This is a genomic window from Pelagicoccus mobilis (assembly GCF_016595505.1).
Taxonomy (GTDB): Bacteria; Verrucomicrobiota; Verrucomicrobiia; order Opitutales; family Opitutaceae; genus Pelagicoccus; species Pelagicoccus mobilis.
In genome coordinates, this window is sequence record NZ_JAENIL010000042.1 from 1 (window position 1) to 57,671 (window position 57,671).

The following is a 57,671-nucleotide window of genomic DNA, read 5'->3' on the forward strand; positions in this document are numbered from 1 at the left end:
GGGCTGAAGCACCGCGCTACGTTATTTTCCGAGTCGCTTAGGGGCGTCGTACATCGTGTTGGGACCGCTTATGGCGGCGGCGATGATGCCGTAGGAGGGGGCGAGGAACCAGCCGATGATGGGGACGAGCATCATGATCATGAATCCGGCTCCGTTGCCCATGGCGTGCCACTTGTGTCGGTAGGAGTGCCCAAGACTGGCTCGGATGCCGATGCGACGCCGTTCGAGTACCGGATCCATGAAGGCGGCTCCGGCGAAGTATGCCTGAGTGATGATCATGCCGATGAAGTAGATGACTGTCCCTGCTACTGGGAGTAGCCAAAGCAGCCAGCAGACGACGGTGAGGAAGAGCGAGATCGCTAGTGTAAGGATGCTGACCATCGAACCGCGGTAGATATCGTAGATGAGGCCGCCGATCGAGAAACCGGGCCCCTTGCTGCCGTGGTATTTCTCTTCTGCGGTTTCGGAAATGAGCCCGATGAAGGGGGCGTAGATAATCATGACTACGCTGCGGTAGAGCAAGTAGGAGAGGTAGATCCCGAGGAGGCCAACGATGAAGCCTAGGATACCCCCAACCCATTCTGCGACTTCGCTCGGGAGCCACTTTTCCCCGATCAGCACGCTCAGTTCTTGGATTCCGAAAAAGGTGCCGCCGAAGAGGCCTCCCACTACGAGCGGGAAGTAGAGCATGCTTAGCAGCCCGGGAATGATGAGATGTTTCCACATCCCTTCTTTCCAGACTAATCGGTGGGCGTATCTGTAGGCGCCAAGCCCTCGCATGAACGGTTTGATCATCGGGGTAAGGGCTAGATGAGCCTCTCACCCTTGTCGATGCTATGTTCTCATTGCTTGTAGGGTGGCGTAGATGTAAGGGGCGGGACTTTAAGCATCTATCTCTTGAGGTATTCTTTGAAGAGAAAGGGGAGGCCACGGGAGAACGTTGGGTATTTTACGCCGGCGTGGTGATAGCCATCCATGATATGGAACTCGTATTCAAATCCTTCGTACCCACGATTTGCAATTAAGGCGTCGAAAGCTTTTGCTTCGTACACCCAATTGATTTCGGTCTCTGGTGCTCCGACCGTCATGAAAAGGCGAGTGGGGAGTGGAGTTTGAGGCTTGTCGAGCCAGAGTTCTTGGCTATCGCCCCAAAAGTACTCGATCTCGCGCTGCATGATCCAGCGGCGTCCCCAGAGAATCGCTGGACTGCTGGCAATGTGGCCCTGGAATAGTTCGGGTTTTTCAAACATGGCGTAGAGCGAAAACAATCCGCCGAGAGAGGCCCCGGCCAAGGCGCGAAAGGAGGAATCAACTCGAAGCTCGCTTTCGACCTTTGGAATGACTTCCAGTTCAAGGAAGTCCAAGAATGCTTTAGCGTCTCCACTGCTTTTGTCGAATTTGTCACGTACTGGAGTATAGTCGATCTGGCGTAGGGTACCGAGATCTGGATTCTCTCCAGCGTATCCAATGCCAACTACAATAATCTCAGGAATGTATTTGTCGTAGATTAGCGAACTTATCATCGAGTTGATGGCGTTGAAATCCCAGTAGGGATCCAGTAAATACAAGACTGGATACTGTTTGTCTGGATTAGCTGTGTAGCTTTCGGGGAGGGCGATGTTCAACTCGTAGTGTTGGTTTCTCGTTCTGCTAGTGCTGATTGGAATCCCTGTATTAGTGGAGGATCTGATGGATTCGCGGGCCCAGTCGGCAATGTTGAATTCGGTTTCGTCGGCTGCGAGAATGGTTGGGAGTAGAGCGAGAAGGAACGTGCCTATTTGTTTCATGAAGCGATTACGTAGCACGGCACTTTGGTCCGCGTATCTTCAGGTGGTTTGTTTCTGCAATGTGAATACGCGGGCTGAAGCACCGCGCTACGGGTTCTGCCTCAGTTAACCGGGGCGCAGAAGCAGGAGGAGCTGGGGAGAGTGTCAGCGTCTTTCCACGCTTCGGCGAACTGGCCGGAGAGGCGAATGGACTCGGCGGAGTTTTTCTTTTGGGCGAGCAAGGCGTTTTGCAGGCCGAGCATTCCCCATCCGTTGCCTCGGTTCCGCTTTAGGTCTTCGCGGTAGACTTCTTCGGCTTCGGCGTAGCGTTTTTGCTCCATGAGGAGGGCTCCTAGGGCGTGGCGTACGGGGAGCATCCAGCCGGGTGGCTCGTCGTAAACGAGTTGGTCTTCTGCTTCGGCTCCTTTGCGGAGGATGGCGTAGGCTTCGTCGTATTTGCCTTCGCGATACAGGAGCTCGCCTTCGATCATGGATTTGGCGATCGGGAGTACGTTCGCGATTGGGTTGTTGAATACGTGCCAGTCTTCGGGGACCGCTGCCATGGCTTCGTTGAAGTGTGCCATTTCGATGCGGGCTTCTTTAGTGCGACCGAGTGCAGAGTTGGCGATGGAGCGTGCGTAGTGGCGAACGGCGTTGCTCACTAATCGATATTCTGGGTACGCAGGCTCCTTCAGGACTTCCTCCCACTTGCCGAAGCGGATCATGACGTGGAAGGTGGTGGGCATGATTCCTTCGATGAGGAAGGCGAGCTCTTTGAGGGCTTCTTCGGGGACTTCACGCTCTAGGTCGCGGGCGGCGGTCATGGCATCGTTGTAGCGGCCTGACATCATGGCTGAGTAGGCGAGGAAGTGAAGGTTGTGGGCGTAGTAGATGATGTAGTTTGTAGGTGGAGGCGCTAGCTTGAAGTACTTGCGATCGACATCGACCGCTTGGATATTGGAATCGACGGCGTCGCTGTAACGGCCGATTCGCACGTAGATGTGACCGGGCATGTGGACGAGGTGACCGGAGCCAGGGACTAGGGTGCGAAGGATGTCGGCTGACTTTTCGGCACGGTCGGGATCTTGCGAGGCTTCCACGGCGTGGATGTAGAAGTGGTTGGCTCCGGGATGGCGGGGATTGAGCTTTAGAGCGGTTTCGATGGCGGCTACGATTTCGAGGATGCGGTGGCGTGGGTTGCCTTCATTGTCCCAATAGTCCCAGGCTTGCATGTCCATTAGGGATTCGGCGAAGAGGGCGGCCACGTCGGCATCGTTTGGATGGGTGGCGTAAGCTCGTTCCATGGCGTCCGCGTAAGCTTGGTCGAGGTGCGAGCGATCTTCCGGAGCCGGGTACTCGTAGCGTTCGGAAACTGCTCTGATGAGAGCGGCTTCGACGGGCGTAGTGTTCTGGATGAGGGAGAGCGCCTTGTCGGCAGCTTCGCGGCCGGCTTTCGAGCGTTGGTCCGTCATCGCTTGATCGTTGATGTTGATCCCGTGGGCGTAGGCGATGCCCCACCAGGGCATTGCGGCGGTGGGATCGGCTTCCGCGGCGGCGTGGAAGGAGCGGATGGCTTCGTCGTGATTGAAGCCGTAGAGGAGCTGCATGCCTTGGTTGAACCAAGTCTGGGCTTCGGTGGATTCGGTTGTGATGGGGCGGGTGAAGTCCCCCATGTTCTCGTAGAGGCGGCTTCCTTCGGAGGAGGCGTGGGAGAATGTTGAGAGCAGTAGGCTAGCGAAAAGCGTAGCGACAGGCAGAAGCCTGGAACGGTGGACGGTCATGGCAGGTACGATGGTGGTTGGATTAGGAGCGTTCAGCGGAAAGCAAGCTCGTGTTGGTTAGAGCGCCCATACTAACCGATGACCGTTTCTGGTGCGTTTCCTGTGCGTTTCGAGGGGGAAAACGGTGTGTTTTTATTAACAGGGATCCAGCTTCGCTGGAGCAGGATGCCTTCGGCAGCAGGTTCGAATTTCCCCTGTTGAATCCTGTTCACGCGTTAGCGTGATCCTGTTTGCCAGAGGCAATCCCTGATTGTTTTGCGTTTGATCTACCGTCCTAGACTGAGTTCTAGGTCGGGGATGGGAGCGAGTTCGTTGTTGGCTTCCCAGGTGGCCAGGGTGCGGCGTTGCTCTGCGAGTCGGGAGTTGTTGATCGCAAGGAGTCGCTGAAATTCGGGTTCGTTGTGGAGGGACTTGGTGAATACCTCAGTCGCGAAGTAGCTGGCGCAACCGCCAGCGTCGATGTAATCTTGGAGAACTGCGTAGGCTCCCTGTTTGTCACCCAAGGCGAGATAAACGTGGGAGTCGAAATATTGGTAGCCAATCTGAGAGAGCCGAGTTGCCTTGGGTAGGAATTCGATCAGGCGTTGACCGAGGGCTTCTGCCTGTTCTTGGCGCCCATTCAGGTGTAGCAGGTAGGTGTAGTCTATGAGCTGTATGCAGTTCTTTTGGTTTATCGCAACATCCGTGGCGCTGATCCAAGGGTAGGCCACGGTGAATCCATTTAGCGCCTCCGCGAACGCGCCGCGTTCCACCGCAGCAGCTGTGACTTCATAGACCGACCAATCGAAGAAGATATCGCTCTGTTTTAGAGCTGCGAAGCTCGCTATAGACTCTTCGGTCTGGCCGCGGATTTTATGAATGTAGCCCTTGAGGAAAGTTACTTTGTGAGATGCGGGGGCCACGGCGATATCGCGTTCGCTCCACGAGATATAATTTCCTTTGTCTCCGAGTTTCAAGTATGCCCATGCGATGCTAGAAGAGAGATCTTGATTGGTTGGGTCTAACTTGTAGGCAAGGCGATATAGGCGGATGGCTTCGTCATAGCGATTGAGGCTGTAATCGTAGAGCGCTCCGAGGCGATTGATGGCAAGGCTGTTCTTTGAGTCGTCTTTGATAAGCTCGCTCAATAGCTTTTTTGCTTCGCTTACTCGATTTAGCGACATTAGGACATTGGCCAGTTCGATGCGGTTTTGCGAATCGACGGGGGCTAGCTCCACTGATTTTTTTGCGAGTTCAAGCGCCATTTCCAAGTCGCCGTATCGGTAGTGTCGGGAAATTGAATACAGCAGGTACGCATCGGCGTTGTTTGGGTCTAACTCGATCGCTTTTTCGTAAGCTCGCTCAGCGGCTACGAAGTCTGTTTCGTAGGACTTCATGTAGCCGAGTGAGACGTGAGCATTGCTTAATCCGTTGTCCAGTTGCAGGGCTTTTGCTACATGTGACCTAGCGATGGCGACTTGAGCCTCGACTGGTTTCCCGCTGAAATGGATCTGTCTCAAATAAGAGAGCGCAATAGCGGTGTGAGCTTCCGCGAAGTTAGGGTCCAGCTCTAGCGCGTTCTTGTAATGTTCGATCGATTTGGCGAGGCCTTCGCTTGTGCTATGAATGCCGCTTGCTCGTCCGTAGAAGTAGGACTCGAGGGCGGCTAGGTTTTGAGTGGGCGGTTCGTTCCTTGAGTCTTTGGACTGCGGAAGGAGGACGCCTTGAAGCTCGGAGGTTATTGCCGCTGTGATCTCATTTTGTAATTCGAATATGTTCTCGGCAGTGGTTTTTCGGGTGTAGTTCTCGGCCCATAGATGAAAACCTGAGTTTGCATCAATGAGCTGTATATTGATTCGTATTTGATTTCCCTGACGCTGGATTCCTCCTTCGATGATCGTGGTCACTCCGAGTTCCTTAGCTATCTGCTTGAGGTCCTTTTCGGTATTCCGATATTTGATCGTCGAGGTTCTAGAGATTATGTCGAAATCCTGGATACGGGATATCTGAGTAATGAGATCGTCGTGGAACCCATCGGCGAAGAACCGATCTTCTTCCTTTTGGCTGCGAGTGTCGAAGGGGAGGACAGCGATCGAGTTTTTGGTGGTGGAGGAGGAGGGGCTCTTGTCTCTGAAGAAGAATAGCAAACTCAGTGCAATCGCACAGCTTAAGGCTAGGAGAGGAAGAGTGCCGAGATGGCGTGCTTTGGTTTTTGTGGGAAGAGCTGTCGGGGCTGACTCTCGTGCAGGGGGGTGGTCGATTTTTGGGGGTGCAGCGGTGGCGATTCTGTTTCGCAGAGCGCGGATCTCATCGCCGGGTTCGATCTCGAGCTCCGCTCGCAGGTGCTTTTCGTAGGACAAATATGCTTGGAGGGCTGCAGCCTTATCGCCGCTTTCCGCGAGTAGTTCTATATGGGTACATTGGCTCGACTCCGATAACGATTCATGCTGTATCCGGATTTTGGAGTAGTGAATCGCTTGGGAGATATCCCCGTCCTCTCGGAATTGGTCGATAAGTTTCTTGAATGATTCGTCCGCTCTTAACCGGAGGCTTTCCCGTTCTGGTTCGATCCATTCGTCGTGGAATTTCGGAAGCAGACTGCCGCGGTAGCGCTTGCACGCGGACTCGAGTTTCTCAGCTGACAGATCCGTTTCGAAGCGGACACGATCGACTTCGCACTCGGGATCGTCGCGCAGGGAAATCGTCTGTTTGTCGATTTCGAGGAAACGATCGATCTCCGGGAGGGCTTGGCGGATTCCGTAGAGCAGGTTGCGTAGGTTGGTGAGCGCTTGTTTTTCTTCGGAGTCTGGCCAGAAGGTAAAGGCAAGGTGGGAGCGGGACTGCGGCTTGCCTTGATTGAATGCGAGGTAGGCGAGCAGGGATTTTTGCCGCTGCTTCTCGATGGCGGGACAAAGCGCGCCCTCCAAATGGAGTTCGAAGTCGGCGAAGAGGTGGATTCGCAGATACGGTCGTGCGCTGTTGCTCACAAATTGGTATTTAGGCAGTTAGGTGTTGGATTCGTTGGACAATCGAATCCAATCCTCCTTTTGCGAAAATTCCAACCTCTGATTTTGCTTTGGCTGTAATGGCCGCTTCTGAACGCTCTAGAGCTCTTTGATCACGCGGCAGGGATTTCCGGCGGCGACGACGTTGGCGGGTATTGGTTTGGTGACTACGCTGCCGGCTCCGATAACGGAATTGTCGCCGATCGTGACCTTGGGCAAAATGATCGATCCGCCGCCGACCCACACATTATGGCCGATCTTAATGGGGTGTCCAAACTCTTTGAACGCCTTTCGATCCTCTGGATCTGTGGGGTGTCCCGCGGTGTAAACCTGAACGTTGGGACCGAACTTAACATGGTCGCCGATTTCGATGCGGTTCACGTCTAGCATCACGCAACCGTAGTTGGCGTAGAAGGCTTTGCCGGCGTGGATGTTGTAGCCGTAGTCACAGCGGAAAGGCGGCTCGATGAAGGTGGTCTTGTGGTAGGAACCGAGGAGCTCCTTGAGCATTTTGGCTCGTTCTGCGAACTGGTCAGGAGAGGTGGCGTTGTAGGCGTAGGTCGCTTGGCGTGCGGAGAGGCGATCATCCGAAAGCTCTTTATCCATCGCGCTGTAAAACTCTCCGGCGAGCATCTTTTCTTTTTCGGTTGGCATGGGGTGACAGTGACGTGCGTGGCGCGAATGGTGAAGGCGTAAATTTGATTGCCGCGCGCTATCATTTGAATGGTTCACGAGCAGAGGGTGTTTTGAATTGTATACAATTCTGGCAGCGTCTGGGACATGATTCGGCAACTGTCTGTTTTCTTCTCTGTTATTTTGGTTACTTCGCTCTCGGCGAAGGACGTTCAGCCGGTTGGTGTCGGCGGAAATTGGAAGCTAGTCGAAGCGTTTTCGGACGAGTTCGATGGGAAGGCGATCAATGAAAAGAAGTGGGATCACCGGCTCAAGCCTTGGGGCGAGCGTTCTTGGACTCCTGACAATGTCTGGCAAAAGGATGGGAATCTGCACATTCGAGCTCGTTATGAGGAGCACGCTCGGAAGGGGAAGGAGTATTTCTACAAGATGGGGATACTTCGATCTCGGCAGAAAACGACTTACGGTTACTTCGAGGCGAGGATCAAAGGCTGTGATCGTTTCCCCGGGCTATGTCCGGCGTTTTGGCTGTATAGTTATGGGGTGGACCGAAATCCCGACTACCCGCATGTGACTTACAGCGAAATCGATATCGTGGAGATGCAGCAGAACAACTACCTGAAGGAGCTCAAAGGTAAGGCGCCGGTGAACCACATCGACTGCAATCTGCACACGCGGGTGTTGGATGAAAATGGAGTTGAGAAGTGGATACGCCCGCAGCAGCGGCCAGACCTTTGCGCACATCATTACACCGCGCCTTGGGATCCGCGGGACGACTTTCATCTCTATGCTGCGGAGGTGACTCCCGATAAAATTACCTGGTACATTGATGGCAAGGAGGTGGCGAGCGCGGAAAATGTGTATTGGCACCTGCCGATGGCGGTCACCTTGACGATGGAAGCTCGTCCTCCACTGATAAAGTGGGCGAATGGTGGTCGGGTTCCGGTGCCTGAGAATGTGACGCCAGAGGGCTTTCCGACTGAGATGGTGGTGGATTACGTTCGTGTATGGGAACGGATCGATTCGTTCGATTCTCCTATATCTTCATCAAAAAACTGATCGAGTTGGTTTGGTTGATCGCTATTGGATGACGAAATCGGGGTATATTGTGAAAGCGCCCGATGAATCTGCATCGGGCGCTTGTATGTAGGGCTGTTGGGTTCCGTTTAGAGACAAGGTCCTAGATTCGTCCATCCGGACCTGATTCCTGGCCTGAAGCCTCGAGCACGCTTAGACTTGTGCCACCATTTGCGGAACCTGTCTCGCTTGTGCTTGCCTTCCCATTTCCAGGCATGGCCTCGGAAGGTTACAATATCACCCAAGTCGTAAGCGGTACGGCGATTCCATTTCGGGGCATCGCATACTGGATCGTTTACCGTGATGGTCGCTTGCGCGAATACGTCGCCTAAGGAGGCGGTGACTACGAAACTGCCGACCTCGGTCGCGGAGAAGAGACCGTTTTCGTCCGCTTCGGTCCAGACTGGCGTGATTGCCATCGGGTCTCCGAATTGGTCAAAGCCTTGGGCAGTGAATTGCTGGCTTTGTCCTAGATCGATGGATACGGTATCCGGGGATACTATGATACTCTCGAGTACGAGTGGGGTCTCATCTGCTGCGCAGGAATGGTGTGGCGAGTCTTTCGCTCCGATCTCGATCGCGTAGGTGAAAAATACGTCTATGAGATCACCTGCGGTAGCGTCGATTTGTAGGACGTGTACTCCGTCACCTTTGTCGCTCATTCGAGCGTTTTGTTGCGTGCCTCCGTTGACGGTGTAGTGAGCATCAACCCACTCGGATCCGAGATAGGAGGTGAATACGAGTTCACGCTCGCTGATTGACCAGCCGTATTCCTCTTCTTCGCCCGAACATATGTTTTCCGCGGGTTCTGGGCAGTAATGAGTCGACGAGTCCTTGGCACCTATTTCGAGTGCGTAGGTGAAGAACACTTCCACTACATCACCTTCGGATTTGGTGATCGGGGTGATGTGGATGCCGTCTCCGATATTTGACATGCGCAGGTTTTGCTGCGGACCGCCGTTTATCTTGTAATGGACGTCTACCCACTCAGACCCGATATTGGAATCGAAGACTATCTCCGTATCAGTGATATACCAGGTATAGTCAGCCTCGTCTCCTGTACAGCCTGTTAACACGGGCTCCTTGCTGAAGTATATGTTGTCCAGGAATACAGTTCCGTTTCCGTCGAACTTTAGCTGGAAGACGCTTGTGAGGTCGACAGGCGCGAAGTCCGTTAGCGGAATGTCTACGCTAACCCATTGGCCTGGAGTGATCGGGAGCGCATAGGGCGTTTCAACGGGACCAGGACTGATGAGGTAGAGGTTTAGAACGGTGGAGTCAGCTGTCCAGAAGTCGAGGTGCAAGCTATCCATGCCAGAGACATCCTGCGGGTTTCCGGCGAAGTCGGTTCCTTGGTAGTTGAGCCCTGAATACTTGAGCGCGTTGTCTCCAGCTATTTCTTCGTGGGTGACTACGGTTGCTTGTCCCCAGAATGGGTTGAAGTTGACGCCGTCGATAGCTGTGTAGGCGTCGCTGTAAAGAGCGACTACGCAGTCCTCGGGTAAGGTTGGCGCTGGCGCGGCTTCGCTTGGCTCAGTCGGATCTTCTCCGCTCCCGCCGCCTACGGTGCAGGCGTGATGAGGCGAGTCTTTTGCTCCTTCTCCAAAAGCGTAGGTGAAGAATACGTCAACGATGTCGCTGGGAGCGGTGGTGATAGCCTGTGTATGGACTCCGTCGCCAGCGGCGAGCATGCGGATGTTTTGCTGTGCTCCTCCGTTGATTGTGTAGTGGGCATCGACCCATGCTGATCCGATTTTCGAAGTAAACACGATTTCTGTTTCCGAGATGGACCAGCTATAGTCGTCTTCCTCGCCTGAGCAGCCTGCTTCTTCAGGTGTTTTGCTGAAGTATATGTTGTCTAGGAACACCGTTCCGTTTCCGTCGAACTTGAGCTGGAAGACGTTTGTGAGGTCGACAGGCACGAAGTCGGTTAGCGGAATGTCTACGCTAACCCACTGGCCTGGAGTGACCGGGAGGGTGTACGGCGTTTCGACGGGACCGGGGCTGATGAGGTAGAGGTTTAGGGCGGTGGAGTCAGCTGTCCAGAAGTCGAGGTGCAAGCTATCCATGCCCGAGACATCCTGCGGGTTTCCGGCGAAATCGGTTCCCTGGTAGTTGAGCCCTGAATACTTGAGCGCGTTGTCTCCAGCGATTTCTTCGTGGGTGACTACGGTTGCTTGCCCCCAGAACGGGTTGAAGTTGACGCCGTCGATAGTTGTGTAGGCGTCGCTGTATAGGGCGACTACGCAGTCCTCGGGCAAGGTTGGCGCTGACGCGGCTTCGCTTGGCTCAGTCGGATCTTCTCCGCTCCCGCCGCCTACGGTGCAGGCGTGATGAAGCGAGTCTTTTGCTCCTTCTCCAAAGGCGTAGGTGAAGAATACGTCAACGATGTCACCGGGAGCGGTGGTGATAGCTTGTGTATGGACTCCGTCGCCAGTGGTGGCCATACGAACGTTTTGTTCGTTTCCGCCATTGATTGTGAGGTGAGCGTCAACCCATGCGGATCCCGTCTTCGAGGTGAATACGATTTCTGTCGATGAGATGGACCAGCTGTAGTCATCCTCTTCACCTGAACAGCCGTTCAGGTCCTTTTCGACAACCGATACGTTTGCAGTGTCGCTTAGGGCGCCGGAGCTGGCAGTCACCGTAAAGGAACCGAGGGCGATTGCATTGAAGAGGCCAGTTGCGTCGGTGCCGTCCCAAACGATGGTGGTTGGGAAGGGCGAACCAAATTGATCGAATGCCTCTGCGGTGAACTGCTGAGAGTCCCCGATGTTTAATTCTGCAGAGTCAGGCGAGACTTGGATTGTCGTAAGCACCGGAGTTACGTCTCCGACAGCGATCGTTGTGGAGCTCGAAACCGAGCCGGAAGTCGCGGTAATTTCGAAGATGCCGTTGGCGTTGCCGGTATAGAGACCGGTCTCGTCGATGGTGCCGCCGTTTGCGGTCCATGTGGGCGTGATAACCATGGTGTCGCCGTATTGGTCGAGCCCGCTCGCGGTGAAGAGCAGTGTCGCTCCTATGTCTATGGCTGGGGCAAGAGGAGACACCGACATCGAGGTGAGGACGGAGGTGGCGCGGGTCACCGAAACATCCGCTGAGCCTGATAGGCTGCCGAAAGAGGCGGTTACGGTGAAATCTCCTGTGCTGTTGGCGTTGTAGAGACCGGAGCTGTTGATGGCGCCGCCTGAGGTTCCCCAATTGGGAGAGAGGAACATTGGGTTGCCGTTTTGGTCGAGTCCGGTGGCGGAGAATTGCTGGGACTGACCGTCTTGGAGCGTAACTGGGTCTGGCGATACGGTGATCGAAGAGAGAGCGATGGCTGGGCCGTCCGCATTCGAGAAAGTGATGCGACCGAGATTGAAGCCACTCCCGATGGCTTGAGCTTGCAAGATGTGTTGTCCTGCTGTGAGTGGTATGTCTTCGACTGTGAGCGTTTCCCATGATCCCCAGCCGCTTGTGGTTGGGATCGGGATTTCTGGACCCACAGGGGTTCCGTCGAGATCGAATACGAGCGGCCCGCCAGTTCCTCCGGAGCCGTTTGCGTAGCGGATGGTCGCGTCGTAGTTGCCAGTTGCTGCTACGTCGACAGTGAACTCGAGCCATTCGCCGCTTTCGATCCACCCGACAATCGCTCCTTCGTTGGGGTCGGAGGCTGCGTCGACGCCTTCCGATGGGCGATATCCACCTTCGTTATAAACGGTTGTATCGGAATATGCGATACCTTGACCGCGTCCTCCTTCGAATTCGTCGTAGTTGCCTGCTTGGATTTCGCCTGGGATTGGGAAAGCTACACCAGAGAGTGGTACTTGGGATCCGACTTGGACGGACTCGACATTTGAGATATTGAAGGCTTCGCCGATGTAGGCTTTGGCGAAGAATCCGGGGTGTCCTGGCAGTAGTCCGGCTGTGCTCATTTCGTAAGGAGCCGTGTCGTCGGATCCGACGAGGACTCCGTCCTCAAAAAAGTCGACGCGATCAACCGGAGACGAGACAGTGACGGCTAAATCGACGGTGGCTCCGGACGGGATTTCGGTTTCGCTGACCGTTAGGTTCACAGTTAGATCGAGATCTCTGTTGGTCGCTCTACTGAAGGCTGGAACGTCGAGGCTGAAGCCGTCCGAGAAGTTAACTGTAATGGGAACGGCAGTGTAGTTGTGAGCAGCATACGTTATCTCTCCGCCGTTGTTGAATGCGGCAGCGATTGGGTAGTCGGGCGTAATTTCTTCGGCTACCTGACCGAGCGCGACCATGGCGTGCAACCAGTGGTAAGTTTGCGCGTCGGATACTCCGAACTTTAGGTCCCGCTCTCTGTAGTTGTTGTATAGATTGAGGGCTTCGGCAGGGTCTAGGAAGGAAAGGAATTTCCAATAGGTGTCGTACCAGAGGTTTCCATTGGGGATGTTTGATAGGACCTCGGTGTTTGCGGCCATACCTTGCCAGGCTTCTTGGACATAGTCTGTATTGTGTCCCAAATACAGGGATCCGCCGTGGATTGGGTAGAGCTGGATGCCGTATGAGGCAGCGACATCGGTCGTCCACCAAGTACCGTTGTCGTAGCCGCCTCCCCAGACACGAGCAACCATTTCGTACGCATAGGAGGGCTGGAACGTGCGGTCGTTTTGGTCGAACCAGTATTCGTTTACGGACGAGTGTTCAGAGGTGTAGAGGAAGATGCCGAGGTCGCGTATCTCGTCGTTGCCAGTAACGGCTCCCCAGTGGATGAGCGAGGAGTTGAACTGCATGGACTCGGAGGTGGACTCCTGGTCGTTGCCAAAGGGCTCGGTCGCGAATCCATTGGCCCACGAGTGTCCTGCGTATGGGCTATAGTTGCGAAGGAAGGGGAACATGCTGTCGGTGCGCGATGGGTTGGCGGCGTCGCGAATGAGCATGTTGATCATATCTCCCCAATCAGCCGCCCAGCCTGGGTAGTATTGCTCGAGGACGGCTGCGGCGTGGATAAAGTAGCCCCAATGGAAGTGGTGGTCGTTTATGTTAGTATCTTGACGGTGGCCCGCAGGGTAGCCGATGAGGGCGTCCCAGTCGTCGTTGTAGTAGAAGAGAAAGGCGACTTCTCCTGATTCGGCTGTGAGCCAATCTTCTAGGCGCTCTTTCACGGTTGCGAGCATCTGGTCGCGAGCTTCGATGTTTCCTAGCTGGTCCGCGATACGAGCGGTTTGCACGAGGCGATTCATCACTTGGCCTTCGTTGTAGGAGTCGGTCCAGGTCGCTAGTGTGTCGGCCTTCATTTGTTCTATCACTTGCGCGATCTCTGACGGGTCGAAGGAGCCGCTGTATTTTGCGACGTCGGGCATGGTTGGCAGAATTCCGCTAAACCGGATTTCTGTGGAAAATGTGTTTGAGGTAAGGGTTCTCATTTCGCCGCGAACCGTTTCATAGGTGTAGGGGCCAGGTGTTGTGGAGCTCGGCGCGAGATTGGCCCAGTGGTGCGGGAGGATTCCCCAGAATACGGTGTTGCCCGGTCCTTCCATGACGGTTGGCGTAATGATGAAGTCGGTACGGACGGTGGAAGTGGTTTCGTCGTAAGTCCATTCGATGCGAGTGTCCGTAGGGAATGAATACGCATAAGCTTCGAAGTACGGAGCTGCAGATGCCATCGTCATTGACGCTGGTACCATGACCATGGACCAGTAGTTTTGTCCGTTGAGATCGGAGGTATACTCGTTCCCGGAAGCACTCCATGTCGAGCCCGCGGGGCCGTACACTATATAGCTTGCTCCGCCAAAATTGTTTTCTATGAGCAGCTTGTTTTCGCTAATGGATACGCCGGCTTCATTGAAACCGATCTTTATGCGGGCCAGGTCTGCGTCGCCCTTGGTGAAATACGTAAACGGCATGCCGTGCCCCATAAGGGCGCTAAAGTCGTGAACGCCGTCGTTCCAGTTGATGGTCGCGGTCCAGTCCGAATGGTCGGATGCGGTAGAAGAGGGGGCGCTTAGGTCCACTACCCCGACGGTGATTCCCGCCACGTCGCTCATGGGCTGGCGGTACTCTGTCGGGGTGCCTCCTGCAGGCATGGTGTAGTTGACCACCAAGCCTTGCGGGAGCGAACGGTATGAAAGCGGGTAGTTGAAAGCTTGGCCTCCATGTGACTGTTTGAGGAGATTCGACCACCAGTCGTTTGTGGGAACGGGCTTAGAAGCCGCCGGACCGCTTAGGTAGGGGGTGCCGTCGGGAAAGCCGTTGCGACCTGCTTCATCGACCCCTGGAAATTCGGTCGTGTAGCTACCGGAGCCGATGGGTACTATTGTTTGCGCGGAGGTAAGGGCCGCAATTATTAGAAAGAACGAGAGCAGTGTGAGTTCCTTCAACCAGGTGAAGGTATTCATGGAGCTTCTTTTCATGATTGTATTCAAGTATTGGGGTGTTTTTCGTACGCCTATCTGAAGGGGGCGTCGTATGCGGATCGCATGTTTCGTAGGAAGTTATGGGTACAAAAGGACTCTTTTGGATGCTTGTGAGCATTCAATTCAAGTTCCTGAAGGGGTGAAGGTCGTCTTGGGGCAATAGTTTGCCGAGCGTAGTATCTAAGGTACTACGTACGAATTTCATTCCATCACCTAGTTGGCAGACTTTCAGAGCCAAGTGAGAGGCATCGAAAGCGTATTCACTCTAAATTACAGTGGATCGATATCCTTCTGAACGGTCGTCATGTGTGGATCGTCGTTTTGGGGTTGGAGAGTTCTTTAGCGGGCACGAGTTAGATCGTTGGTTCGAAGTTCGAGCTAATTCGCAGAACTGAAGTTGCATTAGATTGCACCTTAAAGTTGTTGGTATGAAAGCTCTCTTCTTTGGAATTGCCAGCCAAAAAGGTGTAAAATGAACAGAATACCTAACCCGTATTGTTTGGTCGAAGGGCGTTGCAACGCGTGTTGTAGGCACAGATCGGCGCTCGCTGAGTGTGATCGAATATGTGAAATGATCCCTAGCCGAGCGTGCGAAAGAAGCTTGGTTGAAGCTACCCTAGAAAACTGAAGTTCTGCACATGTGGGAGTCAGTCCTGCGGAGCTCGACTCCGAAACCGTCCCATCCTTGGTGCTTGCTGTGTCTGGATTTTGAAGAGCTGTCGCATTCCGGCCGGGCATGGACGGATTGAACTTTTACCTCAGCGATTTGAAAGAGTGTGTGCTTGAGGATAGGCTTGTAGCAAGAGCTACCGGACTGCCCGAATTTGGCGAGTGTACTCTAGGAACAAACAATGAAAGCGAAACTCCCTATGAATGATAAACAACCCAATTCGGAAGCTCCGAATGAAAACGTAGAGGCTAAGGCATTAGAGGCTGAGCCTGCAGTTTCTTTTCCTATGATCGGCCTGATCGCGGACCAGATACGGAAGAGCGTTCCTCGAAAGCTGGTGGAGGTTGTTAATTCCGTCAGCGACAAGAAGCAGATGATCGGTTCGAGCTATCCTTATCAGCGAGCCATCAAAAAGACGGATTATGAGGAGGAGCTGGAGAAGCTTCAGATCGAGCTGGTCAAGATGCAGGCTTGGGCAACCAAGAACGATGAGCGAATTGTATTGGTTTTTGAAGGACGGGATGCCGCTGGAAAGGGAGGGACGATTAAGCGGTTTACGGAGAAGCTTAATCCGCGTGGAGCTCGGATCGCTGCGTTGGCGAAACCGACGGACGCGGAGAAGGGGCAGTGGTATTTCCAGCGTTATGTCGCGCAGTTGCCGACCTATGGTGAAATCGTGTTTTTTGACCGGTCTTGGTATAATCGAGCGGGGGTGGAGCGAGTGATGGGTTTTTGCGATAATCGCGAGTACCTGGAGTTTATGCGTCAAGCTCCGGAGTTTGAGCGGATGCTTGTTAGGAGCGGGATTCGCTTGTTCAAGTTTTGGTTCTCGGTAAGTCGGGAGGAGCAGCTTCGTCGCTTCATGTTGCGTGCCAAAGATCCGCTCAAGCAGTGGAAGTTGAGCCCTATGGATGTGGAATCGCTTGGGCGCTGGGATGAGTACACTGAAGCGAAGGAAAGCATGATCTTCTATACGGATACGGCTGATGCTCCTTGGACGATCATTCGTTCGGACGATAAGAAGCGAGCCCGCCTCAATGCGATAAAGCATTTCCTCAGGACCGTGTCCTATGATGGGAAGGACGAGAGTTTATTGGATGACTTGGACTCTCAAATCATTGGCTCGGCTCAAGATATTTACGAAACAGGGGAGCGTGTTCAGGACGGGAAGAAAGATTAGCGACAAGTTCGGTTAGGCGAGTTCGGTCTGTTCGAATTTGCTTGGGACGACAGAAACGTCTACTCCTGGGGGTGCGTCTATTTCGAATGAGTAAGATCTTTCATTTTTTCGTATCCATTTAACTGATAAAGCTCCTTTGGGGTGTGGAAAGGAGCTTTCGGCAAAATCGATTTCTGGACTTAGAGTTGGGTCGAGTATGAAGCGGTCTGGGTTGCCGGGTGATTCTTGTCTCAATCCGAGAGCGAAGCGGCTCAGGTACACGGCAGGGAAGCCGCTCCATCCGTGGCATTTGCTGCCTCCCCCTAGGGAGTGTCTCGAAAAGCACTCGGAAAGGGTACCGTAACCAGCATCGACTACGTTTTTCCAATGCTGACGGATTAGTTGTTCGGCCAAGGCGTGCTCACCGGTTTCGGCAAGGTGGGGTAAAAGATACTGGAAGAAGTAGAATTCTATGTGACCGCCGCCTTCGCCTAGGCTTATGCCCCGCTCGAAGTTGGTGTGGAGTTCGGCGTGGACGTAGGCTTCGAGACGTTCGGCGTTTTCGGGGCGGTGAATTCGGTTCACGTAGGCGAAGAGGTTCGCGTGGTTGGCCCGAGTGAGTTGCTGCTTGCCTGATGCGTCTAGCGATGCGGCGTAGCGACCTTCTTTTTCGTTCCAGAGGAGACGGGTGTATGCGTCTCGCACGCGTTTTTCTTCGGAGGTGAAATAAGTTGCTCGCTCCTCCTTTTTGATCGCTCGGGCGAGTCTGGCCGATTGTGAGAGTGTGGCGATGCGAAGGGCGTTAAGAAATGCGTTGGCTTGCCCGGTGCGTTCACTTTTTAGAACACCCCAGTCGATGAAGACCCGCATGTTTTCGGCGTCCCAAAGGCAGTCGAACGTGCTTTTCCAGGCTGAGCTTGACCACAGCTTTTCAATGGCGGGCCAAACTTCCTCCACCAAGTTTGTGTCGCCGGTCATACTCCAGTAGTCATGGACCGCTTTGATCCAGAGGAGGGAAAAGTCTTCGTGAGGCGAGGTGAGCCAGGAGGGCGCGACGGCGAGTATTTGTCCGTTGTCGGTTTGGGCTTGGGCGTAGATCAGAAGGCTACGTCGAGCTGCTCGCAGGTCGTGGTTGATCAGGCGGTGTACTTGCTGATTGACGCAAAAGTCGCCGACGTATGTCCCACGCTCTCGCCACGGAGAGTCGGCGTAGGCGTCCTCGGTGCTCACGCGAACTGTTTGCGCGGAAGCATCCCAAAGCTTGTTGAAGAAGCTGTCCGAGCATTTGAAGCTCCCTTGCAGGTCGATGGTTTGAGTACTCTTTACGTGGATATCGTGCAGGATAACTGGGGATCGACTGCCAGCTGGGAATCGGGCTGCGACCTGGATGTAGCGTCCTCCTCTGGGGTGGAAGAGCTGCAGGGTTTGGCGACCGCCTCGAAGGATGAATCGCTCTACCGTATTGACGAAGGGGTTTGTGTTGTAGAGGTGAACGAGACCGTCATCGCGTATCCACTCATCGAATGCGATATCGACGACAGTGCCGGCGGGCCCCTCGATTTCGATGCAGGCGTAACCCAAAAACTCCGTCGAGTATTCGAAATTCCATACGAAACCGGATTTTTCGTTTCCCGAGGATTTGGGGATATCTGCTAAAGGGAGGTTGCGAGTGGCATTGTCGCCCATGCGGTCCCATGCGGCGATGCGGGCGGGGGTAAGGCGGGTCCAGTCTCCGCTGTCGGGAATCCATTTCTGAGAGGAGATGGGCTTCCCTGCATCGAGCCAACCTGGAGTTTCGGACTCATCGATCAAGGGGGAGAGGAGGAATGCCCCTGTGTCTTCATCATTGATGGTGACGCCGCATCCAGTGGGGATTCCCAGAAGGAAGTCCCACTGGTCGCAGAGTCGCGAAAGCGACGATAGGTAGCCGCAGAACAGGTTTTTCCCGGCGTTGAGGGTAAGCGTTATTTCAGAGCGGTTGCCAATTTCGGGAACTTGCGTGGCTTCGACTTTCTTCCCATTTAGCCAATAGTTTCCCCAGTGGGAGCCGACTGTGACTTTCTGATCTTTGGGAGATAGGAGGATTGTCTGAAATACGCGTGCTTTTGTTGGTTCGCCATTCTCTGAATGTACGTCCGTTTCGGTGCAAAAGCCATAGAGCGACTCCTTGGCTTCTAAGCTGCCTGATGCAGTGATTCGACTCGGGCGAAGGGGAGTAAAAGGGAAGTCTGCCACTGAGCGGGCGGCCAGGTTTTTCCAGGGTTGTGCTTCGCTTTTGATGTGGATCGGAGACTCCCAGTCGGTGGTGTCGTTATCGGGGTGGAAGAGGGCTTCGTCGAGTTTGCGCGTATCGCAGATTTCAGCTGGGTTGAGGGCGAATGAGAATAGAGCTGCGTCCCGATCCCAGGCCTTAAGTGTGCGGACTTTCCAAGCTCCAGGGGTGGCGAAGGATGTATTTGAGAATCCTCCCCATGCGATAAAGCCTGCTGCTCCGTTCTTCATGGTTTGGAAGGATGACGCTCCGAAGACGTTTATCTCTACCGTTATACAGTTTGCTCCAGGACGGAGCGATTGAGCGATGTCGACAGTATCGTATTCTGGATACTCAGTTACGAACCTTGCAGGTCCAGCCGATGCGAACACTCCGTTTACGCGAAGGCGATAGCGTGTGTCGGCAAAGAGGTGCAATAGAGCTTCGGCAGGCGTTTGCTCTAGTGCGAAGTCTAAGCGAAAGAGCGTGAAGTGATTTCTGGTCGGCTTGCAGGATTCCCAGACGAAGTGGGCGTGGTGCGGTCCTGGGGATTCGGCGTGCTTTGTCATGATCCGGTGTGGGAAAAGTGCCGTAATCATATCACGAATCGTGGCGAAGTGAATGGACAGCTTGCTCTAAAACATGTACGTTTTGGCTGATTCGAAATATCGATATGACCTTGCCGCAAGTGACACGTATCTTTTCTCGCTCGGGAATTGCCAGCCCATTAGGAAGAATTGCAAACGGGGGAGTCGTTTATGGGACGCTTGGGACTGGGTTTCAGAGTTTCCGAAAATATGGTCTTTTTGGCTTGGTTCTTCTGTTTAATGGAGAAGGGAGGTATCGAGACCGTAATGGAGTTGACTGTTGTCTTGAGCCAGGCGACTTGATTTTCGTCCACCCCAAGAGGCCTCACCAGTATGGGGCGACGAAAAAGGGAATTTGGGAAGAGCTGTTTATTACGTTCGAAGGTGCCAGCTTCGAGCCTTGGTTTGATGAAGAGAGTGGGTGTTTTCAAGAACCGGTGCTGCGTCTGGGCACGCTGGAGCTTTGGGTTTCTCGTTTTATGGAGCTCCTCGAGATGGAAACTCATAGCGAGTTCGAAATGACGCGAGCAGTCTTGCGATTACATGAGCTGCTTAATGAATTGAATACATTTAGCCAGAGCCGTGGGGGACGCAGGTCTAGAAGCGAGCGGCTTCAGAACAGTATTCGAAGAGTGATTACATGGCCTTCGGGGAGGTCTGTTGATTGGGAGTCGATCGCTGCGATCAGTGGCCTTTCCTATTCCGCTTGGAGGAAGGAGGTTAAGAAGGAGACTGGCATGTCGCCTTCGCAGTACCGTCGGAAGCACTTGATGATACAAGCGGCGGAGTTGCTTCGGCAGCTTGGTTTGTCAAACGAGCAGTTGGCTGATCAGTTCGGTTGTTCTGACGCTTTCCATTTTTCGAAAATGTTCAAGTCGGTGCATGGAGTTTCGCCATGGAAGTATCGTAGCGCTTGGTTGAAGGGAACCGAAGTGGAGTAGAGCATCGCTAGGCGGTTTGTCCCTTGGATTCTGATTCGATCCACTTTCGTGAATCGGCTTCGGTTTCGCATATGCGAAATGACCAGGAGGAGTTGTGTCGACTACATATGTCCAAGTAGTACTTGAGCAGACTGAGAGTGTGTTGATTCTTTGCAATAAGTGCTAGTTCGTGGCTTCGGTTTGTTCTCGCCGCACCTAGATCTTCTGCCGCGAGGACGACCATGTCGCCAATCTTTATTTCAGCCAGGTCAGCATCTGTGAAATCCCATATCGAGTAGCTAAGCTTTTCAAAGTTGCAATCACTGTGAAACGCGGCGTTTGCGCTCCGGATATCGTGAACTCTTGTTTGTCCCCGAAATTTAAACACAATTCCATTGGGTTCTCTCGATAGATCGCAATTCATCTGTTTTGCTGATGAGCCTTGTTAATACCTAGGTTAGGAGATGGGGAGCTGTAGGTCTCTATCTTCTGTTACGATCTCTTCTATGTTGAGCAGGGTCTTAATTCCGTTGCCGACTTTCGCAATTCCGAGACTGCATTGGTTGCCTTCTGAGGACCCCAATTCAGGGAAGGGCTCAATTGCGTCGTGGGGTATGTTAACGACTTCTTCGACTCCATCCACCATGAGTCCAAATAGGCTGTTTGAACCGGCTAACTCGATTACGATGACACAGGTTCGGTCATGGACTTCGCTCGCGGGTACTTCGAGCTTAACTCGCAGGTCCATCACAGGTATCACTTTCCCACGTAGATTGATCACGCCTTTAATATAGGCAGGCATTCGAGGAATCTTTGTTACTTCTTGGATGTGTATGATCTCCCGAATTTTTAGTGCTTCGATTCCATAGGACTCACTCGCTAATTTGAAGGTGAGAAATTTGACCGTCGAATCTGATTCCGTTGTGCTGCTTACTGCTTGTGTGTGTGATGTATCCATTTTGAAAATTCGAATATGTTGCTTGTTTTGCTCGGTTTCTAGGAAGGAGTAGCCTTTTAGTAATCAATAGGTGAAGACAGCTTGGGCGTAAGCGAAACGGATGCTTTCGCTTGCTCCTGTTTGCTCGATGAAATCGTCCGGTCTGAGGTGGCTAAGCCCGAACAGTAGGTTGACGTGATCGCTATATTTATGGCTGATGCTTAGGTCTAACTCGTTCCCCACCTTTCGACTGAGCCCGTTGCCCGGTTCGCGTGCGACTGCACCTCCCGCGTTGTAGAGTGCGTCGGTGTCGCGCGCTCTCCTGAATTGGTGGAGGGCAAGTGTAACGGTGGTGCGCTTCGTCGCTTGCAGGCTAACTCCTTGGCTGTATGAAAGCGTGTTCTTGCGACCGACCATATCAATGTATCCAAGGTAGGCGTGCCCGAGGGGAAAGAGTTGGTCGAAGGTCCCGTCTTTGTTGTCTTCAGCGGACCGGTCGCCGCTGGCGTAGTCGAAGCCAATCCAGATGCGCATGTTTTTGGGAAGGGCTTTAGAGCGATAACCAAATTGGGCTGCGAACATGGATGCATCGATCTCTTTGCCCATGCTGGACCCGGTTTGCGTGGCGAACTCCGCTTCGTAGTCGAGATTCAAGCTGTCGGACTCACCATGGATGCGGGCTCCGAAGGTTCGTCGGGTTTCGTCTTTGGCGTCGAGGTCGCACTGGAGGAAGTAAATGTCTCCTTGTTTCTTGGACGTTAGTTAGAGTCCGCTTAGTTTGTTTCCGTGATCGCTCTCGTTGAAGTCATACTTATCGACTGGGACGTATCGTGATGCGAAGGCTTGGAGCGAATAGCCTTTTTCTATGTAGATGGCGTTTACTCCATCCCAGCGATGGTTCGCGTTGGCCCAGGGCAGGGGGCTTACGAGTCGCTGTTTGCCGAACTTAAACTGCTGTCGGCCGATCCGCGTTGTTAGTTTTCCGTCACCTATTCTGAAGGACAAGTCTGCGAATCCGTTCAGCAGATCGAAAGAGTCTACGTCAATAGAACGCTTGCCTCCGGGGAGGTCACGTTCCGTTGCCAGGGCACTGATGGCTTCCACGAATACACGGAATCTCTCCCCAGAGTGGATGTCCACGTGTTGAACGACTCGTTGCAGCAGTACGACATCCTGATCGTTGGCTGGTGTCCCGAATGCAAAGTTGTCCCATGCCTCTACGCGTTCACGCCATTGTCCGCCGAAGCTCATCCAGATTTCACCATTGGCGGTGGGCGAAACGTATTTTAGCTTATCGAACTTGTCTCGATGTTCTGATCTGGAAAATGTTGACCAGTCTTCGTTGTAGCGAAGAAGTGAATACTGAGGTCGTTCACTTGCGTGAATCGTAACTGATAGTATGCTCAAGAGCGATACGTAGATTCTGAAAAATGGAAATTTTGTTTTCATTATAACCGAACTCCTCTAGGGAGCTTTTTATTTGGATTCCAACTGAGGAAACTCCTGCGTCATAGTAAGTAAGGCCCTGCCAGCACGTCCTGAGATCGGACATGCCAGCTTTTGTGTGGCAGTTTGTGTGGATCCTGATGTGCGTGCTGAGGCTCTGCTCAGCGCGCGAGTGTTCACTTGCTGCTTTAGTTACGCGTCATCGCTGGCGTTTCGTCCCATTCGACAGATTGAAAAGAGCGAGATCTTGTTTCGTTGATCGTGGGGAAATTCTCGGACGATAATGTTGCTGTTTGTTTCATCCGACCTGTGTGGTCGTATTCAACTTTTGAGGAAGTCTGCTTTGAGCCTCCAATCACTTCCGTGAGTTCAGCCACTATTCTGTTCATTGCTTCGGCTTGAGCGTGGAGTTCTTCCGATGCGCTGGCAGACTCCTCTGCGTTGGAGGCATTGCTTTGCGTCACGTGATCCATCTGAGTGACCGCTTTGTTGATTTGGGCAATGCCTGCAGATTGCTGACGAGAGGCGTTGGCGATGTCGCCGACGAGATCGCTACTTTGGCTGATGCTGGTTACGATTTTTGTGAGAGTAGAGCTAACTTCCTCAGCTATCTCGACGCCATGGTTCGAGTTTTTGACTGATTCTTCGATCATGCCTGCCGTGTTTTTGGCCGCATCCGCCGACCTCATGGCGAGGTTGCGTACTTCATCGGCAACTACGGCGAATCCAGCTCCTGCGTCACCCGCTCGTGCTGCTTCGACAGCGGCGTTGAGGGCGAGGATGTTGGTTTGGAAGGCTATATCGTCGATGACCTTTATGATCTTCGCGGTTTCATCGGAACTCTTTTGAATTGTGAGGATGGCCTCGTTCATCCTCTGCATTGCTTGGGTTCCTGTGCTCGCGGTCTTCCGTGCGTCTTGCGAAAGTTCGTCTGCCTTGCGAGCGCTGTCTGCGTTTTTCTGGATCATGGATGACATCTCCTCAAGGCTGCTGGAGGTTTCTTCTAGCCCCGCAGCTTGTTCGGTGGCGCCTTCCGCCATCGATTGTGAAGAGGCCGCGACTTGTCCAGCTGCTGAACTGACCTGTTCGCCGCCCTCGCGTAAGCCAGCTATAGCTCGATAAAGCGGGCGCGTTATGCTGCGGGTCATGAAGAATGCGAGACCGAGACCAAGGAGAACTGTAGCGGCAAGGCTGACGTAGTTGGTCGCGAGCGTATCTTTGCGAGCCTGCCGGGCATTCGTTGAAAACTCATCCGCTTTACCCTCCGCGAAATTTATGAACTCACCCATGGTCCCTGAAAGAGTGGCTATGTAGTCGGCGCCTTTTTCTTTGGTAATTCGCGCTGCTTCTTCGCGTTTTCCTTCACGCATCAATGAAATGACTTCGTCGCGAATCGGTTTCCACTCGATGAACATGCGTCGGGCCATCTCGACTTGCGATTGATCACCAAGGAATCGTTCTCGCAGAATTTCGAAGTCCTCAAGTGTTTCCGCCTCGCGGCTATCTACGGTAGCGCTAGCCTTGGAGATGGCTGCTTCGTCTTTGGCGAGTGCAACATCCTTCATAGAGCGGTGCATCGCCACTATGCCCATCTCGATACGTAAAGAAGCTGTGGATACGGCGTACGGGTGGTCGTAAAGCTTTTGGGTGAGACCGGCTAACTTGTTCATGCCGGTAGTATTTATCGTAGACAAAACCAGAGTGAGTGCGATCACTATGCCAAAGCTCAGTCCAAGCCTCGTTCCGATTTTGAGTTTGTTGATATCCTTTATGCTCATTGTTGTATGTGCGTTTATGCAAAGTGCTGAGTTAGTGGCTCAGTAAGATGCACAATAAAAGGATGGGAGAAGTGATTGGTGGATTTGGGCGACGTGTTCAATTTTAGAATAGTAAACAAAAAGATAAAAATATCTGAAATATGGTAGTTTTGCGAGCCGTGTTGTGATTCGAGCTTAGTAGACTGGATTTGAGATACCGGCTATCATTAGAGGGCGTCGTCAATTTTGTCTTAGAGACTGTTGCTAGTCGGTGCTCTCTGACTCGTATCCGATATCGTGTTACTCGATTGTGGGATGCTCAATTCATTCTGGTTTTGCATTGAACCGACTGCTTGCGATTGGGTCGCGATTCGATCCAATTTCGTGAATCGGCTTCGGTTTCGCATAGGCGAAACGACCAGGAGGAGTCGCATCGGGTGTTTATGTTGATGTAGTATTTGAAAAGGTCTGAGGCATCTTGATTCTCTGTTATTAGTGCCAGCTTATGGTCTGGGTTTGTCGCGGTGGACCCTAGGTCCTCTGCAGCAAGAATCGTGATGTGGCTGGCGTCGACTTGGGAAAGGTCGGCATCGATGAAATTCCAAATGGAGTAACTTAATTTCTCGAAATGCGTGTCCGTGTGGAAGATGGAGTTTGCCTGCCTTATGTCGTTGGGAAGGACAGGCCCACTGAAATCGAAGACAATGCCTTTTTCTTCTCTGGTAACGCTGAGCGTTGGGGAGTTTGGGGATCGGTCCAATGGGCTGCTCGTTTAGTTGAAAAGGTTTTCCTCTAGTATGCGGGAGCTACCTTGCGGTGGTAGTGTTGGAGTTTGCTGGATCTCTGCTCCCTTGGTGGGAGGTGGGGGATTGGTGGTTTGTTCGCCTTCAACTATACTTCTCAAACGCCGGACGGTCAGATCTAGGCCGGCAGCTTGGGCGCTGGTTTGTCTCGCGGTTGCGGCCAGCTCTTCGGTAGATGCGGCGGAGGATTGCGTGATGCGTTCCATTCCCGTCACTGCTGTGTTGATTTGTTGGATACCTAAGGATTGCTTGGTCGAAGAGTCTTTTACGTCTAGGATGATTTCGTTAAGCGATTGGACTCTTTGGGAGATTTCCTGGAGGCTCTGTGATACTTCGTTGGTGACTTCGACCCCGTCTTGGCTCTTGCGCACTGAGTCCTCGATTTTGTCCGCTGTTTCTTGTGCGGCTTTAGCGGAGCGTTGGGCTAGGTTGCGTACTTCATCTGCAACTACGGCAAAGCCGGATCCTGCTTCTCCTGCTCGGGCAGCTTCTACGGCTGCATTGAGGGCAAGTATGTTTGTTTGGAAAGCGATCTCGTCGATGGTTTTGATTATGTCGGAAATCTGCCCGCTGGACTCTTGAATCTGGGACATTGCGTTGAGCATTTTTTCCATCCCATGAGATCCTTCGATTGCTGCTTTGTTGGCAGACTCAGAAATGCGTACGGCTTCTTCCGCCTGTGATCCGTTTTTTTCTGTGATGCTTTGTATCTGGACCAGGCTGGCGCTGGTTTCCTCTAGGGAGGAGGCTTGTTCGCTGGCCCCTTGGGCAATTTCCACGCTGGCGGAACTTACTTCGTCGGCCGCTTGAGTGGTGTTTTGAGAGGAGGTTCCGATTTCGTCGATGATGGTTTGGATGGGTGTGACCACTCCTTTCTTTAAGGCAATGTAGAGTGCGATTAGGATCACGATTGCCGCTGGGATTACCCAAGTGAGTGTTGTCCAAAAACTATTGGCCACGGCTTGGTCGATATCGTCGAGGCTGGACTTTAGGATGAATGCTCCTCGCATTTCGCCAGCATCCCATCCCTCCATCTGGAAACCTAGCATGTCCTTGCCGTCGCCGGTGGGACTGTTTGCTGGATCTCCGTGGCAGGTTAGGCAGCTTTGGTCGAGTACGATGGGCCGAGCGTAGGTCATGAGTCCGACGTCTCGGTCTACGGAAAAGTAGTCTGCCTCCTCGCCAGAGCGGAGCTTCTCAAGGATGTTGCGTTCCGCGGGAGTCGGTTCGTTTGCCGGATTTCGGGGGTTGTTGCGAGTTACTCGGAACTCCATGCCTTCTTCATGGGCTACATGCTCGATGGCCCGCCACGCGGCTACGATCGGTATGGTGTCGTAGAGTGCGGAGTCTCTGAAATTCGAGACGGTTTTGAGTTCGGCTTGTAGTTTTTCGTAGTCGAAGGCTCCGTTTCTGGAGAGATCGGAAACGGAGTCTCTCACAGATTCGGCTTGGATGGTGATCGCCCGCATTTTGTCCCTAGCGAGAGACTGGCCCTCGCGTTGTAGTGACTTGTAGGTGACAGCGAGTCCTATGGTAGTAACGATGAGGAGACCTGCTGCCACGCCTGTGATTGCTTTGCCTGTTATGTTCATTCTGGTGTAATTGCTTTCCTGAGACTGGGTGGGCCGAAGGTTTGTCTGTTCTCTCCTTTTGGATTTGGGGAGAATATTTAGTTTGTTAAAAGGGAGTATGACTACGAGTAAGTGCGTAGAGGGATCGGATCAAAGATATGCGACTTGATGGTGATTTGGCCTAATTACGTTAAACGGTCGTTAATTGAACTGATCTGTTTTGACGGGTCGTCCTGGCTGGTTTTCTAACCTTTCTCGCAGGTAGATAGTGTGTAAGTAGAAGGAGGACAAAAGTATAGAGAGTTATGTGAATTCTTGTTTTATCTTTTTTGATCTCGAGAATCGTCAGGCGCGAACGTTGTCCCCTTTTTGAGGGGTCAGGCGGTTGGATCTAAAATGGACCTCATTTTTTTCAAGGGGGCGCATATAAAACACTAAAGCAGGATAGGTATATACCCGTTTAAGGTGCTGGTTCTGAGAAGGGATGACCCTTTTTAGAACCAAAAATCCAAACGCAAAGAACCATGAAACGACTTATTCCACTTGTATCTCTATCAATCCTAGCTTCCGCGCTCTACGCGGAAGAACTCACCATCGTCGCCGATGACTGGTGTCCTTTTAACTGTGCTGAAGGCGCCATCGATCCAGGTTTCATGATTGAGATAGCTGCCCAATCGCTAGAAGGCGCCGGCACGCAAGTAGCCTACAGTAATATTGGCTGGGATGAGGCGATCGAGAAAACTCGAGGGGGTGCATTCAGTGCGATTGTGGGAGCTGCGAAGGGGGATGCTCCGGATTTCGTTTTTCCGACCGAGCCTCAAGGGTGGCTGAAGAACTCGTTTTATACTTTGGCAGATTCCGATTGGAGCTACACCGGGCCGGAAAGTCTGGGGAGTATCCGTTTAGGAGTGATTGAAGGCTACAGCTATGATGCGGAAGTGGATAAGTACGTGGCTGCCAATCCAGGCAAGCTCTTCGTTGCTAAGGGCAACAAAGCTCTAGAGATGTTGATCGAAGCACTGATGAACGGTGAGATCGACGCTCTTGTAGAGGGGAGTAGCGTTTTCTCTCAATATTTTGTATCCAATGGCCTTCTTGAGCTGATGGACCAGTGTCGTGAAGCGGGAACGGCTGGGGATGGCGAGCCAATCTATGTCGCATTTTCTCCATCGAATCCAAAGAGCGCAGATTGGGCAAAGCTCGTGAGTGAAGGAACGGCCCGACTGCGCGAGAGCGGCGAATTGGCGAAGATCCTAGCCAAGTACTATGTAGAGGATTGGAAGTAGTATTCTGTTGTTTGGAGATCAGGATATGAAACTTCGAAGCCTTAGTTTAAAGGGAAAGATCCTGCTGAGTTCTGTGGGGCTCGTATTGCTCGGAAGCGTAGCTCTTGGCTATCTTACTTTTCGAGTATCCTCGAAATCACTACGTGAGGCGATTGAGGATCAGAGTGTTCAGCAGAGTCACCATGTGGCGAATGCCTTGGATGGCTGGATCAGCGATCGGAAGATTGAGATCGAGCAGTGGAGTCAGCAGAAGGCGTATAAGTCTTCTTTGGCGGACTCGTTTGTTGGGCGAGCATCTCGTCGTAATGCCTCTGCGTTGCTATCGGGGATTGTTGAGAAATATCCGCACCTCGTGCATCTGTCGCTTATTGATGCCGAAGGGGTAGAGCTCGCCTCTTCGGCTGAGAAGGCCGGTCTCCAATACGCGAAAGCTCCTTGGATGGAGCGTTCGCTCCGCGGAGAGATCGCTGTCTCTAAGGCTTTGATAGATGGTTCGGCTGGAGGAACGGTTTATATCTCCAGTCTGGTTAGCGGCGACGATGCGTCCGGTGTGCTCGTCGCGACCGTGTCGCTCGATTACCTTTTCGATCGATTTTTGAGTGAAGTAAGGATCGGAGAGGAAGGCTTCGCTTACCTCGCTCAAAGAGAGGGTGAGGTTATCGCCCATCCCCAGAGCGGGATCGCGGGTACTTTGAATTTGTCTGATTCGGGCTGGTGGACAGCGCTTCTTGGTGAGCAGGTCGGTTATCTTGTTTATGATGAGGAAGGGCAGGCGAATGTCGCCGCAAGCGCCAATCTACAGGAAGTGGGTTGGGTCGTTTGCGTGACTGCTGCGGAGTCGGATGTCTTCGCGGCGCTTAACTCGCTGATGCGGGTTTCGGTACTCGTGACTTTGACGATCACTTTGCTCGCTTCGGTAAGCATTTTGCTTCTGATCAATACGATCGTGCGCCCGATCCAGAGGTTTGTAAATGGTCTCGAATCGGCGACGCTTCAGGTGACGGAAGCTGCGAATCAGGTGGCAGCTACGAGTCAGCAGGTCGCTAATTGCTCATCGGAGCAAGCGGCGTCTGTCGAAGAAACATCGGCTTCGCTCGAAGAGGTCGCCAGTAAGACGAATGAGAACGCAGTGCAGGCTCAGGAGGCGCAAAGCGTTATTCGCGAAGAGGCGATTGTAAGCCTGAACGAGGTGAACAATCGGATCATGGACTCTACTCGCGCGATCCACGAGACGACTTCGATGACTGAGGAAACGCTCAAAATCGTAAAGACGATCGACGACATCGCGTTCCAAACGAACATTCTGGCTCTCAACGCGGCGGTTGAAGCGGCGCGAGCCGGAGAGGCAGGCGCGGGATTTGCGGTTGTCGCTGATGAGGTGCGTCAGCTCGCAGGTAAGGCTGCGGTTGCGGCGAGGGATTCCGGAGATTTGATTAACCGGTCTCACACATCGGTCCGCGAGGTCGCGAGTATTACGGAAACGATCGCTGCCAAGATGGATGAGAATCTGGCGGTTTCGGATCGAATCGCCGCAAACATGGACAGCATTTCCGATGCATCGACCTCGCAGGCTGCGAGTATCCAGCAAATCAATAGCACCATGACGACGATCGATCGCGTGACGCAGGCGAACGTCGCGAGTTCGGAGGAAAGCGCTGCCGCAGCAGAAGAGTTGAATGCTCAGGCCGAGCAAATGAGAGAATTTGTAAGGAAGATCCGTCGTTCTATCGATGGGGCGGGGATTGAAGATGCTTCGGTGATCCCTCCGGCCATACCTACGGAGACGGAGTCTTCGTTTCGGGTCGCTGATGTTCCAGTCGAGAGCTCTCCCTTCCCACAACGAATGGAAGAGTCGCTTTTCAAGAACTAGGAGGGGCGGAGTGGGTACGGTTCTGGCAGTATTATTTGACTGACCGGACTCTCGCTCGTCGATTTTTTTTGGTACAAGGTAGTTAAGGGCCCAGCGCGAGATGCGTTGGGCCACAACCTTTTTGTGTCACTCTGTGGCGGTGAAGTCTGGATACGATAGCGATGTCTGGAAGGGTATCTGAAATTGGAATACAGAAAACCTGATGTCGGCATAAAGCTGAACCCTGATTCCTCTATGGAAAACAGGAGGCGTTCTTTCCTTCAGAACTCAGGTTTCGCGAGGAACGGGTTCTGATAAACTATTAGCTGCATTTATTCGCATTATCCTTTTATGAGCATATGGTTGCGGAAATATAGAGAATATGGGGCGGGGATTTTGAGTAAGTTGATGGTTTTCGGAAGGAATGAGACATAGAAGAAGAGTCGGAGTGATCGTTTTATGGCTTTTGTGCCAGTTCGCGGGCGGGCGGCTAGGTTTGGCTTCTGAAGTAGTTCAAGATGGAAGGCTTGCGCTTTCGGAGGAGGAAAAGGCCTGGATCGCGGAGAATCCGGTGATTCGTGTCGCTCCTGATCCTGACTATCCGCCTTTGGAGTTTTTCGATGAGGCTGGCGAATACCAAGGGATCGTAGCGGAGTATATGAGTTTGATGGCCGAACGCTTGGGGTTGCGGCTTGAGGTGGTTCGTACCGAGAATTTTGATGCGGTAATTGAGGCGGTCCGCAACGGAACGGCGGATGTGATTGGGACTAATACTCCGAGCGAAGAAACTCTAAAGGAGTTCATTTCGGTTGATGATCAGTACATGTATTTTCCCGACGTTCTGGTGACTCACGATGAGACTCCAAAAGACGTGCGTTTGGGTGACTCTGTGGTGAATCGGGTTTTGGTGGTGGCGGGTTGGTCTGATGTTGCTGCTTACTTGCAGGAGCACTTCCCGCATATCGAAATCGTTTATACCGAAAGCACGGAAGATGGGCTGCTTCAGCTCTCTTTGCGAGAGTACGACTACCTTGTATCCACTTTGCCCACCGTATCGTATTTGGTGAGAAAGCGGGGGATCTCGGGATTACGCATCGCTTCCTATATCGAGGAGCTTTCGATGCAGGACACATTGATGGTCCGCAAGGATGAGGTGGAATTGCGGGATCTGTTGGAGAAGGCCTTCAAGAGTATTTCGAAGCAGCAGCGCCAGGAGATCATTGACCGCTGGGTTCTCGACCTCCCTCAGGAAAGAGCGGTTCCTGATCTTGCTCTATTTCCGGAGGAGAAGGTTTGGCTGGAGGAACACCCCGTGATTCGGGTGGCTGCGAGTTCCGATTGGGGCCCTTTGGATTTTCTTGAGAAAGAGGGAAGCTACCGCGGCTTTTCGGTGGATCTGTTGAAGAGGATCGCTTCGCAATTGGGTGTACGAATCGAGTATGTGGAGGAGAGCTGGAATAAGCCGATTGCCCAACTTGATGCAGGCGATCTGGACATCCTGCCGAGTGTTGCGAGAACCTCGGAGCGATTGGATGCTTGGCTTTTCACGGATGCTTTGGTGGACCTGCCGACTGGTGTCTTTGCGAAGCAGGATGTGGCTTACCTTTCCGATTTGAGCGCTTTGAATTCTAAGACGGTCGCTGTAATTGATGGGGATGCGATCCATGAATATTTGGCGGCGGGGTATCCGGACTTGGATTTGATGCTCGTCGAGAGCGCATCTGAAGGACTGCGTTCTGTGATGGAGGACCGGTCGTTTGCGTACGTGGGGAACACGATCACGACAGGTCACGTTCTGGGGCAGATGGGTTATTTGCAGATCCGGATGGTGGGGCAGGTGCCCTTTAAATACGAACTGAGGTTTGCGGTGCGGGATGATTGGCCCTTGTTCAGGAGTGTTCTGCAAAGAGCGCTCGACGACATCCCGGAGGCTGAGCTCAATGCCATCTATAATCAGTGGGCGCCGCTGATACGTGAGAAGCCTGCCGACTATCGCCTGCTTTGGCAAATGCTGGGAGTGGCGGCTTTGGCGTTTGTCGCGATCGGCTACTGGAACCGTCGGCTTAGCAAGGCGAAGAAGCTCGCGATGGAAGCGGAAGCTGAGCTACAGCGTGCTAACGAGGCCGCTGAAGCGGCGAATCAAGCCTTGTTTGAGAGCAAGCAGCAGCTCAGCACCATGGTGGACAATGTTCCTGGGGTGGTATACCGCTGTCTCGCGCATCATCCGTGGAGCATGTTGTTTATCAGCGACGAAGTCCAAACGCTTACTGGCTACGCGGCGGACGACTTCAGAGGAGGCGAGGAGGCTGCTCTGACGTTTGGGGATTTGATTCACCCGGACGATGTTGAACCGATTGCTCTATCGGTTTCTCAAGCGATTGAATTAGATGGGCAGTTTGCTGCGGAGTATAGAATTTACGATAGCCAGAAGCGTGTTCTCTGGGTGTTCGACAAGGGGAAGGCGACGTTCGACAAGGATGGGCGGCTCTTGTATCTTGACGGAGCGATCTTCGATATCACGGCTCGCAAGGAGACGGAGGAGGCGCTTGCGTCGGCCAAGCTGACGGCTGAGACGGCGAATAGGGCTAAAAGCTCCTTCTTGGCGAACATGAGTCACGAGATCCGAACACCGATGAACGCGATCCTTGGCCATTCGCAGATCATGCGTCGCGACGAAACGCTAACGGATCGGCAAATGGATAGCGTAAAATCCATCAATCGAAGCGGGGAGCATTTGTTGACTTTGATCAACGACATCTTGGACATGTCCAAGATCGAGGCGGGCAAGATAACGCTGATGCCTGTTTCCTTTAGTTTGGGGAAGCTATTGAGGGAGGCTTACGATTTGTTCCGTTCTCGCGTGGAAGAAAAGGGGGTGGGCTTTGAACTGGAGCTAGAGGAGGGACTGCCGGATTTGATCGAGGCCGATGGAATGCGTGTACGTCAAGTGGTGCTCAATCTCCTGAGCAACGCGGTTAAGTTCACCGACCGTGGGCATATTTTGCTTCGCGCTCGGTGCGAAGGGGATTTGATTGTAGTGGAAATTGTGGATACGGGTTGTGGTGTTGCCGAGGAAAGCAAAGACGCTATTTTCGAGGCGTTCGAGCAAGCGGACAAAGGAGTGAGGGCGCAAGGCGGTACCGGTTTGGGCTTGGCGATCAGTCGAAGTATGGCTCGTCTTATGGGGGGAGATATTGCTGTTGAGAGTTCGCTGGGAAAAGGCTCTACCTTTGTATTCAGTTTTTCATGGAAAGTTGGGAGCGAGGAGGCGTTCGAGAGGGCTGAAGCGACGCGTACTGTTTTAAACCTCAAATCTGGACAACCCGAAGTTCGAATCCTGATCGTGGACGACAAGCAGGATAATCGTGACGTTGCTCGACTGATACTCGAATCGCGTGGGTTCGTTTTGCACGAGGCGGAGAATGGGGAGGAAGCCATCCGGATCGCGCGGCAATGGAAACCGTCCTTGATCTTGATGGACGTTTTTATGCCGGTTCTGGGCGGGATCGAGGCATCTGTGGCAATCAAAGGCAGTGACTGGGGTAGGGAGATGAAAATTATCGTTGTGAGCGCGAGCGCCCTTGAAGAGGAGCGCGATCGAGTTTTGCGCAAAGGAGTGGATGCGTTCATATCCAAACCGTACAAGGAATACGTTCTCTTGGAGGAAATCGCTCGCTTGCTCGAGATCGAGTACGACTACAAGGTGGAAGCTGGAGAGGGGCTTGAATCGCCGATCAAGGCAGGGGAACCTGGGCGGATCGAAGAGCTTCCAGACGCTTTAAGAAGGCAGATTGAGGACGCAGCTATATTGGGGGCGGTAGACCGCTTGCATGAGCTTAGCGAAGAGGTGCGAGCCATCGATCCGGATCTTGCTGAATGGCTGAAGCGGAAACTCGATCGTTTCGATCTCGGAAGCATTGGTACCGCCTTTGTCTCAAGCTAAGCGGACTGGATGCGAGTGGTATTAGCCGTTTGCGGTTTTGATTTCTAGGATGAGCGAGAAAGGCTCGGTGTTTGTGAAATAGACCTTGCCGTCGAGCGAGGATACTACTTTGGCGGCGACAATGGGATCGATGCCTAGCTTTTCAGCTGGTGTACTTTGTCGAACGATCGATTCGATTTCAAAGAAGTCGTGCAGCTCGGCTTCATTTGAAAAGAGCTGAGACAATTCAAATGTAGTGATGACTCGGTTCTCTTCAGCTCTGTGCTGAACCTTCACGGAAGGTTCTTTAGCTACGAGAATGGATACGCGTATGAAGGTGGCGATCGCCTGAGTGAGCAGATCGGGGCAGCAGTCCACCTCTATGCTCTCCGGAAAATCGGGGGGCGAGTCGCTTAGCGAGGCGCGATTATCCGGCTCAATGAGTTTAAGGGCTCCGTCCCAAAGAGATCGATACGAGGTCAATTGGTAGGACTCGATGCTTTGCTCCGTTTCGACCCTAGACAGGGTGCCAACTTGGTCGACCAAGCGTTCGATTCTGCGTCTCGATTTGTGATAAGCGTTCTCGAGACTGCTGTCCTCGTTGTTCATGAGCAGCAGTTCGGAAATGCCGAGAACCCCGTTTAGCGGGGTCCTGAGCTCGTGGGAGATCATGCCGAGGAAGTCGCTTTTCAGCTTGTCCAGGCTTTGCAGCTTTCGGTTGGCTTCGCGTAGCTGGACCGTGCGCTCGTCCACTAGACTTTGGAGGTGTTGGTTGTATTTCTGCACCTCGATTTGAAGATTTCGGATCTTGAGATGGGTTTCGATCCGAGCTTCGACCTCTTCGATTTTGAAGGGTTTGGTGATGTAGTCCGCTCCTCCGGTCTTGAGCGCGTTTACTACGTCTAGTGTTTCGTCCAACGCGCTGATGAAGATGACGGGAATCTCTTTGAGCTCGGTGTCCTTTTTGAGGCGGCGGCACACTTCCAATCCGTCGATTTCCGGCATGTTTATGTCCAGAAGAATGAGATCAGGACTTTTGGTCCGTGCGGATTGGATACCTAGAGCTCCGTTCAGAGCCGTCCGAACCTCATAGCCTTTGCTGGACAAGAACCCGTGGAGCAATTTTAGATTCTCCGGGGAGTCGTCTATGATGAGTATTTCAGTTTTAGCCGGGCGGCTCATTGAATTAATAGTGTGTATTTTCGTTTAGGGTACGACCTGGTGTTTAACTAGGTTAAGCGACCCGGTCGTTTGATCTTTAATCCTTAAATCTCTCGATACGGTGTTATACATAACTTGTGAAAATTTGCAAAGGCTAGGGGGATGGAGTTGTTTTGCGTTGTTTAAGAGTCGTTCCGTGTTGCTTGGTTTTGTCTAGATACAAGAAGACCGAAGGCTATAGGCACCTTCGGTCGAAATGAAGCGAGTCCGTTGCTCGAACTAAGAGCTTGTTATCAATGGTTGAGCTTAGGCAACTTCAGGAACTCCTAGGTCGCTCGCTGACGTTCCAGGAACGGACATGACCGCTTCTGGGGCTTGGCGTTGGATGAGATCGTAGACGAGCTTGGAGCGGCGGACGCGCTCGAGGGTGAGATTGTGGGCGAGGGATTCGATGTGCTTCCCGCAAGGGTAGATGTCAGGAGAGTTCCTAAGGCCTAGCTTGATGTAGAGTGGCGAGGCGTACTTGATCATGTCCGGTGTTTCGTGGTGGCGTACAAATCCACCAAGGCCGTCAGGAGATTCCACATACATGTCGATGGGAGCAGAGGTGACGGAGCGGATGGCGCTGAGCTGTGGGAGCGTCAGGTCTGTCGCCACGTTTATGGTGTCTGAACCGAGGCGTTCGAGGATCTTGCAGCTGGCTGGGTTGGCTGGAGCGATGACTGCCGATGATTTTATGATTAGGTTCTTGGGGAGCTCGCCGGAGTTGCGGAGGTCGCTGACCATCTCGATAAGGCCGATGTCGGCGAGTAGGAAGCTGCGAATGCCTAGATCACAGGCGCGTTTGACTTCGTCGATTGAGTAACGGAGCTGATCCGCTCCTCTTACTTGCCATTGGATGAACTTGCCAGCGGGCGCGTTCCACATGCCGCCGACGTCGAAGCCGGCGCGAGGCATTGTGAAAAGACAGACTTCGATGCCGCGATCCGCTCCGATGTGAGAGTATTCGCGGATTTGGTCATCGCTCAGCATCTGAATGCCGGAGCCTTGACTGACGCGGTGGACGGGGCAGCCGATACGGTCCGCTTCATCGATAGCGATTTTGAATGCTTCGGGAGATTCAGTACTCGGAATCTCGATACGGTATTGGGCTCCGTCAGCGAAGCGTTTTTCGGATGTAGTGAGGGTGTCGGACGTTGGGATAGACATTGGGAAGTGTGGAGTTGTGAGTGTGGAGTGTGTTGTTAATTGGCCGCTGGGGACAGCGGCCGCTACCTAATTGGGCTGTGCGGGGTGTGACGCGGGCTGAAGCACCGCGCTACCAGGTTACGGTTTGTTTGGTGTAGGTTGGGCCAGGGGATGTGATTACGCCGTCGTCGCTGATGTTGATGGGATCGATGACGAGCATGGGGACGCCGTCTTCGGCGATGCCATGGCAGGAGAGCCAGAGGCGTCCGTCAGGGCCGGTAAAGATTTCGTTGTGGCCGACTTGGTTGAAGTATTGGTCGGGGTCGCCGGTGAACTCTAAGCCATTCTTTTCGATCTGGGCCGGATTCTGGGCTCCATAGAAAGGATTGCTTGGGTGTTTCGTCCATGGGCCGGTGATTTTTGAAGCAGTGGCGTAGCCAATCTCGTATCCGCGGGTCCAGGACGAGTAGAAGAGGAAGTATGTGTCGTTCTTCTTGACGACGTAAGCTCCCTCAATGCCGATGCTGTCCCAATCGTAGTACTTGGCGACCTTGTCGATGAGGCGGCCGTCGTAGGCGGGGGTCTTGGCTCGGGTGCCGTCGGCGTTATAGGCGTAGTCGACTTTAGCAGGTTGGATGGCGGAAGTTGGCTCGGTGAGGAGCTCACCTGTGGCGAGATCGATTTGAGCGAAGCCGATACCGAACTCTTTGCCGCGATTCCAGAAAGCCCAAACCTTGCTGTCGTCATCCTCGAAGAAGGTGAGGTCGTTGCCTTTGGAGAGCGGGGCGTCCTCGGTTACGATGGTGTAGGGGCCTTCGATGTTATCAGCGACGGCGTATCCAGTATTTTGCCCCACAGCGCCTACGTCGTCGTTACGGGCGTTGAAGAGAGCATAGTACTTACTGCCGATCTTCTGGATTTCGGGCGCCCAGAAGCGGCGGTAGTACCATTTGTCCTTAGTCCCGCGTTCTACGATGAACTTGCGGAATTCCCAGTTGAGAAGATCTTTGGAGCGGTAGAGGGCGACTCCCTTGTTTAGCGTCGATTCGTCGTTCTCGTCCTCTTGACGTGGCCAATGCGGATAGGAGGTGCCGGTCATGTACCACCAGTCGCCGTCGCGAAGGACTTGGCAGTCGCGCAAGCCGTTTTCGTCGATCCCGCTTCGGATCGGGTTTTGGTAAGTGAAGGAGTTTGGGGCCTGGGTGCTAGGTGTTTGGTTCTGGGAGCAGGCGGTTAAGAGGGTGAGAGCGCCCGTGGCGATTAGGGGTAGTTTCATTTGGAAGATGTAGGGCTGCCGCTTGCGGCATGCCTTGGAGAAATGATCTAGGCTCCGCGGCGTGGCGCGAGCGCCAGCCCTACAGGGTGATTAAGATTAGGAGGAAGAGGATGAGTAGGATGTAGGTGTTACAAGAATACGGAGAAGAAGGCGACCATGGCGAACATGCCGAAGAGGGCGATTGCCCACCAGAGGACGACGGAGTTGTACCACTTGTCTCCGAGGCCGCCGCCGAAATCCATTTTCTTGAAGTTGAAAGTAAGGTCGTCTGAAACCTTCTCTGGCGCGGGTGGAGGTGTGATGAGCGCGGAGACTATGGTCACAACCATGGCCACGACCCAAACCAGCAAACCTTGCATGATGAAGGGTTGGAGAACCTCGGGTAGCATATCCAAACCGAGGAGAATCTTCATGATGGTGGCGAATAGCAGTGATACTACTGTTGCGAGCATCGCGTCAAAGCCGCTAACACGTCGCCAGAGCGCTCCGAGCAAGAAAGTAGCGGAGAAGGGGGGAGCGAAGAAGATGTAGAGGATTTGAATGAATTCAAAGAGGTTCCAGCTGCCGCTCTTGAGCATGATCGCGACTCCGATGGAAAGGGCGAGGATCACGCAGCCAGCGATACGCCCAACTAGGACTTCTTCTCTTTCCGATGCGTCCTTGCGGATGAACATCTTGTAGAAGTCGATAGTGAAGACGGTCGAGGTGGAGTTGAGAACCGAACAGACTGTGGATTGTATTGCTCCGAATAGGGCAGCTACGAGTACCCCAACCATGAATACAGGCACGAGTTCCTTGATCATGACGACGTAGGTGCTGTTGACGGAGTCGTTGATCTGGTCGAAGTCTTGCGTGAAGAGGAAGTCTGGTTTCATGGCGAAGTAGATCATTCCTGGGATAACCACGAAGAAGGGGAGAAGGAGCTTAAGGAAACTAGCAAAGACCATACCCATGCGGGCGTGGTACATGTCTTTTGCAGCAAGTACCTTCTGGATCATGTGCTGGTTGATGACTGTGTACCAGAGACCGATGTAGAAGAAGCTGAATGCCCAGTGAACCCAAGAGGTGATCTTGTGATTGGCGGGCTGAAGAACTTGGAGTCGGTTGTAGTGGTCGCCTTCTACAGCTCCTACCATCATGCTGTCGACGTGTTGGTCCATCCAATCGCGAGCCCATTCGACGTTGCCCTTGTTGACTTCGACCATCTGATTGAAACCGGCGACCAGGCCATCACCGTCGCCGAGGTGCCAGAAACCGAGGAAGGTTACGCTGAGACCACCGAAGACCATGATCGCGATGGTGACGAGGTCCATGGAAGCGATTGACTTAAGACCTCCCCAGATCGCCCAGAAGCCGCTGAGAATGGCGATAGCGACGATGGCGAGGTTTTCCTTTCCTTCAAAAAATGGGATGTACTCAGTGAGGATAAAACTGCCGCCGTAGATGACCGGTCCTAGAAAAGCCACTACGTTGATGATCAAGGTGACCGCGGCGAAGGTGACGCGCATCGGGAAGTTGAAACGCTTTTCGAGAAACTCCGGAGCAGTGTAAACCTTGGAGGAAAAGAGGTAGGGAATGAAGAGCCAGATGAGGAAGGTGAATGCGATCACCGTACTCCATTCCCCGGTGGCCACGCAGATGCCGTAAATCACCGCCGATCCGATGAGACCGATGAAGTGCTCAGTCGAGATATTGGCGGCGATGTACGAGCTACCTACGGTGTACCATGGAAGCGAACGCCCCGCTAAGAAGTAGTCGGAGGCGTCCTTGCTCTTCTTGCGTCCCGCTAAATAGCCGATCAGCGATAGCAGTGCGAAGTAGCCGAAGAAGGCGATATAGTCGAGGAGGTGCAATTCGAAGGTGCTTTCCATGGGGATGTGTTTTTGTTCGGGGGAAGTTGTTTAGAAGGATGCGTTGATACGCGATGGCCGCTGGGGACAGCGGCCGCTACCTTTAGTGTTTGGGCTTGCGTACGCGGTAGAGAGCGGAGCTGTGTGGTGGGAGCTCGATGCTGTAGTTCTTTTCGAATACACCGATGTCCTTCTGCGCCCAGAGGTCGCGGAACTCGAGGTAGTTGCCGAGGCCGATTTGGGAGAACGTGATTGGGACGGTATCGTTTTCGTCGGCTAGATTGAAGAGGGCGAGGTAGTATTCGCCTTCTTCCGGAGCTTCGGAAATCCATGCCACCAAGGTTTGGTGACGGTAGAGCTGACGTGGCTTCGATCCGGCTTGGTTGACCGCGATGACTTCTGGATTGGTGAGAAGCGAGAGGGTGGCTTCGTCCAGTGTTGGCACATCGCCACCGAGCATCAACGGAGAGCGGAAGATGGACCAGAGCGTGATCATGGTCTTCTGCTCGTCGAAAGTGAAGAGCGAGTCACGTGGGTCGCCTTCAGGACCGCAAAGGGCGATGCGTCCCATCGGGAGCATGTCGGCGTCGGGCCAGTAGCCTTCGGCTCCGCAGTTGGTCCACGCGTTGCAGAGGTAGAACATCTCGTAGAGCTTCTTCCACTGATCCCAGAAGTCGGCGGACATGCGCCAGAGGTTGGCGTGGTCGCGAAGGTGTTCGGCTTGGTTAACCGGGGCAGGTCCCGGAGAGAGGCTGAGAACCATTGGACGTCCGCATTTAGCGATCGCAGCGTGGATGGCCTCGATCTCGGACTTGTGGTAAGGACCTGGGTAGTCGGTCAGGATGTCGTCGGCCTTGATGTAGTCCACGCCCCATTCGGCGTAGAGCTCGAAGAGAGAGTCGTAGTAGGCTTGAGCTCCGTCCTTGCTGTGGTCGACACCAAACATGTGGTTGAGCCACGTGCACTTGCTGTCGGTGTCGGCGATATCCCCTGCCGTAGCATTGCTGCCCTTGATCGGGAGATTAGCGTCAACCGCTTGGCGAGGAATGCCGCGCATGATGTGGAGGCCGAACTTGAGTCCCTTCGAGTGCGTGTAATCGGCGAGCTCTCTGAGGCCGACACCGTTCGCCGCACCTGGGAAACGTTCTACCGACGGAAGAAGGCGTCCGTACTCGTCGCAGGCGAGGGCCGGAGTGTATCCAGCTTCTTGATTCGGGTTTGCAACCGGGCCCGGGTCTGGGTGAGACCAGCAGAAATCGAGTACAACGTACTCCCAACCGAGGGGAGCGAGCTTTTCGGCGAAGGCGTCGACGTTTTCTTTGAATTGCTTTTCAGTTACGGAAGAACCGTAGCAAATGAAGCTGTTCCAGCCGAGGGGCGGTGTTTTTGCCCAGGCGTGATGGGGGAGCGATTGGGAGTTAGTCATTGGGAATGGTGATATAGATTAGCGGTATTTAGCCCTTGCGTCCGCCGAGACTGGTTTCCCATTTTTCCGGAATCCACTTTTGGAAGCGGGCCTTGATGGGCTTGAACTCGGGGTTGGAGGCTAGATTTTGAAATTCGTGCGGATCTTTGGAACGATCGTAGAGTTCCTCGGTGCCGTCGTCGTATTGAATGTAGCGATACTTGCCGTCTGAGGCGGAGAAGTAGTTTTCTTCAAACACGGTGATGGCAGGGCGTTTCCACTTGGACTTTGGTTTTTCGAGGGCCTTACGCATGGAGATTCCGTCCAGTTCTTGAGGGGGTGAAGGGAGCTGGCAGTAGTCGACGAGAGTGGGATAGAGGTCGATCAGACCGACGGTAGCGTTTGAAACCGAACCTCCGTTCTTTTGACCAGGGAGGCGGACGGCGAAGGGAATGCGAGCGGAAGCGCTCCAGAGAGTCGACTTTTCGAAATGCTCTTTCTCTCCCACATGGTATCCATTGTCGGATACAAAAATGACGATCGTATTTTCAGCGTAGTCGCTTTCATCGAGAGCAGTGAGAAGTCGCCCGGTTGTTTCGTCAGCGTAGCTGGTGCAGGCGGCGTAGCCCCAGAGAATGTCTCGCCACTCTTCGAGATTGGCCTCGCCCGATGCTTCCCAGCGTTGTCCCCAGATACGGGCGATTTCGACGCCTTTTTCTGGAACGTCAGCGAGGTCTCCGCTTTGAAAGCTGGCTGGAGGGAAGGGGAGTTCCTCGCGATCGTAGAGATCGAAGAAACGCTGCGGCGCGGTGAAAGGTGTGTGCGGTCTCCAGAGTCCCAATACCAGAAAGAAGGGATCCTCATGCTCTTCTTCCAAGAAAGCGATAGCGTCGTCGGTGTTGCGAGTATCGGGAAAGTCGTTGTCAGGCCCATCCCACGCTCCCGCTCCCCACCACTTGGTTTGGATTTGGTCCTCCTCTTTTAAGAAAGGTCCGAAGCCTCCAGCTTTCGGTTCGTTGTCAAAGGCTAGCTTCTTGCGTTCGGGGGAGATGGGGGAATGAAAGACTTTGCCGCCGGCCCAGACCTGGTAGCCGGCGCGTTTAAATGTTTCTGGGAGCGACTCGATGTCTTCCATGACTGGCTTTTCCCAAGGATCGCAGCCGTTCAGATAGGCTCCGGTTGTATAGGGATAGAGTCCGCTGAAAAAAGAGGCACGCGAGGGAACGCAGGCGGGAGCGTTGCAGACCGCATTTGGAAAGGTGACCGCTGTTTCTCGGAAACGATCGAGATGGGGCGTCTTAAATCCAGGTTGCTCGTGCAGGAAGCCGTAGTGGTTCATGTCGTCCACGATGACGAAGACCACGTTTGGTCTTTGCCCAGCTTCGCTCGCCATCTGCTCGGAAGGGGAAAATGCAAAGGTAACGAGTACTAACAAAAATGAAAGTGCCGGTCGTGTGAAGCGGGGAAGCATGGCGATTTACTTAGAGTATGGGGTAAAATGAGGTAAGCCGCAGTCTTCTTAACAGTTCAATAGAACCCAGTAGAGACAACGATTTTCGGTTAGTGTAGGGAATTTGAGTGTAAAAGCTTCCAAAATCAAAATCAAAAGATATAAAACACTGCAAAAATGAAACTAAAAGGCGTGTTTTCTTGATAAGTATGAGAAACTCAACCCCCCGACCTCTTACGAACTCCCTATTCGCTTTCGCAAAAACGGCTCTCAAACGAGTGTGGCCGTTGGGGACATCGGCCGCTATTTTGGTATTCGCATGCGGCGTTACTTCCCTCGAAGCTGAGAGTACGGCTTCAAGCGATGCGCCCAACATTGTGGTAATATCTATCGAGGACTGGTCGGCTTTCGCGATCGGCGCCTATGGCAATGAGATCGTCAAAACTCCCAACGTGGATCGCTTTGCGGAAACGGGGGTGACCTTCACCCGAGCGTATTGCCAAGGGCCGGTGTGTAACCCATCGAGAGCCTCGTTTGTAACCGGCCTGCGCCCTGACTCGACTCGAGTTTACGGGAATGGTGATGCGATGGACAAGGTGATCCCGGAAGGCGCACCGAACATGTCGGAGATCCTGGCTCAGAAAGACGGCGCTTATTTGGCGACTACTGGAAAGATCGTACACAAGTGGGGCGAGGCAGCTCGCTTTGCCCGTGGTTACGATTTTCTCGAGTATTCACATCCTTATGACGTTCCGGAAGGCTTCGAAGGCGAAATTCGTTTTATGGCTTGGGAAGAAGGGGGACCTCGTGAACCGGAGGATGAAGCCTACTACTTGGCCGACCGCGAAATGGCTCGGCGTTTGCGGGAAGCCCGTGAAGAGCGGGACGCGAAGATTGCCGCGGGCGCAGAAGATAGCTGGCCTTTGCGGAAACCGTTCCAGCAGTTGCACGCTGAGCAGTTGGGTGACTCCGGATTGTCCGCTGAGTTGATGGAGGATGGGCGCATTGCCAGGAGTGCTGCCGGATTATTGGAGGAACTCGCTCAGCGTGATGAAGGACCTTTTTTCTTGTCGCTCGGTTTTTATGCGACTCACACACCACTGCTCGCTCCAAAGGAGTATGTTGATATGTATGATCCTGAAGACATGGAGCTGAGTTCGGCGAGTGTTGATCAAGATGTGAACGTGCCAAGCGTGGCGCGACGCAATGGTCGTAACTACGACTTATTCAATGGATTCTACCCAGAGTTTGCGCCGAACCCGGATCGCGAGCGCAAGGCCATCGCTTCCTATTATGCCTGTGCCAGTTTTGTGGATGCGCAGATCGGAATCGTGTTGGATGCGATCGAGGCCAACGGTTTGGCCGACAATACGATTGTAGTGCTTTTCTCTGACCACGGATTCCAGCTCGGTGAGCATGGGATGTGGAGCAAGTTCTCGCTCTTCGAGCAATCCACTCGTGTACCGCTCATCGTTCGTGATCCGCGTGCCAAGGCGAATGGTCAACGCTGCGATGAGATTGTGGAACTCGTCGATGTGCTGCCGACGCTCTGTGACTTTTGGGGACTGGAGAAAAGTCCTCTGTTTGAGGGCGTGAGTTTCGCACCGCTTCTGGATGATCCGGAGCAAGAGTGGAAAGAAGCGGCGTTTTCGATGATCCCGATCGGCGGATTGGGTCGTGGGGTTCGCACCAAGGATTTCCGCTATTCCGAGTGGCGTAAGGACAAGTCACACCCTGCCGAAGGAACCGAAGCTGTAGCCCGCGAATTCTATGATCTTACTGTGGACCCGCTCGAGCAGGTAAATCGAATCGATGACCCGCTTTACCAAGAGCAGATACGTTATCTGGAGCGGATGCTACGTGAAGGGTATCGGGAAGCGGAACCGAAGTGAGTAGTTGGTGGTACAGCCGCGCCGCGGGTGTACTGGTCGCCCGCGGTACCGAGCGTAGCGACAAAGCGCAGCGCTCACGGCCGACCCACCTTGATTAAGGTAGCAACGGAGTGTTGCCCTCCTTTCTTATGAAGCAATATTCTCAATTTAGATTTGGAAGTCGAGGGGTCGTGAGGGCCTTGATCCTTGTCGGATTATTGTGGATACAATCTGCAGCTGCGACCGAGGTGGTGGAAAAGAACGCGAGCTTGGGCAATGTTCAGATTGAGGAGCTGCACTCGGTGCATGATCGGGAGGAGATGAGCAAGTATGAGCGTTTGTGTCGTTCTGCTGAGAAGGCCGTCGAGTCTGGAGATCATGCCAAGGCCTTTCGTATCTTGAATGAAGCTCGTCAGCTTGAGCCTAGATCGGTGGACGCTTACTTAATCTATACGCGCCTACACTTGGCGAGAGAGGAGTATTCGTCAGCAGAGAAGGCCGCCAAGTTCGCAATCGAGGTTGCACCCATGAGTGCTATCGCTTGGTACCAGCATTCGCGTGTTCAGTATTTGAAAGGAGAGTTTGGAATCGCCCAAGAGGCGGCTCAAAACGCGACTAAGTACATGACGAAACCAAGCTGGGAGTTTTATCACTGGCTTGGGGCGATCCTACAAGATGGAGGAAAGCTGGCCGCGGCGGAGTTGCGGTATTCGCAGGCGCAGGAGATGCTCGAGTCTGATTTGAAAAACCTCGGAACGGGAATACGCATCGAAGAGAGTAAGCAGATTGTTACTGGCATGGATCGGGATACCGAACTTGTCACTTTAAGTGGCGGGGAGGTTGTCGAGCGTGAGGTGATTCGCTTGGAAAAGGAGTACAAGGAAGCTCCCGAACAGTGGCACCAGATGGAGAGTCGTTTAAGTGAGCGCTTGAGCGATGTTAGTTTTGATCGCTATCGCGTGCTCGTGGAAATGGGACAGATGGAAACGGCTCAAAAGCTGGTCCCGATGATATTCGGCGGGGGAGAACGCAACACGTCCGCTATGCTAAAATACTTCGAGGGTGAGTTCAGTGGTGCGCTTAAAAGCTTTAACGCGACCAAGGGGTTCTTCGATGAGGCTGAGGATTCGACGCTGGCTGCTTATCTCGTTTGCCTCGCTATGGTTGGCGAGAGCAAGTCGATCGAGCGCGTGCAGAAGAAACTCTCTCGGGAGGTTTCGAAACGAGAGTCGCCTATGTTGCAGGAACTTCTCTTCCACCTGAAGAAGGCGGTTCCTAATCTGAAGTCTATCAAAGCGTCGAGAGGGCGTGGTGATGAAACGGGGGCAGCATCCGTGCACTTGGCGCTCTTCCATATTGGACAAGGCTATCCTGAGCTTGCTCAACCTTTGTTGGAGGCTGCCTTGTCTGGGGACGCTTTGAGCGGTTTCGAGCTGAAGGTGGCAACGGTGCTTGCTACGGGGACTTGAAGAGGTAGGGCTCGACCGCCGGGCGAGCCGCATTGTTTGATGATCGTGTTGCGGCGTGCCCGGCGGTCACGCCCTACCTTTAGCCCTCCTAGTTTGCTTCCAGCCATGTATCCATCTTTTGGTCCAGGGACTTGAGCATGGATTTGTGCTCGGGGTTCTTCGCGAGGTTTGTGAGTTGCTTGGGATCCTTGAGCATGTCGTAGAGCTCGGTGCTGCCGTCTTTGTAGCGAAGGTAAGCGTAGCGGTCGGTGCGGAGTCCGTGGTTGCCTTCCATGTAGGTGAAGACGAGTTCATTGCGTACTGGCTCCGCATCTCGGGAGTCTAGAACGGAGACGAGGCTGCGGCCGACATTGGGACCGGGAAGGGGAACACCTGCGAGGTCGCAGATCGTTGGATACATGTCGTTTAAGCTAGCGAGCTGGTGGCGTGCCTGACCGTTGCTAGCGTTTGGATTGCGTGGATCTCGTATGATGAGTTGCACGCGATTGGCGGTTTCCCAGACGGCTTGTTTGGCGATGTGGAATTTTGTACCGAGGTGGTAACCGTGGTCGGACCAGAGGAAGACGACTGTGTTGTCGGCGTATTCAGAGTTTTCGAGCCCTTCGAGAAGGCGGCCGAGACAGGCGTCGGCGAAGGCGACGCTGGCGAGGTAGGATTGAACCATATCGCGCCAAGCGGGGATTTCTCCGGCTGCTCCTTCGAGCTCGTTGGCGTGGTCCATGATAGAGCGGAGCTTGCCACGTTTGAAATCGGTGAAGCGTTGGGCACCAGAGGGGAGGTCCTTTAGGTCTGAGATGATGGCATCGAGACTTTGTCGGTTGAGGCCGGACATTTCTTCGGTTGGGAAGAGGTCGAAGAAGTCTTGCGGAGCGTAAAAGGGAAGGTGCGGGCGGAAAATGCCGCAGGCGAGGAAGAAGGGTTTGTCGGAGGGAAGCTTGATTTGCTTGGGACCGACTTTGCCACGAAGGGAGTTCGCTTTGGCGTATCCGTTTTCTAGTACGCGGGCAATGAGGTCGGCAGTCTGGTAGTCGCCCGTTTTCTTGAGCGGCTCTTTGCCAGGCCCGAATTGCATGTTGCCACCCTTTGGTGGGGAGTAGCGGCTTGGTTTTCCGGCCGCACCTTGGTTGTGGTTGATCCAGGTGTCCCAGGAATAGCGGGCGTCGGCCCAGTCATTCTCGAGTTTACCTTCGGCGTCACCGAGTGGTTTGTGGAAGATCTTTCCAGCCCCGGCGGTGAAGTAGCCGTGGGCTCGAAGCTGCTGCGGCAGAGTGACGGTGTTTTTCAGCGTGTCGTAGAGTCGGAAATGTTTGCTGTGCATGTAGTAGCCCGACTTGTGCGGAGAGACGCCGGTCATGAGCGAAGTGCGCGAGGGGCCGCAGAGGGCCGAGGGGCAGTAGGCGCGAAGAAAGGGGGATCCTTGGGACGCGAGTTTGTCGAGATTGGGAGTGAGCCGTTTGACGACGGCTTTGCGGGTTTCGGCGTCTGGGTAGATCGTTTGCAGGAAGTTCCCCGGCTCCTCGGAAGCGTAGCCGGCGAAGTCGTTGAGATCGTCGATGGCGATGAAGAGGAAGTTCGGTCGATCGTCTGCGGTGACCGACCGAAGGATGAAGGATGATGTAAGAAGGATGAAGAGGGTGAGTCTCATGGGAGTTTTTTGAACCACTGATTACACTGATGTGCCTGATTGATTAGGTTGTGTGTGGATGTCGCGGCGGTCTGGGCCAGACCGCCCTACCTGATTGGGAGTAGGATCTCCATTGGTTTGCCGTGTTGTTCTAGGGTGTCGCCGCTCTTTTCTATCCAGGTTTGGGTTTGTTGGCGGAGGGCTTTGAGCGTTTCGGCGTACTCGGGATTGTTGGCTAGATTGTTCTGTTCGTGCGGATCTTTTTGGAGATCGTAGAGTTCCTCTTTGGGACGGTTGTGGTATTGCTTGAGCTTTTTCGCGACCGCTGGGTCAGTCTTGGCGAGCTCTACCCATGCTTCCCACATGTAATGACTCTCGCCTTTGGGGTTGTGGTCGGTTTGGCAACTGAAGTTGAGTTCGGGATACACGTTCATAACGTAGCGGAAACGATCGCTGCGGACTGAACGAAGTGGGTAGGTGTGGTGCGCGGCGGAGGAGTTGGTACCGTAGACAAAGTCGCGGTGGTGGTCGGTCTCGCCTTTAATGAGAGGAAGAATGGAGCGGCCGTCGATTTGCGTGTCGCCGTATCCGGATTCTGGGGGTGTGCCGCCTCCTAGCTCAACGAGGGTGGGGAGGATGTCTACGAAGGAGATGAGTGCGTTTTTGCGTGTATCCGGTGCGGTGACGCCGGGCCAGGAGACGAGCATGGGGGCTTTGAGCGAGTAGTCGTAATTGTTCCACTTGCCGTAGGGGAGTTGGGCTCCGTGGTCGGCGGTAAAGAAGATGATGGTGTCGGGGCCGAGGTGTTCTTCAACGGCTTCAAGGGTAGCGGCGATTTGCTGGTCCATCTTCTCGACGTCGCTGTAGTAGCGGGCGAGTTCGAGCCGGGTTTCGGGGGTATCGATGAGCTGAGGGTGGACAGTGAGTTGGTCTGGATCGTAGTGATCGAATGCCTTTTTAGGCCAAGGAACATGCGGGTCTTTGATGCCGACCATGAGAAGGAGCGGCTTGTCGGATTCGCGTTGTGTTAGGTAGTCGGATACGTTGCCGATGTCGTCGACTGAGATTTTTCGGTTTTCGTAGTCGAAGCCGACACGCTTGTCGTTGCCATGGCTGATCTTTCCGATGGCGGCGACTTCGTAGCCGAGCTCGTGCATGTAGTGGGGGAGCTGTTTAACGTCGTCGCGAACGTAGGTGTGGTTGGGCTCGGCTCCATTGCGGAAAGGCATGAGCCCGGAGAGCAGAGCCCCGCGGGATGGGGCGCAGCTGGGGGAGGCGACGAAGGTGTTTTCGAGGAGAACGCTTTTCTTAGCGAGCTGGTCGAGTGCCGGAGTGCGGACGTCTGGGTTCCCCATGAAACCGGTGTCGTACGGGCCGAGATCGTCGGCGATGAGGAAGAGGATGTGCGGAGCTTTCGCTCCGAGTGTGGAGTAGTGAGTGGTGAGGAGTGAAATTAGGATGCTGGCGAGTAGTGTAATTCTCATGACGCTTGTGTGTTTTGGATGCGTTTAGGCGTGACGCGGCGGTCTGGGCCAGACCGCCCTACCTGTCTTCTGTTACTGTGAGGCGGTCGTGTTTGTTGAGTTCGAATTGGAGGATGCCTAGGCCGTGGTGGACGGGCGCGTGGGAGTCGCTGCCGAACATCGTCATACGCCACTTGCCGTCGTGTCCGGCGAACATGGTGGTGTGGCCGCAGTGGGGGACCGAACCACGGTAGTCGTAAGGACCCCAGATATTGTCGGAGGTACCGTAGATGCATTCGTAGGTTGCGGTACCGGGACCTCCGGTGTTGTCGGCACGGGCGAGAAGGTAAGTGTCGTCGATTTTGACGAGGGACATGCCTTCGATGCCATGAAGGCCGAGGAGTTGTTTGAATTCTCCGTCGAAGCCGGTGAGATCGGCGTTCATCTTGGTCATGTTATTGGCTCCGTAGAGGTAGTAGACCTGGCCGTCTTCCTCTTCGTAAAAGAAGCCGTCGATGCCGCGGTGCATGGCTCCAGTGGAGATGTTTTTGAAGGGGCCTTCCGGTTTATCACCTTTGAATATCCAGGTTTGCATGTTGCCCCCGTTGGGAATGCGGGGGATGGAGACGGAGAGCATGAAGACATTTTGTGACTTGATGTATTGGATTTCTGGAGCCCACATCATGACGCGTTCGCCTTCTTTGAATCCGAGAGGGGAGCCATCGACTTGGGTACCGAGGTCAGCGCAGTCGACGAGGTGGTTGACGTCTTCCCAGTTCCAGAGGTCTTTGGAGCGGCGAAGCATGATACGAGGCTTGCCGAATTCGACGTCGACCCAGTTCTCGGTGCCGACTTGGTGATACCAGCCGTCGGGGCCTTTGCAGATAGAGGGGTCACGGACTTGTACGTGCGGAAGGCGGTTGCGGATGTTTCCGATGGGTTCTTTTTCGGCGTAGTAGTCCCCAGTGTAGGCGATAGAGGTGTTTTCTTTGATAAACTTGGCTGGGGTGATGATTGGTAGTTTGTTTTCGACTACGTATTGATCATCGGCTTGTCCGGAGAAGGCGACTTGGTATTGGCCAGACTTGTCTTTGAAAACGGTGCCGCCACCGGCGTGCATGAATGCAAGGCGGCGTTCGGTGTAGGGACCGAGGAGTGACTCTGACGAGGCGCAGAGAACGTCGTACATGACATCGTTGAGGCGAGTGAGGCGTTCGCTGGCTAGGAGATAGTAGCGTCCGTTTTCTTTGATAATTTGAGCGGAATCGGTACCGACGCGGAGCATCTGAGCTTTTTCGGTGGCCCAGCCGTAAGCGGTCGGGCGCTCTAGATCGAAGGATGGGTGCAACCACTCTGGGGGGCTGACTATTCTTTTGAGGTCGTGAGAGAGTTTGGCGATGTGGCCTCCGCCGTAGACAAGGTAGGTATGAGAGTCGTCGAAAAAGAGAGACGCTCGTTTGATGCCCTCACCGAGGCGGGCGTGTCTTTTGTAGGGGCCCGATGGTTTTGTGGAGCGATAGAGGGTCGTACCTTCGTTTTCGGTTACGAGAAGCAGGAAGGTGCCGTCGTGCTGGTAGAGTTCGGGTGCGGTGAGAGTACCCTTTGATGTGTGGATTGTGGATACGAAGGTCCAGTCAGTGAGGTTTTCGGACTTATAGAGAGGCGTTTGGGTTTCATTGCCGATCCATGTGCCAGTGAGGTAGTAATGTCCGTCATCGGCATTGAGGACGGAGATGTCGTAGAGTTCCTCGTCCAGGACTGGGACCATAGGTTTGGAATCGGGAGCGGCTCGGAAGTTCGCGTGGGCGAATGAGGTGATGAATGTGAATAGGATGAGGATTGGGAGTCTCATGGTTGTTGTTTGTTTGCCCACGAAGGGCACGAAGTGTCACGAAGGGTAGATGAGATAAGTGTGACCGGGTTGTTTTAGGCGTGCCGCGGGGGCCCGCCCTACCTTTGACGGAAGTCGATTGGTTCTTGGGTTTGCGGACGGGTGGGGAGCTTTTCGGGAGTGGCTTTGTTGGTGACGGCCCATTCCCACCATTTGCGTTTCATGAGGTCTAGGATTTCTGGATACTCTTCTGCGAGATCGTTGGTTTCGGTGCGGTCTTGGGCCATATTGAAAAGGAACCAGCGACCGGTGGTTTGGCGTTGGATGGCTTTCCAGTCTCCGTGGCGTACGGCGCCTTCGAGGCGGTGCTCGAAAAAGAGCCAATCGTGTGGACGTAGGGCTCCGTGTTCTAGGGCAGGGGTGAGGGTCTGTCCAGGAAGGGGGTGAATGTAGTGACCGTCGGCGTATTCTGGATACTCGGCTCCGGCGAGTTCTGCGAAGGTTGGCAGGACGTCGATGATGTGTCCGGGGGTGTTGATGATGGAACCTGGATCGGCTTTCATGCCAGCAGGCCAGCTCATGATGAATGGAGTTGAGATGCCGCCTTCGTGGCTTTGGGTCTTGTAACGACGGAAGGGGGTATTGGAGGCGTTGGCCCAGCCTTGGCCGTAGGAAATGCCGCCGCGTTTGTTTTTGTCGTAGATGTCGGCGATGGTGCCGCCTCCAAGGTGGGAGTCGCCGCGTGGTTCTTGAGTGCTCCAAGGTTCGGGGCAGCCGCCGTTGTCGGATAGGAAAACGATGAGGGTGTTGTCGAGTTCACCTTTGGCTTCGAGGTGACTGACGAGGCGGCCGATCTCGAGATCCATGCGGTAGACCATTGCGGCGTAGACGGCCATGCGGTGATCGAGGTCGTCTTGCTCTTGCTCGGTTAGTGTGTCCCACGCCGGGACTTCGAAGTCGCGATGGGAGAGTCCTTGTTTTTCGGATACGATGCCGAGTTCGACTTGGCGGGCGAAGCGTTCTTCACGAAGAGCGTCCCAGCCATTTTTGTATTTTCCTCGGAAGAGGGCGATGTCTTCATCGAGCGCGTGGAGTGGCCAGTGGGGAGCGGTATAGGCGAGGTAGAGGAAGAAAGGAGTGTCTTCGGGCGTTTCATCGATATACTGGATGGCGTAGTCGGTGAACGCGATGGTGGTGTAGTAGTCAGGATGGTTGGGGACGGGGAGGAGTTCGTTGCCTTCGTAGAGACCCTTAGGGCGGAAAAAGCTGGAGGCTCCGTCGAGAAGACCATAGAAGCGGTCGAAGCCGCGTTGGAGGGGCCACCAATCTTTTTCATCTTTGCCCACGTGCCACTTGCCAGAGATGTAGGTACGATAGCCAGCTGGGCGAAGCACCTCGGCTATGGTGCGGCAGTTTTTGTTGAGGTGCCCTACGAAGCCGTCGGTGGAGGTGGGTTGCTTTTTGGTCATCTCGCCGATGCCCGCTTGGTGTTGGTAGAGTCCAGTCAGAAGAGAGGCGCGGGTTGGGCAGCAGCGGGAGGTATTATAGAATTGGGTGAAGCGGACGCCGTTGTTGGCGAGCTTGTCTATGTTTGGCGTGGGGATTTCCGAACCGTAGCTCCCGATGTCGGAGAAGCCCATGTCGTCGGCCATGATGAGGACGAGGTTGGGACGGTCATCCGAGAATAGGGAAGGGTGAAGGGTGAAGATTGAGAGGGTGATGAGGGCTATGAATCTCATGGTTGTTTTTTGCCCACGAAGGACACGAAGTGCCACTAAGGGAGATTGTTTTTTGACCGCGGATGGACGTGGATCTTGTTTAATTATGTTGGAGCGAGTCTGATGAGTCGTGGTGAATGGATGGATTTTAGGGGGATGGTGGGAGGGAGACGCGTTTGAGCGTTTTTTCTGCGGTTATGTAGAGGGTCTTGCCGTCGGGGGTGATGGTGCAGTTCGAGGTTAGTTGACCGGTAGGGAGAACTCCGATTGGCTTCGCGTCTGGAGAGAGGAGGAGGAGCTGGTTGCTCTGGCCGTAGAGGGCGACGTAGAGGCGTCCGTCTTGGTCGACTGTCATGCCGTCGGGTTTGCCTTTGCCGATGGCCTGAAGGTCGATGAAGAGTTCGGTGGGACCGAATTCTCCGTTGGAGACGGTGGCTCGGTAGATTCGGGAGAGTTTCATCTCCGTGAGGTAGAGCTGATTGTGTATCGGGTCGAAGACTACGCCGTTGGGCGTTTCAAAGTGTTGGGGAAGCTTGGATACAGTTCCCTCTTTGAGCGAAAGTGTGTAGGAGCGGTTTTCATGGATCTCGCGAGCGTTGTCGTCAGGTGGAAGGATCCAGTCCCAATAAAACGAGCTGAATACGATTTGGTCGCCGACGAGGGCGAGGTCGTTTGGGCTGCCGAAGCGCTTTTGCTCGAACTTGTCCGCGAGGATCTGGCGGGAGGATGGACCTGTTTGAAGATCGTAGCTGACTACGGATCGTCCGGCTGCTTCGCAGGCGTAGAGGGTGTTTCCCGAGATCAGGAGACCATTGGAAAAGTGGCTTTTGTCGGTCCAGATCTGGGTTTTGTTTGAATCCGGATCGAACTTGAGGATTTGGCCGTTTTCGAGGTCCGAGAAATAGACGCTGCCATCCGGCCCGATGGCGGCTCCCTCGGTGAAACCGTGTCCGGTTGATACGCTTTCAATGGGCCAATCGAGGATGGGAATTTCCTTTTGAGGATTGGATGACTCTGGTTGTGCTTCGAGGATTGAGCTGAATGCTTGTATCAAGGCAACGGCGGCGATCTGAATTCTGTGTGACATACTTCGGGAAGGTTCGGGGTGTCGTCAGATTTTGAGAATAGTGCAATCGAGAGGCGTTTGGCTAAACAAACCGATAGCGGGAAGGTGCTTTGTTGCTGAATCGTTGAGTGGTTGTTGATTGGGGCGGTGCGGCTCGCCCGGCGGTCGAGCCCTACCTCGGGAGACAAAGAGGGCCGCGCCAGAGGCGCGGCCCAGAATTTGTTCCCCCATGGAACAAAAGTGGTGTGTTTAGATATCGAGCTCGAAACCGACCGTGATGCGGCGGCCTTCGACACGGGCCATACGGAGTGGGGCTCCGGTGATTGACTTGATGACTGGGATGTCACCGTCTTCGTCGAGCGCGTTCTTGAGATTGAGCTGGATCTTGTAGTTGCGATCGCCGAAGGCCTTCAGCTTGCCGCGGTAGGCGGCCATGAGGTCGAGGTAGATTTCGTCGTCACCGCGGTAAGGTGTGGAGAGGTCGATGATGTCCTCTCCGTTCACGACCGTGCTGCCGTATCCAATAAGTGGGGAGTCGCGCCAGCGGATCGCGCCGCCGATGGTGGTGCCCTTGAACTTCCCGTCTTGGAGGCGATAGCTGGCGTTGAGGTTCCAGCGTTTGTTGCGTTCGAACTCGTTGGACTTGCCGTCGAGGGCGGAGATGACCTCGGCTCCGCTTGGGCCCTTGATGGTGATCTCTTCGTAGTACTCGCTGAGAGTGCGGTTACCGTCGGTGGTGCTTCCTTCGGGATTGTTGTTGTTAAACCAAGCTGTATCCCAAGTCCAAGTACCGATGTTGCCGTCACCGTTCATGTCGCGTGGATCGTCAGCTCCACCTTCAGGTACGTTGAGGGTTTCCCAGACTGGGAGTCGTTCGGCGATGTAGTTGAACCAGTCGAGGCCTATGTTTGACTCGATCGCTTCTTGGTCGGAGTAGGTGAAGCGGAGGTTGAGGCCGTCGATCGGGTTGGCTTGGACTGTGATTTCGTCGCCTTCGGCGGTTGCATCGCTCATGACCCAGTAGTTTGCTCGGCCGTTCTCACGGAATCCGCCTTCGCCCTTGCCGGGGTAGTCGGGATCGCCACCGACGAGGTTACGCCAGCGATTTTCAACGCTCCAGACTGGATCGCGCCAGCGGTTGAACGGAGTGTTGGCGGCACGGCTTGGTCCGGCTGTATTTTCGAATCGATTCCACTTGATGCTGAGGCGCCCTTTGAGGACGTCGAAACGGATGCCTACGTCTTCTCCCGTGCCTTCGGCTCCGGGGTATTCGTTGCCGTACGGGCTGAATTTTCCGATGTTTGGCTGGAAGGTGTCTGACTCGTTGTAGTAGAGGCTCAACCATTCGATTGGACGAGCGACGACTCCAGTGGTGCGAGTAATGCCGCCTTGCGGTTCGCGGAATTCTTCGGCCCATTCGAGGTCCTTCCAGTAAGGGAAGAAGCGGGTTGAATTGTCGCGAACGCTGCCTAGGAGGCCCTTGCCTTGGGCTTCGTCATCACGGTAGCCGTAGGTGAGGATGAGGCGGTCGTCCCAGAAGTAGCCTTGGTAGGAGAACTGAAGTGTTTCGAGTTCCTGCCAATTGCTGGTGGTGCCGTTCCCTCCGGAGAGTCGAGCTCCGTCGGCGTTGAAGAGGCCATTGTTGATCGGATCGATGAGCCAGGAGGTTCCTGCTTCGTCGACGAAGGTCATTGGGCTACCGTCCCAGGCTCCGTCGACTGCTACGGCGGTGTATCCATTTGTTTCATTCAGGTAGTAACGAGTCTGGATATCGCGCGATGAGTCCGAGAGACGAGATGCGAATGAGCTGTCTGGGAAGTACGGCTCGTTGCCATTTTCGTCTGGTAGCCAACGATAGCGATTGCCTTGCTGGTCGATGTGCTTGGTGGTTTCTTCGGAGAAGAGAACCCCTGCACGCTGACGGCCGAAGAAGCTAACCCAACCGTCTCGCTCGGTGAAGTCGAGCTCGTAGGACATGGCTGCGCGCCAGGATTCGATTGAGTCAACGGCTTCGAAGTAGTTTCCGCGTCCTTGCACGTAGAAGTCTCCAAAATTTGGATTCGGAGTGACGCCGTCCGGCATGTACATGTTTGGATCCACGTTGAGGGTACGGCTATCGATGCCGGGATCGGCACGGTGCTCGTGTGTGTCCTCGTTGTTGTAGGCTACTTCGATGAACCAGTTTTTAGCGAGCTGTTGCTCGAAGAAGATGTTGGTATGTTCTGACTCGAATGTAGCGCTGCCAGCGACACCGGCGAGGTTTAGATCGCTCGGGAAGATTGAGTCGTCGAGTAGGGTCCAACCGTCAGCTTCGACATCGAGCGGATGGACGTCCGAGAGGTCTTCTGGTCCCTTGACGGTGGCGGTGTTTCGGAAGGACATGGCTTGGCCCCAGCTGCCGTCTGGATTGACGACGAGTACTGGTTGGTGGCCGCCTCGGTTGTAGATGTCGTCGAGGTCGCCCCAGCTTGCGGTGCTGTTGTCGAAGCCAGGCTTTCCGGCGTTGAACCAAGGGCTAACTTCGTCGAATGGAAGGAAGCGGTTGATGCGGTTCGGCTTGCGCTCGGAATCTTCGTAGTGGACGGAGATGGAGCCTCTTTCCCATGGCTTGAACATGAAGGTGCCGTAGTAGCGGCGTTCACGATCGAAGTTTGGCTCGAACTCCTGGCGGTCATCTTCGTCGAGTATGGCGAAGCGGAATGCGAGGCGGTCGTCGATGAGGATCTTGTTGTAATCGAGCTCCATGCGGCGGGACTCGAATGAGTCGAACTCCACTTTGACCGTGCCTTCGTCGTCGACGAGATTGGCTCGGTTGAGCGTGACATCAAGCACGCCGGCCGGGCTGCCTGTGCCGAAGAGGATGGAGTTTGGTCCGCTTGCTATTGTGACGCGGGAGAGGTTGTAGTTGTCGGTCGGCATGTTGCTCCGGAAGAAGTTTCTGGAGAGCGTACCGCCGCCGAGACCGCGGATCTGGGAGAAGTTTCGGATTTGGCCGCTGCCGAAGCCGCCGCCGTTTCCGGAGATGTAGTCGTCCGTATTGGCGACGTTGACGGAGTAGATCAGAGTTTCTTCGACGCTATTGAGCGAGAAATCGTCCATGAAGTCAGTGGTCATGGTCTCGATCTGGGTGGCGACGTCGCGGAAGCTAGACTTGAGGCGGCTACCTGCGAGGGTTTCGGTGGCGACCCAACCTTCTTCTGCCTGAACGGAGAAGGGGGAGAGTTCGAAGATCTCTTGGTCTTCCTCCTCTTCTTGGGCGAAGAGGGGAGCAGTCAAAAGGCCGAGGGCGAGGCTGGCTAGTAGCGCCTTGCGACCGTCGGCATTTGACGGATTCGGGTGTCTATTGGTATCGGGTGTCATGGTTCTTATCGAGTTCGTAGAAAACACATGCTTCGCTCCCGACATGGGAAGGCCGTGGGGCCTTGCTCAATCCGAGCAGCTACAGCGCTGCTTGAGGCAAACCCGGCGTTCTGTCATGGGGGAACTAGGCGTGTGGGGTATTTATGAGAACAACTGTACAGAACTCCTCATTGACAGCTAGCTTTTGAGTGCGTAACTCGTTACGTAGTCTTGTGACCTTTTTATGCCCCCTAAACGAGAAAAATCCGGCCAATCGAAACCGACGATAAGCGACATCGCGGAAAAGGTTGGCGTATCCAAAGCCACGGTGAGCCGTGCATTACGCGGGCTGCCTGGACAAAGCGAGGAGATGCGGCTAAAGATCGAGCAAGCGGCACGAGATCTTGGATACATTAAGAATCCGCTTGTTGCAGCGTTGATGACGGACCTCCGCTTCAAAAAGACGGCTGGATACGCGCCGGTGCTTGCTTACGTGCATTGTTTGCCATGGGGGACTCCGCTGCACCCGAACATGCTCGTATTGCGAGATGCAGCGATTTCGCATGCGCAAGGGCTTGGTTATGCGGTAGAGGAGTTTCACTTGAACGAACCGGGGATGAATCGTGAGAGATTGCTTTCGATCTTTAAGGCTCGGGGGATTCGCGGGGTGGTGTTTGAGCACTTTTTCGAAGGAAACGTGAATCTGGATGTCGACTTGCAAGAGTTTGCAAGCGTGGCGATCGGGCTAACCTTGAAGAGTCCGGACTTACATCGAGTCGTTGTGGACCAATATAGCAGTTTGTTTATTGCTGCACAGCATTTGGGCGAAATGGGGTATCGAAGGATCGGTGTAGTTATACCGAGACTACGGGAATCGTTTTCGCATTTTAAGAGAGAGGCAGCTCTGCATGTGCTGCATCAGCGTTGTGCTGAAGAGGATCGCATCCCGATTTGTCTGCTGGATGACAAGCAAGATACGCACATCGTGATGCAGTGGCTAAGGCGCTTCAAACCCGATGTTTTGTTGGGGACGAATTCTGAGTTGTTGGATTTTCTGGAATCGGCTGGATACAAAGTCCCAGAGGATTTGGGTTTCGTGAATCTAGCTTGGCATGAAAAGGATCGAGAGTGCGCAGGGATCCGACCGAACTGGGATAGAGCGGGGATCGCGGCTGTGAACCAGGTGGTAGACC

Annotated in this window: 32 protein-coding genes and 1 pseudogene (1 of these 33 running past the window's edge); 9 read left to right on the forward strand and 24 right to left on the reverse strand. The window is 53.9% G+C overall.

Translation table 11 applies throughout. The features are described from left to right. Nucleotides 1–21: 21 nt before the first annotated feature. The 5 genes from JIN87_RS19870 to JIN87_RS19890 form a co-directional block, all read right to left on the reverse strand. Complete coding sequence (locus tag JIN87_RS19870; RefSeq protein ID WP_200357365.1) at nt 22–795, reverse strand: EI24 domain-containing protein; 774 nt, start codon at nt 793–795, stop codon at nt 22–24. 95 nt (nt 796–890) lie between these two features. Beyond that, entirely contained in the window at nt 891–1,787 is an 897-nt protein-coding gene (locus tag JIN87_RS19875; protein WP_200357366.1) for an alpha/beta hydrolase, read from the reverse strand. A gap of 101 nt (nt 1,788–1,888) precedes the next feature. Further along, nucleotides 1,889–3,547 carry a tetratricopeptide repeat protein gene (locus JIN87_RS19880; RefSeq protein WP_200357367.1) on the reverse strand — a complete coding sequence of 553 codons (1,659 nt, stop codon included), beginning with the start codon at nt 3,545–3,547 and terminating at the stop codon, nt 1,889–1,891. A 266-nt stretch (nt 3,548–3,813) separates the two neighbouring features. Then, nucleotides 3,814–6,513 (reverse strand): AfsR/SARP family transcriptional regulator, encoded by a 2,700-nt coding sequence (locus JIN87_RS19885; protein ID WP_200357368.1) that lies wholly within the window; start codon nt 6,511–6,513, stop codon nt 3,814–3,816. Nucleotides 6,514–6,630: 117 nt separating this feature from the next. Next, on the reverse strand, nt 6,631–7,185 hold the full coding sequence (locus tag JIN87_RS19890; RefSeq protein WP_200357369.1) for a sugar O-acetyltransferase: 555 nt from the start codon (nt 7,183–7,185) through the stop codon (nt 6,631–6,633). Between the two features lie 126 nt (nt 7,186–7,311). Between JIN87_RS19890 and JIN87_RS19895 the strand changes: the two genes are divergently transcribed. After that, nucleotides 7,312–8,223: a kappa-carrageenase gene (locus JIN87_RS19895; protein ID WP_200357370.1), complete on the forward strand. Its 912-nt coding sequence runs from the start codon at nt 7,312–7,314 to the stop codon at nt 8,221–8,223. A gap of 107 nt (nt 8,224–8,330) precedes the next feature. Here the strand turns inward: JIN87_RS19895 and JIN87_RS19900 are convergent, their stop codons facing one another. Further along, nucleotides 8,331–14,606 (reverse strand): glycosyl hydrolase, encoded by a 6,276-nt coding sequence (locus tag JIN87_RS19900; RefSeq protein ID WP_200357371.1) that lies wholly within the window; start codon nt 14,604–14,606, stop codon nt 8,331–8,333. Nucleotides 14,607–15,460: 854 nt separating this feature from the next. Here JIN87_RS19900 and ppk2 point away from each other — a divergent pair. After that, the gene (gene ppk2, locus JIN87_RS19905) at nt 15,461–16,459 is read left to right on the forward strand and encodes a polyphosphate kinase 2 (protein ID WP_200357372.1); all 999 of its coding nucleotides are present in this window, start codon (nt 15,461–15,463) and stop codon (nt 16,457–16,459) included. 12 nt (nt 16,460–16,471) lie between these two features. Here the strand turns inward: ppk2 and JIN87_RS19910 are convergent, their stop codons facing one another. Then, nucleotides 16,472–19,258, reverse strand: coding sequence for an alpha-L-rhamnosidase-related protein (locus JIN87_RS19910; protein ID WP_200357373.1), 2,787 nt, complete (start codon nt 19,256–19,258; stop codon nt 16,472–16,474). Between the two features lie 104 nt (nt 19,259–19,362). Here JIN87_RS19910 and JIN87_RS19915 point away from each other — a divergent pair, with 104 nt between their 5' ends. After that, nucleotides 19,363–20,217, forward strand: coding sequence for a helix-turn-helix domain-containing protein (locus tag JIN87_RS19915; protein WP_200357374.1), 855 nt, complete (start codon nt 19,363–19,365; stop codon nt 20,215–20,217). Between the two features lie 436 nt (nt 20,218–20,653). Here the strand turns inward: JIN87_RS19915 and JIN87_RS19920 are convergent, their stop codons facing one another. The 5 genes and pseudogenes from JIN87_RS19920 to JIN87_RS19945 all read right to left on the reverse strand — a co-directional run bounded on the left by JIN87_RS19920 (nt 20,654) and on the right by JIN87_RS19945 (nt 26,731). Further along, on the reverse strand, nt 20,654–21,154 hold the full coding sequence (locus JIN87_RS19920) for a chemotaxis protein CheW (RefSeq protein ID WP_200357375.1): 501 nt from the start codon (nt 21,152–21,154) through the stop codon (nt 20,654–20,656). Nucleotides 21,155–21,217: 63 nt separating this feature from the next. Continuing rightward, nucleotides 21,218–22,582: pseudogene (locus tag JIN87_RS28340) on the reverse strand (alginate export family protein). Nucleotides 22,583–22,767: 185 nt separating this feature from the next. Further along, nucleotides 22,768–24,357, reverse strand: a complete 1,590-nt coding sequence (locus tag JIN87_RS19935) for a methyl-accepting chemotaxis protein (protein ID WP_200357377.1) — start codon at nt 24,355–24,357, stop codon at nt 22,768–22,770. Between the two features lie 298 nt (nt 24,358–24,655). After that, nucleotides 24,656–25,096 carry a hypothetical protein gene (locus JIN87_RS19940; RefSeq protein WP_200357378.1) on the reverse strand — a complete coding sequence of 147 codons (441 nt, stop codon included), beginning with the start codon at nt 25,094–25,096 and terminating at the stop codon, nt 24,656–24,658. Nucleotides 25,097–25,108: 12 nt separating this feature from the next. Then, nucleotides 25,109–26,731 carry a methyl-accepting chemotaxis protein gene (locus JIN87_RS19945; protein ID WP_200357379.1) on the reverse strand — a complete coding sequence of 541 codons (1,623 nt, stop codon included), beginning with the start codon at nt 26,729–26,731 and terminating at the stop codon, nt 25,109–25,111. A 503-nt stretch (nt 26,732–27,234) separates the two neighbouring features. Here JIN87_RS19945 and JIN87_RS19950 point away from each other — a divergent pair. The 3 genes from JIN87_RS19950 (at nt 27,235) to JIN87_RS19960 (ending at nt 33,788) form a co-directional block, all read left to right on the forward strand. Then, the gene (locus tag JIN87_RS19950) at nt 27,235–27,996 is read left to right on the forward strand and encodes a substrate-binding periplasmic protein (RefSeq protein ID WP_200357380.1); all 762 of its coding nucleotides are present in this window, start codon (nt 27,235–27,237) and stop codon (nt 27,994–27,996) included. Nucleotides 27,997–28,021: 25 nt separating this feature from the next. Continuing rightward, nucleotides 28,022–29,866, forward strand: coding sequence for a methyl-accepting chemotaxis protein (locus tag JIN87_RS19955; protein ID WP_200357381.1), 1,845 nt, complete (start codon nt 28,022–28,024; stop codon nt 29,864–29,866). A 403-nt stretch (nt 29,867–30,269) separates the two neighbouring features. Further along, nucleotides 30,270–33,788 (forward strand): transporter substrate-binding domain-containing protein, encoded by a 3,519-nt coding sequence (locus JIN87_RS19960; RefSeq protein ID WP_200357382.1) that lies wholly within the window; start codon nt 30,270–30,272, stop codon nt 33,786–33,788. Between the two features lie 21 nt (nt 33,789–33,809). Here JIN87_RS19960 and JIN87_RS19965 read toward each other — a convergent pair whose 3' ends face one another. The 6 genes from JIN87_RS19965 to JIN87_RS19990 all read right to left on the reverse strand — a co-directional run bounded on the left by JIN87_RS19965 (nt 33,810) and on the right by JIN87_RS19990 (nt 42,040). Next, nucleotides 33,810–34,949 carry a response regulator gene (locus JIN87_RS19965; RefSeq protein WP_200357383.1) on the reverse strand — a complete coding sequence of 380 codons (1,140 nt, stop codon included), beginning with the start codon at nt 34,947–34,949 and terminating at the stop codon, nt 33,810–33,812. 285 nt (nt 34,950–35,234) lie between these two features. Then, entirely contained in the window at nt 35,235–36,137 is a 903-nt protein-coding gene (locus tag JIN87_RS19970; protein ID WP_200357384.1) for a U32 family peptidase, read from the reverse strand. Nucleotides 36,138–36,246: 109 nt separating this feature from the next. After that, nucleotides 36,247–37,392, reverse strand: coding sequence for a glycoside hydrolase family 43 protein (locus tag JIN87_RS19975; protein WP_200357385.1), 1,146 nt, complete (start codon nt 37,390–37,392; stop codon nt 36,247–36,249). A 128-nt stretch (nt 37,393–37,520) separates the two neighbouring features. After that, nucleotides 37,521–39,263, reverse strand: a complete 1,743-nt coding sequence (locus JIN87_RS19980) for an SLC5 family protein (RefSeq protein WP_200357386.1) — start codon at nt 39,261–39,263, stop codon at nt 37,521–37,523. A gap of 82 nt (nt 39,264–39,345) precedes the next feature. Then, the gene (locus JIN87_RS19985; RefSeq protein WP_200357387.1) at nt 39,346–40,668 is read right to left on the reverse strand and encodes a glycoside hydrolase family 27 protein; all 1,323 of its coding nucleotides are present in this window, start codon (nt 40,666–40,668) and stop codon (nt 39,346–39,348) included. A 28-nt stretch (nt 40,669–40,696) separates the two neighbouring features. Then, the gene (locus tag JIN87_RS19990; protein WP_200357388.1) at nt 40,697–42,040 is read right to left on the reverse strand and encodes a sulfatase; all 1,344 of its coding nucleotides are present in this window, start codon (nt 42,038–42,040) and stop codon (nt 40,697–40,699) included. A 434-nt stretch (nt 42,041–42,474) separates the two neighbouring features. On the opposite strand from JIN87_RS19990, the gene JIN87_RS19995 reads away from it, so the two are divergent. Beyond that, a complete protein-coding gene (locus JIN87_RS19995) occupies nt 42,475–43,989 on the forward strand; it encodes a sulfatase (RefSeq protein WP_200357389.1) in 1,515 nt (504 codons plus the stop codon). A gap of 170 nt (nt 43,990–44,159) precedes the next feature. After that, nucleotides 44,160–45,437, forward strand: a complete 1,278-nt coding sequence (locus JIN87_RS20000; protein ID WP_200357390.1) for a tetratricopeptide repeat protein — start codon at nt 44,160–44,162, stop codon at nt 45,435–45,437. An 88-nt stretch (nt 45,438–45,525) separates the two neighbouring features. Here JIN87_RS20000 and JIN87_RS20005 read toward each other — a convergent pair whose 3' ends face one another. From JIN87_RS20005 to JIN87_RS20030, 6 genes are all read right to left on the reverse strand, one after another. Continuing rightward, nucleotides 45,526–47,082, reverse strand: a complete 1,557-nt coding sequence (locus JIN87_RS20005; RefSeq protein ID WP_200357391.1) for a sulfatase — start codon at nt 47,080–47,082, stop codon at nt 45,526–45,528. 86 nt (nt 47,083–47,168) lie between these two features. Continuing rightward, nucleotides 47,169–48,545: a sulfatase family protein gene (locus JIN87_RS20010; protein ID WP_200357392.1), complete on the reverse strand. Its 1,377-nt coding sequence runs from the start codon at nt 48,543–48,545 to the stop codon at nt 47,169–47,171. A gap of 58 nt (nt 48,546–48,603) precedes the next feature. After that, entirely contained in the window at nt 48,604–50,376 is a 1,773-nt protein-coding gene (locus JIN87_RS20015) for a family 43 glycosylhydrolase (RefSeq protein WP_200357393.1), read from the reverse strand. A gap of 98 nt (nt 50,377–50,474) precedes the next feature. After that, nucleotides 50,475–52,094, reverse strand: a complete 1,620-nt coding sequence (locus JIN87_RS20020) for an arylsulfatase (RefSeq protein ID WP_200357394.1) — start codon at nt 52,092–52,094, stop codon at nt 50,475–50,477. Between the two features lie 127 nt (nt 52,095–52,221). Then, entirely contained in the window at nt 52,222–53,160 is a 939-nt protein-coding gene (locus JIN87_RS20025; RefSeq protein WP_200357395.1) for an SMP-30/gluconolactonase/LRE family protein, read from the reverse strand. A 228-nt stretch (nt 53,161–53,388) separates the two neighbouring features. After that, nucleotides 53,389–56,499, reverse strand: coding sequence for a TonB-dependent receptor (locus JIN87_RS20030; RefSeq protein ID WP_200357396.1), 3,111 nt, complete (start codon nt 56,497–56,499; stop codon nt 53,389–53,391). A gap of 223 nt (nt 56,500–56,722) precedes the next feature. Between JIN87_RS20030 and JIN87_RS20035 the strand changes: the two genes are divergently transcribed. Then, nucleotides 56,723–57,671, forward strand: partial view of a LacI family DNA-binding transcriptional regulator gene (locus JIN87_RS20035; RefSeq protein WP_200357397.1) — the 5' portion only. Its footprint extends 98 nt past the window's final position; 949 of the gene's 1,047 nt are visible here — the first part of the coding sequence; its start codon is at nt 56,723–56,725; its stop codon lies beyond the right edge, outside the window.

Bases quoted from the DNA above. Each gene is read 5' to 3' on its own strand.
- JIN87_RS19870 (WP_200357365.1), bottom strand. From the start codon at position 795: ATGATCAAACCGTTCATGCGAGGGCTTGGCGCCTACAGATACGCCCAC.
- JIN87_RS19875 (WP_200357366.1), bottom strand. From the start codon at position 1,787: ATGAAACAAATAGGCACGTTCCTTCTCGCTCTACTCCCAACCATTCTC.
- JIN87_RS19880 (WP_200357367.1), bottom strand. From the start codon at position 3,547: ATGACCGTCCACCGTTCCAGGCTTCTGCCTGTCGCTACGCTTTTCGCT.
- JIN87_RS19890 (WP_200357369.1), bottom strand. From the start codon at position 7,185: ATGCCAACCGAAAAAGAAAAGATGCTCGCCGGAGAGTTTTACAGCGCG.
- JIN87_RS19895 (WP_200357370.1), top strand. From the start codon at position 7,312: ATGATTCGGCAACTGTCTGTTTTCTTCTCTGTTATTTTGGTTACTTCG.
- JIN87_RS19900 (WP_200357371.1), bottom strand. From the start codon at position 14,606: ATGAAAAGAAGCTCCATGAATACCTTCACCTGGTTGAAGGAACTCACA.
- ppk2 (WP_200357372.1), top strand. From the start codon at position 15,461: ATGAAAGCGAAACTCCCTATGAATGATAAACAACCCAATTCGGAAGCT.
- JIN87_RS19910 (WP_200357373.1), bottom strand. From the start codon at position 19,258: ATGACAAAGCACGCCGAATCCCCAGGACCGCACCACGCCCACTTCGTC.
- JIN87_RS19915 (WP_200357374.1), top strand. From the start codon at position 19,363: ATGACCTTGCCGCAAGTGACACGTATCTTTTCTCGCTCGGGAATTGCC.
- JIN87_RS19920 (WP_200357375.1), bottom strand. From the start codon at position 21,154: ATGGATACATCACACACACAAGCAGTAAGCAGCACAACGGAATCAGAT.
- JIN87_RS19935 (WP_200357377.1), bottom strand. From the start codon at position 24,357: ATGAGCATAAAGGATATCAACAAACTCAAAATCGGAACGAGGCTTGGA.
- JIN87_RS19945 (WP_200357379.1), bottom strand. From the start codon at position 26,731: ATGAACATAACAGGCAAAGCAATCACAGGCGTGGCAGCAGGTCTCCTC.
- JIN87_RS19950 (WP_200357380.1), top strand. From the start codon at position 27,235: ATGAAACGACTTATTCCACTTGTATCTCTATCAATCCTAGCTTCCGCG.
- JIN87_RS19955 (WP_200357381.1), top strand. From the start codon at position 28,022: ATGAAACTTCGAAGCCTTAGTTTAAAGGGAAAGATCCTGCTGAGTTCT.
- JIN87_RS19960 (WP_200357382.1), top strand. From the start codon at position 30,270: ATGAGACATAGAAGAAGAGTCGGAGTGATCGTTTTATGGCTTTTGTGC.
- JIN87_RS19965 (WP_200357383.1), bottom strand. From the start codon at position 34,949: ATGAGCCGCCCGGCTAAAACTGAAATACTCATCATAGACGACTCCCCG.
- JIN87_RS19970 (WP_200357384.1), bottom strand. From the start codon at position 36,137: ATGTCTATCCCAACGTCCGACACCCTCACTACATCCGAAAAACGCTTC.
- JIN87_RS19975 (WP_200357385.1), bottom strand. From the start codon at position 37,392: ATGAAACTACCCCTAATCGCCACGGGCGCTCTCACCCTCTTAACCGCC.
- JIN87_RS19980 (WP_200357386.1), bottom strand. From the start codon at position 39,263: ATGGAAAGCACCTTCGAATTGCACCTCCTCGACTATATCGCCTTCTTC.
- JIN87_RS19985 (WP_200357387.1), bottom strand. From the start codon at position 40,668: ATGACTAACTCCCAATCGCTCCCCCATCACGCCTGGGCAAAAACACCG.
- JIN87_RS19990 (WP_200357388.1), bottom strand. From the start codon at position 42,040: ATGGCGAGCGAAGCTGGGCAAAGACCAAACGTGGTCTTCGTCATCGTG.
- JIN87_RS20005 (WP_200357391.1), bottom strand. From the start codon at position 47,082: ATGAGACTCACCCTCTTCATCCTTCTTACATCATCCTTCATCCTTCGG.
- JIN87_RS20010 (WP_200357392.1), bottom strand. From the start codon at position 48,545: ATGAGAATTACACTACTCGCCAGCATCCTAATTTCACTCCTCACCACT.
- JIN87_RS20015 (WP_200357393.1), bottom strand. From the start codon at position 50,376: ATGAGACTCCCAATCCTCATCCTATTCACATTCATCACCTCATTCGCC.
- JIN87_RS20020 (WP_200357394.1), bottom strand. From the start codon at position 52,094: ATGAGATTCATAGCCCTCATCACCCTCTCAATCTTCACCCTTCACCCT.
- JIN87_RS20025 (WP_200357395.1), bottom strand. From the start codon at position 53,160: ATGTCACACAGAATTCAGATCGCCGCCGTTGCCTTGATACAAGCATTC.
- JIN87_RS20030 (WP_200357396.1), bottom strand. From the start codon at position 56,499: ATGACACCCGATACCAATAGACACCCGAATCCGTCAAATGCCGACGGT.